Annotated in this window: 55 protein-coding genes (2 of these 55 cut by a window edge); 11 read left to right on the forward strand and 44 right to left on the reverse strand. The window is 53.6% G+C overall.

Annotation, left to right across the window (positions count from 1 at the left end; genetic code table 11):
* The 3 genes from menF to ACLD4K_RS05105 all read right to left on the reverse strand — a co-directional run.
* A protein-coding gene (gene menF, locus ACLD4K_RS05095) for an isochorismate synthase MenF (protein WP_079962710.1) crosses the window boundary here: on the reverse strand, nt 1–682 show its 5' portion. It extends 614 nt beyond the left edge of the window; the window shows 682 of its 1,296 coding nt (coding positions 1–682); the start codon lies at nt 680–682; its stop codon lies off the left edge, out of view.
* A gap of 101 nt (nt 683–783) precedes the next feature.
* Nucleotides 784–1,089: a stress response protein ElaB gene (gene elaB, locus ACLD4K_RS05100; RefSeq protein WP_001519663.1), complete on the reverse strand. Its 306-nt coding sequence runs from the start codon at nt 1,087–1,089 to the stop codon at nt 784–786.
* A 54-nt stretch (nt 1,090–1,143) separates the two neighbouring features.
* Complete coding sequence (locus ACLD4K_RS05105; protein ID WP_411010747.1) at nt 1,144–1,605, reverse strand: GNAT family N-acetyltransferase; 462 nt, start codon at nt 1,603–1,605, stop codon at nt 1,144–1,146.
* A gap of 60 nt (nt 1,606–1,665) precedes the next feature.
* Between ACLD4K_RS05105 and rbn the strand changes: the two genes are divergently transcribed.
* Together rbn and ACLD4K_RS05115 are read left to right on the forward strand one after the other, a co-directional pair.
* Nucleotides 1,666–2,583, forward strand: coding sequence for a ribonuclease BN (gene rbn / locus ACLD4K_RS05110; RefSeq protein WP_411011487.1), 918 nt, complete (start codon nt 1,666–1,668; stop codon nt 2,581–2,583).
* Nucleotides 2,584–2,648: 65 nt separating this feature from the next.
* The gene (locus ACLD4K_RS05115) at nt 2,649–3,653 is read left to right on the forward strand and encodes a chemotaxis protein (RefSeq protein ID WP_411010749.1); all 1,005 of its coding nucleotides are present in this window, start codon (nt 2,649–2,651) and stop codon (nt 3,651–3,653) included.
* 140 nt (nt 3,654–3,793) lie between these two features.
* Here ACLD4K_RS05115 and nuoN read toward each other — a convergent pair whose 3' ends face one another.
* The 15 genes from nuoN to lrhA all read right to left on the reverse strand — a co-directional run bounded on the left by nuoN (nt 3,794) and on the right by lrhA (nt 20,265).
* Entirely contained in the window at nt 3,794–5,251 is a 1,458-nt protein-coding gene (gene nuoN, locus ACLD4K_RS05120) for an NADH-quinone oxidoreductase subunit NuoN (protein ID WP_000156669.1), read from the reverse strand.
* A 6-nt stretch (nt 5,252–5,257) separates the two neighbouring features.
* Nucleotides 5,258–6,787, reverse strand: coding sequence for an NADH-quinone oxidoreductase subunit M (gene nuoM / locus ACLD4K_RS05125; protein WP_000926428.1), 1,530 nt, complete (start codon nt 6,785–6,787; stop codon nt 5,258–5,260).
* A 76-nt stretch (nt 6,788–6,863) separates the two neighbouring features.
* Entirely contained in the window at nt 6,864–8,705 is a 1,842-nt protein-coding gene (nuoL, locus tag ACLD4K_RS05130) for an NADH-quinone oxidoreductase subunit L (protein ID WP_001056577.1), read from the reverse strand.
* A complete protein-coding gene (gene nuoK / locus ACLD4K_RS05135; protein ID WP_000612687.1) occupies nt 8,702–9,004 on the reverse strand; it encodes an NADH-quinone oxidoreductase subunit NuoK in 303 nt (100 codons plus the stop codon). Before nuoK ends, nuoL begins: the two co-directional genes overlap by 4 nt.
* Nucleotides 9,001–9,555 (reverse strand): NADH-quinone oxidoreductase subunit J, encoded by a 555-nt coding sequence (gene nuoJ / locus ACLD4K_RS05140; RefSeq protein ID WP_000393522.1) that lies wholly within the window; start codon nt 9,553–9,555, stop codon nt 9,001–9,003. Before nuoJ ends, nuoK begins: the two co-directional genes overlap by 4 nt.
* Nucleotides 9,556–9,565: 10 nt before the next feature.
* The gene (gene nuoI, locus ACLD4K_RS05145; protein ID WP_000172747.1) at nt 9,566–10,108 is read right to left on the reverse strand and encodes an NADH-quinone oxidoreductase subunit NuoI; all 543 of its coding nucleotides are present in this window, start codon (nt 10,106–10,108) and stop codon (nt 9,566–9,568) included.
* Between the two features lie 14 nt (nt 10,109–10,122).
* Entirely contained in the window at nt 10,123–11,100 is a 978-nt protein-coding gene (nuoH, locus tag ACLD4K_RS05150; RefSeq protein ID WP_000118515.1) for an NADH-quinone oxidoreductase subunit NuoH, read from the reverse strand.
* The gene (gene nuoG / locus ACLD4K_RS05155) at nt 11,097–13,823 is read right to left on the reverse strand and encodes an NADH-quinone oxidoreductase subunit NuoG (RefSeq protein ID WP_001728014.1); all 2,727 of its coding nucleotides are present in this window, start codon (nt 13,821–13,823) and stop codon (nt 11,097–11,099) included. The genes nuoH and nuoG overlap by 4 nt, the downstream gene beginning before the upstream one ends.
* 30 nt (nt 13,824–13,853) lie before the next feature.
* The gene (gene nuoF, locus ACLD4K_RS05160; protein WP_000800048.1) at nt 13,854–15,191 is read right to left on the reverse strand and encodes an NADH-quinone oxidoreductase subunit NuoF; all 1,338 of its coding nucleotides are present in this window, start codon (nt 15,189–15,191) and stop codon (nt 13,854–13,856) included.
* Nucleotides 15,188–15,688, reverse strand: coding sequence for an NADH-quinone oxidoreductase subunit NuoE (gene nuoE, locus ACLD4K_RS05165; protein WP_000545038.1), 501 nt, complete (start codon nt 15,686–15,688; stop codon nt 15,188–15,190). Before nuoE ends, nuoF begins: the two co-directional genes overlap by 4 nt.
* 2 nt (nt 15,689–15,690) lie before the next feature.
* The gene (gene nuoC, locus ACLD4K_RS05170) at nt 15,691–17,493 is read right to left on the reverse strand and encodes an NADH-quinone oxidoreductase subunit C/D (protein ID WP_411011488.1); all 1,803 of its coding nucleotides are present in this window, start codon (nt 17,491–17,493) and stop codon (nt 15,691–15,693) included.
* Between the two features lie 86 nt (nt 17,494–17,579).
* Complete coding sequence (nuoB, locus tag ACLD4K_RS05175) at nt 17,580–18,242, reverse strand: NADH-quinone oxidoreductase subunit NuoB (protein ID WP_000386728.1); 663 nt, start codon at nt 18,240–18,242, stop codon at nt 17,580–17,582.
* 15 nt (nt 18,243–18,257) lie between these two features.
* On the reverse strand, nt 18,258–18,701 hold the full coding sequence (gene nuoA / locus ACLD4K_RS05180) for an NADH-quinone oxidoreductase subunit NuoA (RefSeq protein ID WP_000062993.1): 444 nt from the start codon (nt 18,699–18,701) through the stop codon (nt 18,258–18,260).
* Nucleotides 18,702–19,094: 393 nt separating this feature from the next.
* The gene (locus ACLD4K_RS05185; protein ID WP_080203483.1) at nt 19,095–19,247 is read right to left on the reverse strand and encodes a hypothetical protein; all 153 of its coding nucleotides are present in this window, start codon (nt 19,245–19,247) and stop codon (nt 19,095–19,097) included.
* Between the two features lie 79 nt (nt 19,248–19,326).
* Nucleotides 19,327–20,265 (reverse strand): transcriptional regulator LrhA, encoded by a 939-nt coding sequence (gene lrhA / locus ACLD4K_RS05190; RefSeq protein ID WP_023210387.1) that lies wholly within the window; start codon nt 20,263–20,265, stop codon nt 19,327–19,329.
* 1,055 nt (nt 20,266–21,320) lie between these two features.
* Between lrhA and alaA the strand changes: the two genes are divergently transcribed.
* Both alaA and yfbR read left to right on the forward strand, forming a co-directional pair.
* Nucleotides 21,321–22,535 carry an alanine transaminase AlaA gene (alaA, locus tag ACLD4K_RS05195; protein ID WP_076726936.1) on the forward strand — a complete coding sequence of 405 codons (1,215 nt, stop codon included), beginning with the start codon at nt 21,321–21,323 and terminating at the stop codon, nt 22,533–22,535.
* Nucleotides 22,536–22,628: 93 nt separating this feature from the next.
* Complete coding sequence (gene yfbR / locus ACLD4K_RS05200) at nt 22,629–23,228, forward strand: 5'-deoxynucleotidase (RefSeq protein ID WP_076726937.1); 600 nt, start codon at nt 22,629–22,631, stop codon at nt 23,226–23,228.
* Nucleotides 23,229–23,333: 105 nt separating this feature from the next.
* Here yfbR and ACLD4K_RS05205 read toward each other — a convergent pair whose 3' ends face one another.
* The 4 genes from ACLD4K_RS05205 to yfbV all read right to left on the reverse strand — a co-directional run bounded on the left by ACLD4K_RS05205 (nt 23,334) and on the right by yfbV (nt 26,940).
* Entirely contained in the window at nt 23,334–25,160 is a 1,827-nt protein-coding gene (locus tag ACLD4K_RS05205; RefSeq protein ID WP_183058675.1) for an SLC13 family permease, read from the reverse strand.
* Between the two features lie 76 nt (nt 25,161–25,236).
* Nucleotides 25,237–25,914: a sugar phosphatase gene (locus tag ACLD4K_RS05210; protein ID WP_183058693.1), complete on the reverse strand. Its 678-nt coding sequence runs from the start codon at nt 25,912–25,914 to the stop codon at nt 25,237–25,239.
* Nucleotides 25,907–26,401 (reverse strand): YfbU family protein, encoded by a 495-nt coding sequence (locus ACLD4K_RS05215; protein WP_411011489.1) that lies wholly within the window; start codon nt 26,399–26,401, stop codon nt 25,907–25,909. Before ACLD4K_RS05215 ends, ACLD4K_RS05210 begins: the two co-directional genes overlap by 8 nt.
* Nucleotides 26,402–26,484: 83 nt before the next feature.
* The gene (gene yfbV, locus ACLD4K_RS05220) at nt 26,485–26,940 is read right to left on the reverse strand and encodes a terminus macrodomain insulation protein YfbV (protein WP_000106617.1); all 456 of its coding nucleotides are present in this window, start codon (nt 26,938–26,940) and stop codon (nt 26,485–26,487) included.
* Between the two features lie 339 nt (nt 26,941–27,279).
* Here yfbV and ackA point away from each other — a divergent pair, with 339 nt between their 5' ends.
* The 3 genes from ackA to yfcC all read left to right on the forward strand — a co-directional run bounded on the left by ackA (nt 27,280) and on the right by yfcC (nt 32,441).
* Nucleotides 27,280–28,482, forward strand: coding sequence for an acetate kinase (gene ackA / locus ACLD4K_RS05225; protein ID WP_000095689.1), 1,203 nt, complete (start codon nt 27,280–27,282; stop codon nt 28,480–28,482).
* 76 nt (nt 28,483–28,558) lie between these two features.
* Nucleotides 28,559–30,703: a phosphate acetyltransferase gene (gene pta / locus ACLD4K_RS05230; RefSeq protein WP_079812277.1), complete on the forward strand. Its 2,145-nt coding sequence runs from the start codon at nt 28,559–28,561 to the stop codon at nt 30,701–30,703.
* A gap of 217 nt (nt 30,704–30,920) precedes the next feature.
* Complete coding sequence (gene yfcC / locus ACLD4K_RS05235) at nt 30,921–32,441, forward strand: putative basic amino acid antiporter YfcC (protein ID WP_411011490.1); 1,521 nt, start codon at nt 30,921–30,923, stop codon at nt 32,439–32,441.
* Between the two features lie 48 nt (nt 32,442–32,489).
* On the opposite strand, the gene ACLD4K_RS05240 is transcribed toward yfcC, so the two are convergent.
* From ACLD4K_RS05240 to ACLD4K_RS05260, 5 genes are all read right to left on the reverse strand, one after another.
* A complete protein-coding gene (locus tag ACLD4K_RS05240) occupies nt 32,490–33,443 on the reverse strand; it encodes a transketolase family protein (RefSeq protein ID WP_048591081.1) in 954 nt (317 codons plus the stop codon).
* The gene (locus ACLD4K_RS05245; protein ID WP_411011491.1) at nt 33,436–34,266 is read right to left on the reverse strand and encodes a transketolase; all 831 of its coding nucleotides are present in this window, start codon (nt 34,264–34,266) and stop codon (nt 33,436–33,438) included. The genes ACLD4K_RS05240 and ACLD4K_RS05245 overlap by 8 nt, the downstream gene beginning before the upstream one ends.
* The gene (locus ACLD4K_RS05250) at nt 34,263–35,654 is read right to left on the reverse strand and encodes a PTS ascorbate transporter subunit IIC (protein ID WP_001522266.1); all 1,392 of its coding nucleotides are present in this window, start codon (nt 35,652–35,654) and stop codon (nt 34,263–34,265) included. The genes ACLD4K_RS05245 and ACLD4K_RS05250 overlap by 4 nt, the downstream gene beginning before the upstream one ends.
* A gap of 20 nt (nt 35,655–35,674) precedes the next feature.
* Nucleotides 35,675–35,947, reverse strand: coding sequence for a PTS sugar transporter subunit IIB (locus ACLD4K_RS05255; protein ID WP_000699818.1), 273 nt, complete (start codon nt 35,945–35,947; stop codon nt 35,675–35,677).
* Nucleotides 35,948–36,027: 80 nt separating this feature from the next.
* Nucleotides 36,028–36,471 (reverse strand): PTS sugar transporter subunit IIA, encoded by a 444-nt coding sequence (locus ACLD4K_RS05260; RefSeq protein WP_000901810.1) that lies wholly within the window; start codon nt 36,469–36,471, stop codon nt 36,028–36,030.
* A 252-nt stretch (nt 36,472–36,723) separates the two neighbouring features.
* On the opposite strand from ACLD4K_RS05260, the gene ACLD4K_RS05265 reads away from it, so the two are divergent.
* Nucleotides 36,724–37,743 carry a LacI family DNA-binding transcriptional regulator gene (locus ACLD4K_RS05265; RefSeq protein WP_000026946.1) on the forward strand — a complete coding sequence of 340 codons (1,020 nt, stop codon included), beginning with the start codon at nt 36,724–36,726 and terminating at the stop codon, nt 37,741–37,743.
* A 5-nt stretch (nt 37,744–37,748) separates the two neighbouring features.
* Here the strand turns inward: ACLD4K_RS05265 and yfcD are convergent, their stop codons facing one another.
* From yfcD to yfcF, 3 genes are read right to left on the reverse strand one after another with little or no spacing between them, the layout of a single operon-like run.
* Complete coding sequence (yfcD, locus tag ACLD4K_RS05270; RefSeq protein ID WP_000230215.1) at nt 37,749–38,303, reverse strand: NUDIX hydrolase YfcD; 555 nt, start codon at nt 38,301–38,303, stop codon at nt 37,749–37,751.
* A 56-nt stretch (nt 38,304–38,359) separates the two neighbouring features.
* Nucleotides 38,360–38,911, reverse strand: coding sequence for a phosphodiesterase (yfcE, locus tag ACLD4K_RS05275; RefSeq protein ID WP_000772458.1), 552 nt, complete (start codon nt 38,909–38,911; stop codon nt 38,360–38,362).
* A gap of 55 nt (nt 38,912–38,966) precedes the next feature.
* Entirely contained in the window at nt 38,967–39,611 is a 645-nt protein-coding gene (gene yfcF / locus ACLD4K_RS05280; protein ID WP_000043010.1) for a glutathione transferase, read from the reverse strand.
* A 142-nt stretch (nt 39,612–39,753) separates the two neighbouring features.
* Between yfcF and yfcG the strand changes: the two genes are divergently transcribed.
* Nucleotides 39,754–40,401, forward strand: coding sequence for a GSH-dependent disulfide bond oxidoreductase (yfcG, locus tag ACLD4K_RS05285; RefSeq protein ID WP_000566562.1), 648 nt, complete (start codon nt 39,754–39,756; stop codon nt 40,399–40,401).
* 125 nt (nt 40,402–40,526) lie between these two features.
* Nucleotides 40,527–41,420, forward strand: coding sequence for a TIGR01777 family oxidoreductase (locus ACLD4K_RS05290; RefSeq protein ID WP_001166274.1), 894 nt, complete (start codon nt 40,527–40,529; stop codon nt 41,418–41,420).
* Nucleotides 41,421–41,471: 51 nt separating this feature from the next.
* On the opposite strand, the gene hisP is transcribed toward ACLD4K_RS05290, so the two are convergent.
* From hisP to ACLD4K_RS05340, 10 genes are all read right to left on the reverse strand, one after another.
* Nucleotides 41,472–42,245, reverse strand: coding sequence for a histidine ABC transporter ATP-binding protein HisP (gene hisP, locus ACLD4K_RS05295; RefSeq protein WP_001293591.1), 774 nt, complete (start codon nt 42,243–42,245; stop codon nt 41,472–41,474).
* 13 nt (nt 42,246–42,258) lie between these two features.
* Complete coding sequence (hisM, locus tag ACLD4K_RS05300) at nt 42,259–42,966, reverse strand: histidine ABC transporter permease HisM (RefSeq protein ID WP_000569771.1); 708 nt, start codon at nt 42,964–42,966, stop codon at nt 42,259–42,261.
* Entirely contained in the window at nt 42,963–43,649 is a 687-nt protein-coding gene (locus tag ACLD4K_RS05305; RefSeq protein WP_000965498.1) for a histidine ABC transporter permease HisQ, read from the reverse strand. Before ACLD4K_RS05305 ends, hisM begins: the two co-directional genes overlap by 4 nt.
* Before the next feature lie 180 nt (nt 43,650–43,829).
* Nucleotides 43,830–44,612: a histidine ABC transporter substrate-binding protein HisJ gene (gene hisJ, locus ACLD4K_RS05310; RefSeq protein WP_411011492.1), complete on the reverse strand. Its 783-nt coding sequence runs from the start codon at nt 44,610–44,612 to the stop codon at nt 43,830–43,832.
* A gap of 237 nt (nt 44,613–44,849) precedes the next feature.
* Nucleotides 44,850–45,632: a lysine/arginine/ornithine ABC transporter substrate-binding protein ArgT gene (gene argT / locus ACLD4K_RS05315; RefSeq protein WP_000754423.1), complete on the reverse strand. Its 783-nt coding sequence runs from the start codon at nt 45,630–45,632 to the stop codon at nt 44,850–44,852.
* Nucleotides 45,633–45,920: 288 nt separating this feature from the next.
* Entirely contained in the window at nt 45,921–46,490 is a 570-nt protein-coding gene (locus tag ACLD4K_RS05320; RefSeq protein ID WP_001727041.1) for a UbiX family flavin prenyltransferase, read from the reverse strand.
* Between the two features lie 26 nt (nt 46,491–46,516).
* Nucleotides 46,517–47,923, reverse strand: coding sequence for an amino acid permease (locus ACLD4K_RS05325; RefSeq protein WP_411011493.1), 1,407 nt, complete (start codon nt 47,921–47,923; stop codon nt 46,517–46,519).
* Between the two features lie 63 nt (nt 47,924–47,986).
* Nucleotides 47,987–49,090: an alanine/ornithine racemase family PLP-dependent enzyme gene (locus tag ACLD4K_RS05330; RefSeq protein ID WP_000281907.1), complete on the reverse strand. Its 1,104-nt coding sequence runs from the start codon at nt 49,088–49,090 to the stop codon at nt 47,987–47,989.
* 1 nt (nt 49,091) lies between these two features.
* The gene (locus ACLD4K_RS05335; protein WP_000072512.1) at nt 49,092–50,513 is read right to left on the reverse strand and encodes an APC family permease; all 1,422 of its coding nucleotides are present in this window, start codon (nt 50,511–50,513) and stop codon (nt 49,092–49,094) included.
* Nucleotides 50,514–50,603: 90 nt separating this feature from the next.
* On the reverse strand, nt 50,604–52,001 hold the full coding sequence (locus tag ACLD4K_RS05340) for a diaminopimelate decarboxylase family protein (protein ID WP_000132306.1): 1,398 nt from the start codon (nt 51,999–52,001) through the stop codon (nt 50,604–50,606).
* Nucleotides 52,002–52,211: 210 nt separating this feature from the next.
* Here ACLD4K_RS05340 and ACLD4K_RS05345 point away from each other — a divergent pair, with 210 nt between their 5' ends.
* Nucleotides 52,212–53,639 (forward strand): sigma-54 interaction domain-containing protein, encoded by a 1,428-nt coding sequence (locus ACLD4K_RS05345; protein ID WP_411011494.1) that lies wholly within the window; start codon nt 52,212–52,214, stop codon nt 53,637–53,639.
* A gap of 35 nt (nt 53,640–53,674) precedes the next feature.
* Here ACLD4K_RS05345 and purF read toward each other — a convergent pair whose 3' ends face one another.
* The 4 genes from purF to folC form a co-directional block, all read right to left on the reverse strand.
* Nucleotides 53,675–55,192, reverse strand: coding sequence for an amidophosphoribosyltransferase (gene purF / locus ACLD4K_RS05350; RefSeq protein WP_000334205.1), 1,518 nt, complete (start codon nt 55,190–55,192; stop codon nt 53,675–53,677).
* A gap of 37 nt (nt 55,193–55,229) precedes the next feature.
* Nucleotides 55,230–55,718, reverse strand: a complete 489-nt coding sequence (gene cvpA, locus ACLD4K_RS05355) for a colicin V production protein (protein ID WP_000262102.1) — start codon at nt 55,716–55,718, stop codon at nt 55,230–55,232.
* A 310-nt stretch (nt 55,719–56,028) separates the two neighbouring features.
* Nucleotides 56,029–56,697 carry a cell division protein DedD gene (gene dedD, locus ACLD4K_RS05360; protein WP_411011495.1) on the reverse strand — a complete coding sequence of 223 codons (669 nt, stop codon included), beginning with the start codon at nt 56,695–56,697 and terminating at the stop codon, nt 56,029–56,031.
* Nucleotides 56,687–57,671, reverse strand: the 3' portion of a protein-coding gene (gene folC / locus ACLD4K_RS05365; protein ID WP_000792275.1) for a bifunctional tetrahydrofolate synthase/dihydrofolate synthase. The gene runs 284 nt beyond the window's last position; 985 of the gene's 1,269 nt are visible here — the last part of the coding sequence; the start codon falls outside the window, past its right edge; the stop codon is at nt 56,687–56,689. The genes dedD and folC overlap by 11 nt, the downstream gene beginning before the upstream one ends.

A 57,671-nucleotide genomic window follows, 5' to 3' on the forward strand; every position in this document is an offset into this window, starting at 1 on the left:
AAAAGGCCATAAAAAAGTGGTAGCAGTTGAGATTTAAACGACGACTGGACGCCATCATCGCGGCGGCATTGACCGAACGGGAGAATTTTAAGTCGGTGGCCCGCGCCAGCACAACTTTATCAAACGCCTCTTGCGCAATGGTGTGGGTGGCCTGCTGAATCAACTTCACCCAACCGTCTTTGTCCGGCCAGTGCTGCTCGCTCGTGAGCGAAAGGCGCAGCGCCGGAACAGGCTTAATACCGACCAGAGAAGCAAGAAACGCTTTCGCCTGGCGCGCATCATCGCGTAGCGAAACGTCACTGTGCAGATGTAAGCGTAAGGTCGCCGTACCCCCGCTACGTCGCCACTCCAGCCTCGGCAGCAATAAGTAGCCCTCTTTCGGCTCGAACGCATTCAGACCCCAAATACGCAGGTCAGGCTGCGCGTGCTGACGTAAAAACCGTTGCGCCAGATCGAGCGATGAAAAGACGGTGATTGCCCCGAGAACGGCAGCTTCTTCGTCGCCATTGCGCTGTTGCCAGTAGAATTGCGGAAAGGATGACTGGCTGGCCAGCCAGCTCAATGCATCGAAGGCATCGTTTAAAGGGAAAGGCGCATCGAAAACGCAAAGCCCTGGCGTCGCCGGTATCTCTTGCGATAGCTGACGCGTCAGATTTTCCAGCGCAGTAGTAATAGAATGCACGCGGACCCTCCCTGTTAAAAACCCCACATTATACGGGGTACTGCCCTAAAAAAGCAGTACCTCATTTAGGGAGGGTTGCAATTCTGTTCAGTGGGAGGGATTTAGCGCCGCGCCAACAGCAGTCCAAGTACCAGTCCTACCGCCGCGCCTACGCCAATACCCTGCCAGGGTTTTTCATGAACGTAGTCATCCGCTTTATAAACGGCCTGCTTTGCCCGGTAATAATAGCTATCCGACGCATGGCTTACGCGGTTTTTCACCTCTTCCAGCGCTTGTTCCGCGCGGGCTTTCAGCTCAATGTATTTTTGATCGGCGGGATCGCCTGAGGAACGTAAAATCTCTTCCAGCGTTTCGCTGAGCAAAGTCAGATCATCATCAACACGTGATTCACCAAATTGATATGACATTCTCATTCTCCGTTGTGTTAACACCTGCTCCTAACTATAGTCAACGGTTTCGGTTTATGCCTGATGAACCTCCCGCGCCATTCCCCGGTGCGGAATGCCGTCTTCATCATAAACATCGGTGACGGGAATAAAACCGAACTGCGCATAAAAAGATTGCAGATGCGCCTGCGCCCCCAGATATAGCGGCTTATCCGGCCAGTGCCGCCCACAAGATTCCAGCGTTTTCGCCATTAATTGCTGGCCCAGTTTCGCCCCTCGCCAGGCATTGCTGACGATCACCCGGCCAATGACAACCGGGTCTGATTCGTTATCGCTTTTCAGAATCCTCGCATACGCCACCAGCTCATCCTGATGCCAGCCCAGAATATGCCGATTGTCACCGACTAAATCATCGCCATCCACATCCAGGTAAGGACAGCGCTGTTCTACCACAAAGACCGCGCAGCGCAATTTGAGTAACGCGTAAAGTTGAGGAACGGTAAGTTCGCTATGGTGGAGATCCTGCCAGTCAATCATGATGCGCTCCTGTGTTGTGGTAATCTTGGGTTAAACGATAACCAAACGTGTATGGACAAGATGGAATTAATTTTTTTAGGTACGTCCGCAGGCGTTCCCACGCGCTCACGCAATGTAACGGCAATTTTATTACATCTGCAACATCCAACGCAGCCGGGAGTATGGCTTTTTGATTGCGGCGAAGGGACACAGCATCAAATGCTTAATACCGCGTTTCATCCCGGTAAGCTTGAGCGCATTTTTATCAGCCATCTTCACGGAGATCATCTGTTTGGCCTGCCGGGTCTGCTATGCAGCCGGTCGATGGCGGGGAATCCCCATCCGCTAACCGTATACGGACCTCAAGGCGTGCGTGAGTTTATTGCAACCACACTGCGCCTTAGCGGTTCATGGACCGATTTTCCGTTGCAAATTGAAGAAATTAGCGCAGGCGATATTCTTGACGATGGTCTGCGTAAAGTGACCGCGTTCAGGCTGGAGCATCCACTGGAGTGCTACGGATATCGCGTTGTTGAACATGACAAGCCTGGCGCGCTGAATGCCAGGGCGTTAAAAGCCGCAGGCGTTACGCCCGGCCCGCTGTTTCAGGCGTTGAAGGCAGGAAAAACCGTCACGCTTGCCGATGGAAGGCAGATCAATGGCGCCGACTACCTTGCTCCCGCCGTGGCTGGGAAATCAGTGGCGATTTTCGGCGATACCGCGCCCTGCGAGGCCGCCCTCGCGCTGGCGCAAGGTGTGGATGTGATGGTCCATGAAACCACGCTGGATACGTCAATGGAGGAGAAAGCCAACGCTCGCGGACACAGCTCCACCCGTCAAACCGCGACGCTGGCGCGGGAAGCTGCCGTCGGTCGGCTGATCATGACCCATATTAGCTCACGCTATGACGATAAAGGCTGTCAGCGCTTACTGGCGGAATGCCGCGCTATTTTCCCGGCGACGGAACTGGCTTACGATTTTTCTATTTTCCCGGTTTAGCGCTCCATTTTTTGTCCTCATTGCCGATAACACTAAAAAAGGCAGGCTTTCATAATGAGGTGAGGATGGACAATTTTCAGAAAGATATTGATGACAGGGCCAATTTAACCCTGTCCAACCGTTTTGAACTGCTGTTATTCCGTCTTGGTACATCGCTGCATGAACAGAAGTCAGAGCTGTTCGGCATCAATGTATTTAAGCTGCGCGAAATCGTACCAATGCCCGCCTTTACGCGCCCGGCAGGCATGAAAGCGCCGCTATTGGGCATGGTCAATATTCGGGATCAGGTCATTCCGGTGATTGATTTGCCAGCGGTAGCGGGCTGCAAGCCGGAAACCGGGCTGAATATTTTGCTGATCACCGAATATGCGCGCAGCGTACAGGCATTTGCCGTCGAGTCGGTGGAAAATATTATGCGTCTTGACTGGAAGCAGGTACATACCGCCGAGAAAGCCGTCAACGGACGTTATATTACCAGTATTGCCTGCCTGGACGAGGACAAAGAAACCAATAATCTGGCGCTGGTGCTTGATGTCGAACAGATCCTTTATGATATTGTCCCCTCCAGCCACGATCTGCGCGCCACCAATCTGAAGACCAATAAATTTTATATTACCCCTGGCGCGGTAGCCATTGTGGCGGAAGACTCCAAAGTCGCCCGCGCGATGCTGGAAAAAGGGCTGAACGCGATGGGAATTCCGCACCAGATGCATGTAACCGGCAAGGATGCATGGGAGAGAATCCAGCAACTGGCGCAGGAAGCGGAGGCCGAAGGTAAGCCAATTAGCGAGAAAATCGCGCTGGTCCTGACAGATCTTGAGATGCCGGAGATGGATGGCTTTACGTTAACACGTAAAATTAAAACCGATGAACGGCTGAAAAAGATCCCGGTCGTTATTCACTCTTCCCTTTCCGGCAGCGCCAACGAAGATCATGTGCGTAAGGTGAAGGCCGACGGCTACGTCGCCAAGTTTGAAATCAATGAACTCTCTTCAGTGATACAGGAAGTGATGGAGCGCGCGGCGCAAAACATCAGCGGCCCGTTGGTAAGCCGGCAGTTGCTAAGTTAAATTCCGGTCGCTGAGACCTTACCTGCCGGATGGCGGCGCAAGCGCCTTATCCGGCCTACAATCCATAGTTATTTCAACGCATTACATCAGGTAATAAAAAACCCGCTTCGTGAAGCGGGTTTTTCGTTTTTACTTATTGCTTACATCAACGGCGTCGCTAACTGTACAAGGCTAATCAGCGGCTGCGGCCAGACGCCCAGTACCAACACCAGCAACGCGGAGATCAGCACCACGATACCGCCTGCGCTGTACTGCCAGTTTGTCGGCGCATCGCGTCCCGGTTGCTGCGGCGCGTGCAGGTAGAGACTCACCGCAACACGCAGGTAGTAGTACAAACCAATCGCGGAACCCACCACCACGGCGGCGACCAGCCACCACAGGCTGGCCTGAACGCCGACCGCCAGCACGTAGAATTTGCCGATAAAGCCCAGCGTCATCGGGATACCTGCCAGCGACAGCATCATCACCGTCATCACCGCGGCAAGAACCGGACGGTGCCAGAACAGACCACGGTAAGAGTACAGAGAATCCGCATCCGGGCCGCGGAACGGGCTGGACATCAGGCTGACCACGCCAAACGCGCCGAGGCTGCTGAACAGATAACCGGCCAGGTAAACGCCAACCGCTTCCATCGACATCTCGCCGCTCTGCAGGGCAATCAGCGCCACCAGCAGATAGCCGAGGTGAGAGATAGAAGAGTAACCGAGCAGACGTTTGATGTTGGTCTGGCTCAGCGCCATCAGGTTACCGAAGATGATAGAGGCAAAGGCGATAATGCCCAGCACCACGCGTACCGCTTCGCTGTCGCCTACCGGCGCATAGAGGAACAGACGCATCACCACGCCGAAGATAGCAATTTTGCTCGCCGTCGCCAGGAAGGTGGAAACCGGCGCAGGCGCGCCCTGGTAAACGTCTGGCGTCCACAGGTGGAACGGCACCAGAGAGAGTTTAAAGCCCAGACCAACAATCATCAGGCCAAAGCCCGCCAGCAGCAACGGCTCGTGCAGCATACCATCGCCGAGGCTCTTACCGAGCGCTTCGAAAGACAGGTTGCCGGACTGCGCATAGACCAGCGCCATCCCGAACAGCAGGAAAGACGAGGCGGCGGCGGAGAGGATGGTGTATTTGATACTGGCTTCCAGCGAGCGTTTCTGGCGGAAAGCATAACCAATCAGGCCGAACAGCGGCAGCGAGATCAGTTCAATACCGAGGAACAGCGCCGCCAGGTGGTTGGCGTTCGCCAGCAGAATTCCGCCCAGGCTGGCGATTAACACCAGCAGGTAGAACTCTTCCTGGTTATCGTTATAGCCTTCCAGCCACGGGTAGGCAAAGGTGCAGGTGGCGAGGCTCGCCAGCAGCACCAGCCCGGTGTAGAGCATCGCAAAGCCGTCAACGCGCATCAGCGGCGTGACGTCCATTGCCCCGGCCTGGCCGACAAACCAAAGCGAAACCAGAGCAGCGTTAAGCCCAATGACCGACAGCGTGGCATTGAGGAAGTGATTGCGTCGCCACGCAATGGAGAGCATCACAACCACCACCGTCAAGCCGACGATCAGCAGCGGTAGCAGCGCAATCAGGTGTTGTGGAGTTATTGTCATGGCGATTTACGGCCTTGTAGTAGTAACAGAATTAACAAACCACTGCTGGATGTTGCTCATCGCAGAATGCGAGGTATCCAGAATCGGCTGCGGATAGAAGCCAAGCAGTACCAGAAGCACCACCAGCAACAGAATGATAAACAGCTCGCGCAGCGACATCCCTGGCAGTTCCTGGCTGGCAATCTGGCTCTTCGCTTTACCAAAGTAAGCGCGATGCAGCATCGCCAGCGAGTATACAGAGGCGAATACCAACCCAAAGGTGGAGATCACGGTAATCATCGGCACCACCTGGTAGCTGCCGAACAGAATCATAAATTCGCCGACAAAGTTACCGGTGCCCGGCATCCCGAGCGTCGCCACCGCAAAGAACATGGACAGCGCAGGCAACCATTTCATTTTGCCCCACAGGCCGCCCATCATACGCATGTCACGCGTATGCAGACGTTCGTACAACTGGCCACACAGAATGAACAGACCGGCTGCGGACAAACCGTGCGCAATCATCTGAATCACCGCGCCCTGGTACGCCAGTTGGCTGCCGGTGTAGATAGCGATCAGCACGAAGCCCATATGCGAAACGGAGGTATAAGCAATCAGGCGCTTGATGTCGTATTGGGTAAAGGCCATCCACGCGCCGTAGAAAATGCCGATAACGCCCAGCCACATGGCGATGGGCGCAAACTCCGCCGACGCGTTCGGGAACAATGGCAGGGAGAAACGCAGCAGACCGTAAGCGGCGGTTTTCAGCAAGATACCGGCCAGGTCGACGGAACCGGCGGTCGGCGCCTGGGAGTGCGCATCCGGTAGCCAGCCGTGCAGCGGCACCACCGGCATTTTCACCGCGAAGGCAATGAAGAAGCCCAGCATCAGCAGATATTCCACACCGTGGGACATCGGCGTGTTCAGCAGCTCTTCATAGTTGAAGGTCCACACGCCGGTCGCGTTGTAGTGCACAAAGACCAGCGCCAGGATGGCAATCAGCATCACCAGACCACTCGCCTGGGTGTAGATGAAGAACTTGGTCGCCGCCGTGATACGCGTTTTCCCGTCAGAAGCTTTGTGGCCCCACAGCGCTATCAGGAAGTACATCGGCACCAGCATCATTTCCCAGAAGAAGAAGAACAGGAACATGTCGATAGCCAGGAACACGCCGATAACGCCGCCCAAGATCCACATCAGGTTCAGGTGGAAGAAGCCCTGATATTTTTCGATTTCTCGCCAGGAGCAAAGCACCGCCAGAACGCCGAGCAGGCCGGTCAGCACCACCATTAGCAGCGACAGTCCGTCGAGCGCCAGATGGATAGAGATGCCAAAACGCGGGATCCACGGCAGGACAAATTCAGATTGCCACTGTGGAATACCGGCGGATTGCGTCAGTGAATAGCCGCCCTGCAACCACAATTGCAGACCGAGCGCCAGCGTCAGTCCCATGGTAATCAGCGCTATCCAGCGCGGCACCTTCACGCCAAAGCGTTCAGTCTGCCAGCACAGAAAGCCGCCGATAAAGGGAATCAATATTAGCCAGGGTAGTAACATGGCGATTTTTATTCCTTTTTAAGGCCTCTGACAGAGGCCTGATTTTCAACGAATTTGGATAAAATTCACTTTACGATCAACGCAGTACCATCAGCAGCGCCAGCACCACAACCGCGCCGATGCTCATGGATGCCACATACCAGCGCAAATAACCGTTCTCGCTCAGTACCAGGCCTTTGCCTGCAAAACGGGAAAGGATAGCCGGAATGTTCATCAACGCATTAAGCGGATCGCGCTTCAGCAGCCAGGCGATACCGAGGAATGGCTTGACGAATACTTTGTCGTACAGCCAGTCAAAGCCCCAGGCGTTATACCACCAGGTCCCCAGCAGACGGCCCGGCGCGCTGTTGGCGATCGACGTCACCAGCGTGCGTTTACCCAGCCACAGCCATGCGGCAATCAGGATGCCGGCAATCGCCACTACGCCAGAGGTAATTTCCAGGGTCAACACACGACCATGCGCCAGTTCAGTTGTCTGCGGCAGCACCCCCTGCAATGGCGGCACAATCAGCGCGCCAACAAAGGTAGACAGAATCATCAGGACAATCAGCGGCAGATGGTGGGTAATCCCCTTCCCTGCATGAGCATGAATTTGTTCTTTACCGTGGAATACGATGAAAATCATCCGGAAGGTGTACAGCGAGGTCATAAACGCGCCGACCAGACCCGCCACCATCAGATTGATATGACCGTTCGCCATCGCCCCGGCCAGGATCTCATCCTTACTGAAGAAGCCCGCAGTGACCAGCGGCAGCGCCGACAGCGCCGCGCCCCCCACCAGGAAGCAGGCATACACCAGTGGAATCGACTTACGCAGACCGCCCATCTTAAAGATGTTCTGTTCATGATGACAGGCCAGAATCACCGAGCCGGATGCCAGGAACAGCAGCGCTTTAAAGAAGGCGTGGGTCATCAGGTGGAAAATCGCCGCATCCCACGCCTGCACGCCCAGTGCCAGGAACATGTAGCCAATCTGGCTCATGGTGGAATAGGCCAGCACGCGTTTGATGTCGGTCTGCACCAGCGCGGCGAAACCTGCCATTACCAGCGTAATCGCCCCGATAATGCCCACCAGATGCAGAATTTCCGGGGTCATCAGGAACAGGCCATGCGTGCGTGCAATCAGGTAGACACCGGCGGTCACCATGGTGGCGGCGTGGATCAGCGCGGAGACCGGCGTCGGGCCGGCCATCGCGTCGGCAAGCCAGGTCTGCAACGGAAGCTGCGCAGATTTACCGACCGCGCCGCCCAGCAGCATCAGCGTCGCCCACATCAGCATGTTGTTGCCGTCAGCAAAGTGCGCTGGCGCCAGCTCGACCATTTCGCGGAAGTTCAGCGTGCCCAGTTCGTTGTAGAGGATGAACAGCGCGAAGGCGAGGAACACGTCACCGACACGGGTCACCACGAAGGCTTTCATTGCCGCCGCGCCATTCTTCGGATCGCTGTAATAGAAGCCGATCAACAGATAAGAGCACAGGCCCACGCCTTCCCAGCCGAGGTACATCAGCAGCAGGTTATCGGACAGCACCAGAACCACCATGCTGGCGATAAACAGGTTGGTATAAGCGAAGAAGCGGGAGTAGCCCTCTTCCCCACGCATGTACCAGGAGGCGAACATGTGGATCAGGAAGCCGACGCCGGTGACCACAGAGAGCATGGTCAGCGACAGGCCGTCCAGCACCAGGTTAAAACCGATGTTGAAGTTACCGACCGACATCCACGTCCACAGCGGCTGGCTGAACGCCTGTTTGCCGTTGGCGAAGAAATCCATCCCGACAAACGCTGTCACCAACGCCGCCAGACCAACGGAGCCCACGCCAATGGTCGCGGAGAGATTTTCCGACCAGCGTCCGCGAGAGAACGCCAGCAGTACAAAGCCAATCAATGGCAGAATAATGGTTAAGGCAAGCATGTTCATCCACGCATCTCACTTACTGAATCGATGTTCAGGTTCTGGCGACGGCGATGGAGTTGCAGCAACAGCGCAAGTCCAATACTCGCTTCCGCAGCCGCAAGGCTGATGGCGAGAATGTACATCACCTGACCATCGGTCTGGCCCCAGTAGCTCCCGGCGACCACAAAGGCCAGCGCGGAGGCGTTAATCATGATTTCCAGCCCGATCAGCATAAACAGCAGATTGCGGCGGATAACCAGACCGGTTAAACCCAGGACGAATAAAATCGCAGCGAGGATCAGTCCGTGTGTTAAGGGGATCATGCGCGCTCCTCCGTTTTTCTTTTCGCGCGGTCATCGGCGCGGTTGCTTAGCACTTCGCCCGCACGCTCTTCACGACCGACGTGGAACGCCACCACCAGGCCTGCCAACAGCAGCATAGATGCCAGTTCGACCGCCAGAACATAAGGCCCGAACAGCGTAATGCCCACCGCTTTTGCGCTAATCGGCGTGCCGTCGATGCCCTGGTCGTTAACGCCCAGAATGGCGTACACAATGACCGCCAGCATAATGGCCGACAAAACCGCCGGACCAATCCACACCTGCGGCTTCAGCCACTGGCGTTCCTGTTCGATTTCGCTGCCGCCGAGGTTGAGCATCATCACCACGAACACAAACAGCACCATGATGGCGCCTGCGTAGACGATAATTTCCAGCGCACCGGCAAAATAAGCGCCCAGCGAAAAGAACACCCCGGAAATCGCCAGTAGCGATATCACCAGATACAACAGCGCGTGTACCGGATTGGTATGGGTGATCACTCGCAGGGTCGCGAGGATGGCTATCAGGCCACAGATATAAAAAGCGAATTCCATTGCCCTCTCCTTACGGTAACAGGCTCTTGACGTCGATAGGCTTGGCTTCGTTCTCTGCTTCGCCTTTATCTTTGCCGTCGATTGCCATACCCGCCATCCGGTAGAAGTTATATTCCGGGTATTTGCCCGGACCGGAAATCAGCAGATCCTCTTTTTCGTACACCAGATCCTGACGTTTGTATTCGCCCAGTTCGAAGTCCGGGGTCAACTGAATCGCCGTGGTCGGGCACGCTTCTTCGCACAGGCCGCAGAAGATGCAGCGTGAGAAGTTAATGCGGAAAAATTCCGGATACCAGCGGCCATCTTTGGTCTCCGCTTTTTGCAGAGAGATACAGCCTACCGGACAGGCTACCGCACACAGGTTACAGGCAACGCAGCGCTCTTCACCGTCCGGGTCGCGCGTGAGCACGATACGGCCACGGTAACGGGGCGGTAAATAGACCGGCTCTTCCGGATACATCCGCGTTTCGCGTTTGGCGAACGCATGCAGGCCGATCATCCAGATACTACGTACCTGAGTGCCGAAACCTACTAATAATTCTTTTAAGGTCATGGTCTTTGTGTCCCTTATTGCGCCTGCCACAGAATGACAGCCGCCGTTACCAGCAAGTTGATGAGCGTCAGCGGCAGGCAAACTTTCCAGCCGAAGGACATTACCTGGTCATAACGCGGACGCGGTAACGACGCACGAATCAAAATGAACATCATCATGAAGAACGCGGTTTTCAGCGCGAACCAGACGAATGGCGGTAAGAACGGGCCATGCCAGCCACCGAAGAACAGCGTTACCATCAGCGCGGAAACGGTGACGATACCGATGTACTCCCCCACGAAGAACAGACCGAATTTCATCCCGGAATATTCGATGTGGTAACCGTCCGCCAGTTCCTGCTCGGCTTCCGGCTGGTCAAACGGGTGACGGTGACAGACCGCTACGCCCGCGATGGCGAAAGTAACAAACCCAAAGAATTGCGGAATCACGTTCCACAGATGCGCCTGGTTATTGACGATATCGGTCATATTAAATGAACCGGCCTGCGCCACCACGCCCATCAGGGAAAGACCAAGGAACACTTCGTAGCTCACCGTCTGGGCAGACGCGCGCATCGCGCCCAGCAGCGAGTATTTGTTGTTGCTCGACCAACCGGCGAATAACACCGCATAAACCGCCAGACCGGCCATCATCAGGAAGAACAGAATCCCGATGTTTAAATCGGCCACCACCCAATTAGGGCTAACCGGCACAATGGCGAAGGAGAGCAGCAGCGAAGTAAACGCGATCATCGGCGCCAGGGTAAAGATGACGCGATCCGAGAATTTCGGGATCCAGTCTTCTTTAAAGAACATCTTGATCATATCCGCGACCAGCTGGAGCGAGCCGCCCCAGCCAACGCGGTTTGGTCCATAACGGTTCTGGAACAGACCCAGCAGACGACGTTCGCCAAAGCTCATGAAGGCCCCGCAGGTGACGACCACCAGCAGAATCACCACCGCTTTGAGAATGCTCAGCAGGATCTCAATCAGATCCGGTGTAATCCAACTCATTGTTGCGCCTCCCGCAGATCCTCAAGACGCGCGCCAGCCAGAACCGGCGCGATGCCAGGCATACCCATCGGCAGCCCTACCTGCCCTGCCGCTAACCCTTCAGAGATTTCAACCGGCAGCGTCACCGTATTGCCATCGTAGCTAAAGGAGACGCGCGTCCCGGCATTGACGCCCAACTTCGCGGCATCCGCCGGGTTAAGTTTGATATACGGCTGCGGCATACGGCTCTGGAAGACCGGAGAACGCTGAGACAATTCGTCGCTGCCAAACAGGTGGTAATACGGCGCAATACGCCACTGACCGTCCTGCGCCTGGAAGCTTGCCGGCACGGTAGTGAAATAATCCAGACCGCCCTCAGTCGCTTCAATCAAACGCACGCCCGGATCGCCGTGACGCAGTTTGCCGCCCACTTCATCCTGGAATTTGTTCCACGCCTGCGGGGAGTTCCAGCCCGGCGCCCAGGCGAACGGAATTTCAGATCGCGGGGCAGTCGGTTGGTTATTCCCTTCCATTGAGAAGGCGAACATGGTGTCTTTATCCTGCGGCTGACGTGGTTCATGCACGCTGATATTGGCGCGCATCGCCGTACGACCGCTGTAACGATGCGGTTCGCGCGCCAGCTTCTGCCCACGAATGCGGAAGGTCGCATCCGGCGCGGCGTCTTTAATGCCGGCAAATTGCGGCATGGCGGCAATGACCGCGTCGATCACGTGGTCAAGCTGTGTCCAGTCCACTTCGCGGTTTTCGACGGTGCTGTGCAGCGAATGCAGCCAGCGCCAGCTTTCCAGCATAATCGTCTTGTTATCGTAGTAGGCCGGATCATAAACCTGGAAGAAGCGCTGCGCGCGGCCTTCGTTGTTGATGACCGTACCATCGCTTTCGGCGAAGCTTGCCGCGGAAAGCACCAGATGCGCGTTTTCCATAATCGCCGTGCGCTGATGGTCAACCACCATCACCAGCGGCGCTTTGGCGAGCGCAGCGTTCACGCGCGTAGCGCTTGCATGACGGTGGAGATCGTTTTCCAGCACCACCACCGCGTCCGCGTTGCCGGTTTCCAGCTCGCCCAACGCATCGTCAAGCGAACCGCCGCCCATCATACCCAGCCCCATGCTGTTCACGGAGCGGGCAATCATAGTAATACCGACGTCGGCGCCACGGCCTTTCAGCGCTTTCGCCACGTTGGCGGCCGCCTGAATCACCTCACTGCTACCGGCGTTAGTGCCGGAGATAATCAGCGGTTTTTTCGCGCCGGCCAACGCCTGCACAATGACATCAATTTTGTTTTGTAAGTCGCTGTCGATACCGTCAACCGCAGGCGCTGTATTGTCCAGCGCATGGGCAATCGCAAAGCCCAGGCGCGCCTGATCTTCCACCGGCGCGCGATAGGTCCAGGCGGCGATATCATCCAGACGGGTGTCGTCCACGTTGGTCACGAACAGCGGATGTTTGGCACGCTGGCCGATGTTAAGGATGGCCGCAATCTGCCAGTCGGCTACTTTCTGCGCCGCCGCCATTTCACGCGCTTTACCTTTCACCGCCTGGCGTACCGCCAGCGCAACGCGCGCGCCGGTCTGGGTAACGTCTTCGCCCAGTACCAGTACCGCGTCATAAGATTCGATCTCCCGCAGCGCCGGGGTGTAAATTCCGCCTTCACGCAACACTTTCAGCGCCAGTTGCAGACGCTCCTGCTCGCCGCGCGCGATACCGGTGTAGAAGTTTTCCGCACCAACCAGCTCACGCAGCGCAAAGTTGCTCTCAATGCTGGCGCGTGGCGAACCGATACCGATCACTTTCTTCGACTGGCGCAGAATATCCGCCGCGCCCTGCATCGCCTGCTCGGCGTTGAGAGTAATAAAGTCGTCGCCACGGCGCTGAACCGGCTGACGCGGACGGTCTTTCAGGTTCACATAGCCATAGCCGAAACGACCGCGGTCGCAGAGGAAGTAGTGGTTAACGGTACCGTTGTAACGGTTTTCGATACGGCGCAGTTCGCCATAGCGCTCGCCCGGGCTGATGTTACAGCCGATGGAACACTGCTGGCAGATGCTCGGCGCAAACTGCATGTCCCATTTACGGTTGTAACGCTCGGAGTGCGTTTTATCGGTGAAGACGCCGGTCGGGCAAATCTCGACCAGGTTACCGGAGAATTCGCTTTCCAGCGTACCGTCTTCCGGACGCCCGAAGTAGACGTTGTCATGCGCGCCATAGACGCCCAGATCGGTGCCGTCGGCATAATCTTTGTAGTAACGCACACAACGGTAGCAGGCGATGCAGCGGTTCATTTCGTGAGAGATGAACGGCCCCAGATCCTGGTTGCGGTGGGTACGTTTGGTGAAACGGTAGCGACGGAAACTGTGACCCGTCATCACGGTCATATCCTGAAGATGGCAGTTGCCGCCCTCTTCACAGACCGGACAGTCGTGCGGGTGGTTAGTCATCAGCCACTCCACCACGCTTTCACGGAACTGTTTCGCTTCTTCGTCGTCAATAGAGATAAAGGTACCGTCGGTGGCTGGCGTCATACAGGACATCACCAGGCGACCACGCGTATCTTCCGCGTTTTGGTATTGCTTCACCGCACACTGGCGGCAAGCACCGACGCTTCCCAGCGCCGGGTGCCAGCAAAAATACGGAATATCAAGGCCCAGGGACAGACATGCCTGTAGCAGGTTGTCCGCGCCGTTGACCTCGTATTCTTTGCCGTCTACATGAATCGTAGCCATTAGCATGCTTCCAAATTAAAAATCGTTAACTCACCAGCGCTCTTTGAGCAGGTTCGGCTGAATACCATTGATTAAATGGGTATTACTGAACGGCTGCTTGATGCCAGCTTCGAATTCTTCGCGGAAATACTTAATTGCGCTTTGCAGTGGCTCAACCGCGCCCGGCGCATGCGCGCAGAAGGTTTTACCCGGTCCGAGGAAACGACACAGTTGCTCAAGTGTCTCGATATCCCCCGGCTGGCCTTCGCCACGCTCCAGCGCGCGCAGAATTTTCACGCTCCACGGCAACCCGTCGCGGCATGGCGTACACCAGCCGCAGGATTCGCGGGCAAAGAACTCTTCCAGGTTACGCACCAGCGATACCATGCCGATTTCGTGGTCTACCGCCATCGCCAGCGCGGTGCCCAGACGGCTGCCTGCTTTACCGATGCTTTCGAACTCCATCGGCAGGTCAAGATGCGCCTCGGTCAGGAAGTCGGTTCCCGCCCCGCCCGGCTGCCAGGCTTTGAATTTCAGGCCATCGCGCATACCGCCCGCGTAGTCTTCGAGGATCTCGCGCGCGGTGGTGCCGAACGGTAATTCCCACAGGCCCGGATTCTTCACGCGGCCCGAGAAGCCCATCAGCTTGGTACCCGCATCTTTGCTTTTCGAGATGTTCTGGTACCACTCCACGCCGTTGGCGAGGATTGCCGGGACGTTGCACAACGTTTCGACGTTATTCACACAGGTCGGCTTGCCCCATACGCCGGAGGTCGCCGGGAAGGGCGGCTTGGAGCGCGGGTTCGCGCGGCGGCCTTCGAGGGAGTTAATCAGCGCCGTTTCTTCACCACAGATGTAACGCCCTGCCCCGGTGTGGACAAACAGTTCAAAGTCGAACCCGGTGCCCATGATATTTTTGCCAAGCAGCCCGGCCTCGGTTGCTTCAGCAATCGCACGGCGCAGATGTACAGCCGCTTCGATATATTCGCCGCGCAGGAAGATGTAACCACGATACGCTTTCAGCGCGAACGCAGAGATGAGCATGCCTTCCACCAGCAGGTGCGGCAGCTGTTCCATCAGCAAACGGTCTTTATAGGTGCCCGGTTCCATTTCATCGGCGTTACACAGCAGGTAACGGATGTTCATGGATTCATCTTTCGGCATCAGGCTCCACTTGAGACCGGTGGAAAAGCCCGCGCCGCCGCGCCCTTTCAGACCGGCGTCTTTTACCTGGCTGACGATTTCATCCGGAGACAGGCCGGTCAGCGCCTTACGCGCGCCTTCGTAGCCGTTTTTGCTACGATATTCATCCAGCCAGACCGGCTGTTTGTCATCGCGCAGACGCCAGGTCAGCGGATGGGTTTCGGGAGTACGGATAACGTTTTTCATTTATACCGCTCCAGTAGTTCAGGAATGGCTTCCGGGGTCAGATGGCTGTGAGTATCCTCATCAATCATCATGTTCGGCCCTTTATCGCAATTCCCCAGGCAGCAGGTCGGCAGCAGCGTAAAGCGACCATCAAAGGTCGTCTGCCCCGGTTTGATGTTGAGATTTTTTTCCAGCGCGGCCTGAATCCCCTGATAGCCGGTGATATGGCACACCACGCTGTCGCAGTAGCGAATCACGTGGCGACCGACCGGCTGACGGAAGATCTGGCTGTAGAATGTGGCGACGCCTTCGACGTCGCTCGCCGGAATACCCAGCACATCGGCAATAGCGTAGATCGCGCCGTCCGGCACCCAGCCACGCTGCTTCTGAACGATTTTCAGCGCTTCAATGGACGCCGCACGCGGGTCTTCGTAGTGGTGCTTCTCGTGCTCTATCGCTTCACGCTCTGCCGCACTCAGCTCAAAAGCCTCGGTTTGTGGTTGTTGATTCTCGTGCATAATTAGCGGTCCACGTCTGACATAACAAAATCAATACTACCCAGATAGACGATAAGGTCTGATACCAGGCTGCCACGGATCGCCGCCGGAATCTGCTGCAGGTGCGCATAGCTCGGGGTACGGATACGGGTGCGGTAGCTCATGGTGCTGCCGTCGCTGGTCAGGTAGTAACTGTTAATCCCCTTCGTCGCTTCCACCATCTGGAAGGACTCCTGCGCCGGCATCACCGGGCCCCAGGAGACCTGCAGGAAGTGGGTGATCAGGGTTTCGATATGTTGCAGCGTGCGCTCTTTCGGCGGCGGCGTGGTCAGCGGGTGATCCGCTTTGAACGGCCCTTCCGGCATGTTATCGAGGCACTGCTGAAGAATGCGCAGACTCTGGCGCAGCTCTTCTACTTTCAGCATCACGCGGGTGTAGCAGTCAGAAACGCCACCGCCGGTCGGGATTTCGAAGTCGAAGTTTTCGTAGCCAGAATAAGGACGCCATTTACGCACGTCGAAGTCGATCCCGGTGGCACGCAGGCCAGCACCGGTGGTGCCCCACTCCAGCGCTTCTTTCGCGCCGTAAGCGGCAACGCCCTGCGAACGCCCTTTCAGAATGGTGTTACGCAGCGCGGCTTTCTCGTAAGAATCCAGACGCTTCGGCATCCACTCAAGGAATTCTCGCAGCAGGCGATCCCAACCGCGCGGCAAGTCGTGCGCGACGCCGCCGATACGGAACCAGGCCGGGTGCATACGGAAACCGGTAATGGCTTCCACCAGGTCATAAATTTTCTGCCGGTCGGTAAAGGCAAAGAAGACCGGCGTCATCGCGCCGACGTCCTGAATAAAGGTCGAGATGTACAGCAGATGACTGTTAATGCGGAACAGTTCGGAGAGCATCACGCGGATGACGTTCACACGATCCGGGACGGTGATCCCTGCCAACTTTTCTACCGCCAGCACGTACGGCATTTCATTGACGCAACCACCGAGGTATTCGATACGGTCGGTATAGGGAATGTAGCTATGCCAGGACTGGCGCTCGCCCATTTTTTCGGCGCCGCGGTGGTGATAGCCGATATCCGGCACGCAGTCGACGATTTCTTCACCGTCAAGTTGCAGGATAATACGAAACGCACCGTGCGCAGACGGGTGGTTCGGGCCGAGGTTGAGGAACATAAAGTCCTCGTTGTCAGTCCCGCGCTTCATCCCCCAGTCTTCCGGCTTAAAGGTCAGCGCTTCCATTTCCAGATCCTGCTTGGCTTTGGTCAGCTCAAACGGGTCGAATTCGGTCGCGCGCGCCGGATAATCTTTACGCAGCGGATGGCCTTCCCAGGTTTGCGGCATCATGATGCGCGTCAGGTGCGGGTGGCCTTCGATATCAATACCAAACATCTCCCAGGTCTCACGCTCGTACCAGTTGGCGTTAGGGAAAAGTTTAGTGAAGGTCGGCACGCGCAGGTCGTTTTCAGACAACGCCACCTTGAGCATGATATCGCGATTACGCTCAATGGAAATCAGGTGGTAGAAAACGGAAAAATCCGCGGCGGGTAACCCGTCACGGTGCGTACGCAGGCGTTCATCCATGCCGTGTAAGTCAAACAGCATGACGTAAGGTTTCGGCAGTTTCTTTAAGAAATCGCCAACCTCCAGTAATTGTTCACGCTTGACCCAAACAACGGGGATACCGGTGCGGGTCGCCTGAACGGTAAAGGCATCCGGCCCAAAACGGTTGCGCAGTTCGCCGATAACCGGATCATCAAGATGATCGCGGGTACTCCATGCAGCGTCTTGCGCGGTTAAGTCGGTCATATTGTTCACCATTGCAAATGGTCCGTGGTGGTCGGCAGTGCTTCGCGCTATTAAAATAGTGGTTAGCGAAGTGAAGTGCTGCTGCCGACAGGCGCAAATTAAATCTCGTCCGGGGTACGCAGGTTCGTGACGGCAATACGCTCGCCGCGTTTACGTTCGCGTTCTGGCTGCATATTGGCGCGATACACGCCCTGATCGCCCACCACCCATGAGAGCGGACGGCGCTCTTTGCCAATCGATTCTTGCAGCAGCATCAACGCCTGCATATACGCTTCCGGACGCGGCGGACAGCCAGGGATATACACATCCACCGGGATGAACTTATCAACGCCCTGCACGACCGAATAAATATCGTACATGCCGCCGGAGTTGGCGCAGGCGCCCATAGAAATGACCCATTTTGGCTCCAGCATTTGGTCATACAGACGCTGAATAACCGGGGCCATTTTGGTAAAGCAGGTACCGGCCACCACCATCAGGTCAGCCTGACGTGGCGACGCACGCAGCACTTCCGCGCCGAAACGGGCAACGTCATGCACTGCGGTAAAAGAGGTCACCATCTCTACATAGCAGCAAGAAAGGCCGAAGTTGTAGGGCCAAATTGAGTTTTTACGGCCCCAGTTAACCATGTCATGCAGTTTGCCCATGAACACGTTTTTGTTAACTTCCTGCTCCAGGGGGTCAGTTACGATCTCCTGTTTTTGCAGGGGGTAACGGTCATTCTCACCGTTAGGATCTATGCGGGTGAGCGTATAATCCATCTTAATGCCTCGCGGTTAGCGTTGACGATTAGCGATACTGTTCGTTTCCGGGTTCATACGCTCGCGGCGTGAACGCGCGGGCGTCCAGTCCAACGCGCCAATACGCGCCAGATAAACCAGACCAGCCAGTAACACAAAAATAAAAATTGCAGCTTCCACAAAGCCAACCCAGCCGCTTTCGCGGATAGAAGTTGACCATGCGAACAGATACAGCGCTTCAACGTCGAAGATAACGAAGAACATGGCTACCAGGTAAAACTTGGCAGACAGGCGTAAGCGGGCGGTGCCGACCGAGTCAATACCTGATTCAAACGGAACGTTCTTGTGCCTCGCGCGTGCGCGACCGCCCAAAAACCAACCGCCTACCAGCATCAGGCAGCACAGGCCAATGGCAACGATAAGAAAGATAGCGAATGCCCAGTGATGAGCGATGACTTCAGTGGATGTTGACATACTCATTGCTTACTCATCAAAAGTAGCGCCAGTTTCTCTGCTCTTTACGGCAGATGGGCGCCACATCGATTCATGGGGAGGAATAAAAAAAACCCTACAATTACTGTAGAAAATGATAAAAACAGCTAATTGATGTGGTTTTTTACTCCTTTCTATAACCTTTTGTCAACTTTAACAAAAGTTCCTTCACATTAATTTACATCAATTCATCATCATTAACATTAAGTGCCATCCTGGAGAAAATGACTCTTCGACCAGGGGGATTTTATGTTGTTGAATCGTGTCCGTTGTGAAGCAAAAGAAATAACACACACCTATTTTGACAGGAATTTGTGAAGATGCCTCCCCCTAAATGGGAGTATTTTCTTGATCTGTGACACGCTTTTGTTAATTCACCCCCTAAAACAGCAACAATTTCTCTAGTTTTTTAACATGCAAATTCATAAAATGGATGTTCTGGTTACTTTTTACCCACATTGAACTGCGAATCGCTACTGGCTGATTTACCGCAACTTTTACAATTTGTGCGGTTAAGCGCGTACAGATGGGCACAAAAAAAGAGCCACTGAGCGTTTTTTCATCGCCAGCGGCTCTTTTTTACATTTACGACTTAGCGCCTTTTGCCTGCGAGCTACTCAAAACCCCCTTCCACCATCAGCGGATCATCTCCGCCCTCTGCAGAAAACTGGTTGTAATGCCATGGGTTTTGATAGCTTTCCATCGCATGGAAAATCACCATCGCCAGCTCGTTCTGGCTATTGGGATCGCGGCACAACAGATATTCCGTATCCGGCAAAGGCGGTAATCCGTCTGCCGCGCCCAGCACGCGAAGGTCGGGACTCATCATTTCGACAGGTCGAGCCGTTACGCCAAGACCGGCTTTAACGGCCGCGCGTACCGCCGGTAAAGTAGACGCCACATAGGCCAGCCGCCAGGGAATACCCGCTGCATTTAGCGTCTCCAGCACCATATCGCGGAATGGGCTGGGATCGTCCAGCAGGACTAATGGTACGGGCTCTCCCCTTTGCAAAACATACTCAGCCGCACAATACCAATGGGTGGGCGAGGTCCGCAAATTCAGACAGTCCAGCGAATGAGGTTGGTTAGTCGTCACCACCAAATCTACTTCCTGCGATTTAACCATGTCCACTATATAGGCGTTGCGTTTTACCCGTACATCAAGCGCGAGTTTCGGATAAACCGAGCTGATTCGGCTAAGCAAAAAAGGCAGGATAGTGTCAGCTGATTCATCAGAAGCGCCAATTGTTAACACTCCCTGAAGATTACTGAACATTAATGATGAACACGCCTCATCATTAAAACGCAGGATTTTTCTGGCGTACCCCAGAAGCTGGATACCGTGTTCGGTCAAAAGTTTGTTACGACCATGGCGGGCGAACAATTCCTTTCCCACGAGTTGCTCAAGACGCTGCATTTGCTGACTGACCGCAGACTGAGTACGACATACCGCTGCCGCCGCCGCGGCGAAGGTGTTCAGATCGGCAACGGCCACGAACGTTCTCAGCAGATCGAGATCGAGGTTAATTATCGGACGATTTGCATTTATCATAATTTTTCACTTACTGGCGGGTCATATCGGGCTGACCTGGTTAATGCTGTGCATTCAGAAACAAGCAATTCCATTTGTAATGTGCATCCTTCGCAGTACCGCCTGGTTACCCAGGTAAATGTTAGAATGTAATTGAAAATACGACCAAAACACTTCTCTTACTTACTGATATAATACCAAATGCAACCGTTCGGGATATATCGAAGAGAATGTGTCATACCTTTAGGCGTCTACAGATTTCTGCTAATGATGGACGTGTAAATCTTGTAACAGCGTCAAATAGTTTACCGAGACGCACAGATACAAAAACAATATATTGAACAATAGGTTATGTATAAAATCGCGTCATGATAATTAGCAGACAACGCAGACTACGCCCCCGTTTCGGATCATTATCTTAACCTAAAACCGCTATATTTATAAGTATTATTACGAATAATCTTAACCTGGGATAGGTTATACCAATCGGACCAGAAAGATATTATTACGACTTTAGTAAATGCTTTTTAAATATTAAATAATAATTAATTAAGATTCCCACCATTCATTAATTATACTTAACAATAGTTTCACACCCCCGCCGCCGGAAAGTTCTATACCCAAAATAATTCGAGTTGCTTAAAGGCGGCAAGGGAGTGAGTCCCCAGGAGCATAGATAACTATGTGACTGGGGTGAGTGAGCGTAGCCAACACATAAGCGACTTGAAGTATGAAGGGTATAACCTTCTCATTTTACCTTTAATACTCAGTATTTCCGAAATAGCCGACGCGACACTAATGATGAATGCTTATCTCTCATAAAACAGATAATTTCTGACAACATAAAAAACCACATTACGCGCAACCAGATAGAACAAAACACTATATGCATAAGAAAAAATAGAAAATACATCTAACCAAATGATTTTATGAAGTTTTAAACAGTACGAAAGCGCGTTAAAAATAAACAAAATCTTCTTCTGCCCACTCTTCAAAACTCACCGTCGTGGGAGTACATTGTTTCGTGCTGACTTCCACGGCAGGGAGTGGCAATAACAGCTAAAAGGTCAAGATTCATGTCCCCCATTGAAAAATCCAGCAAACTCGAAAATGTCTGTTATGACATTCGTGGCCCCGTTCTGAAAGAAGCGAAACGCCTTGAGGAAGAAGGTAATAAAGTTCTTAAACTGAATATCGGCAACCCCGCCCCCTTCGGATTCGAAGCGCCGGACGAAATTCTGGTCGATGTCATTCGTAATTTGCCGACGGCGCAAGGATATTGCGACTCGAAAGGGCTTTATTCCGCCCGTAAAGCGATTATGCAGCATTATCAGGCCCGTGGAATGCGCGATGTAACCGTGGAAGATATCTATATCGGTAACGGCGTTTCCGAGCTGATCGTTCAGGCGATGCAGGCGTTGCTTAACAGTGGCGATGAAATGCTGGTTCCCGCGCCCGATTATCCGTTATGGACAGCGGCGGTATCGCTCTCCAGCGGCAAGGCGGTACATTATCTTTGCGATGAATCTTCCGACTGGTTCCCGGACCTTGACGATATCCGCGCCAAAATCACCCCACGTACGCGTGGTATTGTCATTATTAATCCAAACAACCCTACTGGCGCCGTCTATTCTAAAGAATTGCTGATGGAAATTGTCAACATTGCGCGCGAGCATAATCTCATCATCTTCGCCGATGAAATTTATGACAAGATTCTCTATGACGATGCCGAGCATCACTCTATCGCCGCACTGGCGCCTGATCTGCTGACCATCACCTTTAATGGTTTGTCTAAAACCTATCGCGTCGCCGGCTTCCGCCAGGGCTGGATGGTGCTGAACGGGCCGAAAAAACATGCGAAGGGCTATATTGAAGGGCTGGAGATGTTAGCCTCAATGCGCCTGTGCGCCAACGTCCCGGCGCAACATGCTATTCAGACCGCGCTCGGCGGCTATCAAAGTATTAGCGAATTTATTCTGCCTGGCGGCAGACTGTATGAACAGCGTAACCGCGCCTGGGAGTTGATTAACGATATCCCCGGCGTTTCCTGCGTAAAACCGCGCGGCGCGTTGTACATGTTCCCCAGGATCGACGCTAAACGTTTTAATATTCACGATGACCAGAAGATGGTGCTGGACTTCCTGCTACAGGAAAAGGTGCTGCTGGTACAAGGTACCGCCTTTAACTGGCCGTGGCCGGATCACTTCCGCATTGTGACGCTACCGCGTGAAGATGACCTGGAGATGGCCATCAGCCGCTTTGGGCGTTTCCTCTCAGGTTACCATCAATAATCTTAAATTCAGGCTACTTCGGTAGCCTGAATTGCATCTTCATCCCCCTCCCCGCACAATGAAGTCTGCCGCAGTGAAAACAAAAGGTAATCTATGAAGCAGAGCCATTTTTTCGCCCATCTCTCCCGCATGAAGTTGATTAACCGCTGGCCGCTGATGCGTAACGTGCGTACGGAAAACGTCTCCGAACATAGTCTGCAGGTGGCGATGGTCGCCCATGCGTTGGCGGCGATAAAAAACCGCAAATTTGGCGGTCAGCTCAATGCTGAACGCATCGCGCTTCTGGCGATGTATCATGATGCCTCGGAAGTCCTGACCGGCGATCTGCCGACGCCGGTAAAATATTTTAATTCCCAGATAGCCCAGGAATATAAAGCGATCGAAAAAATCGCCCAGCAAAAGCTGGTTGCTATGGTGCCGGATGAATTACGCGATATTTTCGCACCGCTTATTGATGAGAATGCCTGGAGCGAAGAAGAACAGGCAATCGTAAAACAGGCCGATGCGCTTTGCGCCTACCTGAAATGCCTGGAGGAGCTATCGGCGGGAAATAATGAGTTTGGACTGGCAAAAACGCGGCTGGAAAAAACTCTGGAATTACGTCGCAGCCAGGAGATGGACTATTTTATGGCGGTGTTCGTGCCAAGTTTCCATCTCTCTCTTGACGAGATAAGCCAGGATTCACCACTTTAAACGGTTTTGCCGGATGGCGACGTCAACGTCTTATCCGGCCTGGACGTAGCGTGATATCCGTAGGCCTGATAAGCGTAGCGCCATCAGGCCTTTTCCTGTCTGGGGTTAAAACGGAAACAACATCGGAATCATCACAATACAGACCGCCATCACAATAAGCGTGAACGGCACACCAAGCTTCACAAAATCGCTAAAGCTATAGTTTCCCGGCCCCAGAACCAGAGTATTGACCGGCGATGAAACCGGCGTCATAAAGGCGGCGGATGCCGCCATCGCCACCGCCATCGCAAACGGATAGGGCGACACCCCCATCGATTTCGCCGCCGCCAGCGCAATCGGCGCCATCAGCACCGCCGTTGCCGTATTAGAAATGAACAGTCCTATGACGGCGCACAGCACGAACAGGCATCCCAGCATCATATACGGCCCATAGCCGCCGCCGATATCCATTAACCCTTGCACGACCAGAGAGACGCCGCCGGTTTTTTGCAACGCCAGCGCAAACGGCATCATACCCACAATCAAGATAATACTCGGCCAGTGGATCGCTTTATACGCGCTTTCAGCATCAATACAGCGAAATTTTCCCATCAGCAGGCAGGCGATAATCGCCGCGATCGGGTTGGGAATTTCATCGGTCAACATCAGCGCCACCATCAGTACCAGGCAGAAAATGGCGTGCGGTGCCTGGCTGTGCGCCGGCGAGGCTTCGCTGACCTCGACCGGCATATTCAGCACCACAAAGTCGCGGCCTTTTTGCCCCAGTTGGCTGATTAACTTCCAGTTCCCCACGACCAGAATGATATCGCCCATCAATAACGGCTCATCGGCCAGCGACCCTTCCAGCGCGACGCCGTCGCGTTTCAGGCCGACCACATTCAGCCCGTAACGTGTACGGAAGGCGATTTCACGCACCGACTTGCCTATCAGTTCAGACTCCGGAATAAGCGAAATTTCCGCCATCCCGACATCCAACGCCTGATCGGAAAAATATTCTCCACGCAATACCATCGGTTCCAGCAGTTGCTCGGCGCAGAACTCTCTGAGGTCAACCTCCGCCGCCGACATATCAATCAGCAGAACGTCGCGAGCGCGAAACTCCGATACGCCGTTCACATTGACGATAACCCGCCGAAAGCGCCGCCAGCGTTCAACACCGATGACATTGGCGCCGTAACGTTCGCGCAGTTTAAGGTCGTCCAGCCGCTGTCCCACCATTGGCGAACCGGGGCGAATCGCCAGACGACGAGCGCGCCCCGTCAGACGGTACTCGCGGATAAGATCGCGGAAAGTGCGCCGCTTACCGGCCTGTTGTCCGGGCGCATCGCCTTTTAGCATGAAGCGCATCACCAGCATATAAACAATGCCGAGCGCCAACACCACTACCCCCAGCGGCGTCACGCTAAAAAAGCTGAACCCGTGCAGGCCTTCACGCAGCAGTTCACTGTTAACCACCAGGTTCGGCGGCGTCGCCACCAGCGTCATCATTCCGCTGATAAGCCCGGCAAAACTCAGCGGCATCATCAGGCGCGAAGGCGAGGTCTGCATATGCATAGAAACGCTAAGAACAACGGGGATAAAAATCGCCACCACGCCGGTTGAACTCATGAAAGCGCCAAGTCCGGCGACGGTGATCATCAGTAAAACCAGCATCTTGATTTCACTGCTGCCCGCCATTTTAACCAGCCAGGTACCGACCACCGTCGCAACGCCGGTGCGCACGAGGCCGTCGCCAATAATAAATAAGGCGGCGATAAGAATGACATTCGGATCGCTAAAGCCGGAGAAGGCTTCCGGAAGGGTCAAGGTACCGCTAAGGACAAAAGCAACAATGACGAATAAAGCCACCGCATCCATACGTACTTTGCCCGTCGCAAACAACACGACGGCAATCGCCAGTAAAGAGAGAACCCAAATCAATTCACCGTTCACAACATATCCTTGTCAGATGAGAAGATAACGAGATTCTGCCATAAATATGCCCCGCCAAAGCGGGGCGATATCATGATCAGCGCTTTCTTAACACCACCACATCGCCGTTTGGTTGTTTAGCAACCGATAATTGCGTCAGGCTATCCAACGCAAAATCAACATCCGCCAGACGCGGCGTGTCGGCCGGCGCATTGACCGCAATGACGTGGCAGCCCGCAGCCAGTCCGGACAGCACGCCAGCCGGGGCATCTTCTACTACGACGCACTCCTGAGGGGCCAGGCCAAGCAGTTGTGCGCCCAGCAAATACGCATCCGGCTCCGGTTTGCCGCGTTTGACTCGTTCGGCGGTGACAAACACCTCTGGCGCTGGAAGGCCCGCGACCTGATGGCGCGCACGCGCGACCGGCATTGAACCGGAGGTGACGATAGCCCACGGAATGCCCGCTTTATTCAGGTGATTGAGTAAATCGACTGCCCCCGGCAGCGCGGTGATCCCTGCGGTTTCAGTGGCTTCTATTTGCTCCAGGCGCGTAAACTCAGCGGCAATTTCCGCCTCCGATTTACCCGCCATAAAATGCCGCAACGAGGTGATCGCCTGTTTGCCATGAATAAAGCCCAGCACCTCATCATGAGCAAGGTTAAAACGATCGGCCCAGCTACACCACGCGCGTTCGACGGCAGGTAATGAGTCAACCAACGTTCCATCCAGATCAAACAGAAAACCTTTACACTGCACGCGAGCCTCCTCAGGCATTAATGATTTGATTGATTTCATTCGCGCTCAGGTGGTACTGACGCGGGCAGGCATGCCAGACATTCAACATCCGCAGGTATTTTTCCCACATCGGCGTCTGGGCATTAAAGCCGTGCGTCCCGGCGTCAAAGTGAGTGTAGCGTCCTTCTATATTCACCATAAAACGGACATAGCCGAGGTAACGCGCTTCCGTCGCGGCGTCAAACCCCAGGAAGGTGACGCGACGTTCGTCGATGGCTTGCGTATCTTTAAGGTTGGTCCAGGAGACGTGCAGCGCATGGTACATCTCCATAATATCGATGATGGTACGACAGGTCTCTTCCGTCAGCTCGCCAAACTCGCGATCCAGCTCGCGCATCTGCAGGCCGTAGCCGCGTTCAATAATTGTTTGTAAGCGACGGTAACGCTCGGCGTTGGTGGGATCGAGCATCGTCATCATTTTGTACTGGTTAGACAAAATCAGACGTTGCGCGTTGGTCATTTCCATTTTGAACTCCTGTATCACGCTATAGCGATGAAAAAAAAGAAGGTATTGGTATGCCTTCTTTTATATGCGTAATCCGGGGTCAATTACAAATCATCCAGGAAAGTTTTATCCAGTTGTTTGAAGGCGCGCTTAAGCGTGTCAGCTAATGCCTGGTAATCTGGCTTTCCTTCTACCGGCGCCAGCGCTTGTCCAGCCTCCTGCAATTTACCGCGAACTTCGTAAAACCAGTTGAGGATTGAAGGCGGCAATGGCGTCACGGAACGTTTTCCTAACCACCATAATCCCTGCATGGGCAAGCTCAGGGCGAACAGAGCGGTTGCCACGGCCGGGCCTAACTGACCGCCCAGCGCTATCTGCCAGCATAATGTAAAGACGGCGACAGGCGGCATAAATCGTATGGCATAGCGCGTCATACGAATGACGCGGTTTTCGACGAAAACGGGCGCCAGCCGCTTTTCCATCGGCCACGTCTTCGCGTAGTGCTGCCCCCGGCGAAATAAGCTAAAAAAATTTACGGAGCGATTATCCGGTGTCGACATGGCCTACCTCAACTTCACATATAAAATTTAAAAAATTTGTGCAAAACAACAACTGCGAGGGACAACGTTCAAAACATTTTGTCTTCGATACCCACTATCAGGTATCCTGTGTCGGCCTGTCAAAGGCCGGTAGTTTAAAATCATTGAGTCGTCAATATTACACATAGTATGCCATTGGCTGAAAAATACGCAAAATGGCATAGACTCAAAGGTATTTCTTCCATCATGCCTAAAAAAACTCCTGCGCATGATGTTAATCATAAATGTCAGGGCTATCATGCGCTACGCTCTATGGCTCACTGACGTTTTTTTAGCCACGTATCATAAATAGGTACTTCCATGTCGAGTAAGTTAGTACTGGTTCTGAACTGCGGTAGTTCTTCACTGAAATTTGCAATTATTGATGCAGTTAATGGTGATGAATACCTTTCTGGTTTAGCCGAATGTTTCCATCTGCCAGAAGCACGCATCAAATGGAAAATGGACGGCAGTAAACAAGAAGCGGCTTTAGGTGCAGGCGCCGCTCACAGTGAAGCGCTGAACTTTATCGTTAACACTATTCTGGCACAAAAACCAGAACTGTCTGCGCAGTTAACTGCAATTGGTCACCGTATCGTACACGGCGGCGAGAAGTATACCAGCTCCGTAGTCATTGATGAGTCCGTCATTCAGGGCATCAAAGATTCCGCCTCTTTCGCACCGCTGCATAACCCGGCTCACCTGATTGGTATCGCCGAAGCGCTGAAATCTTTCCCGCAGCTGAAAGATAAAAACGTTGCAGTATTCGACACTGCCTTCCATCAGACCATGCCGGAAGAATCTTACCTGTATGCCCTGCCGTACAGCCTGTATAAAGAACACGGCGTTCGTCGCTATGGCGCACACGGCACCAGCCACTTCTATGTAACTCAGGAAGCGGCAAAAATGCTGAACAAGCCGGTAGAAGAACTGAACATTATCACCTGCCACCTGGGCAACGGCGGTTCTGTTTCCGCTATCCGTAACGGTAAATGCGTGGATACCTCTATGGGTCTGACCCCGCTGGAAGGCCTGGTCATGGGTACCCGTTCCGGCGATATCGACCCTGCGATTATCTTCCACCTGCACGACACTCTGGGCATGAGCGTGGATCAGATCAACAAAATGCTGACCAAAGAGTCCGGTCTGCTGGGTCTGACTGAAGTGACCAGCGACTGCCGTTATGTTGAAGACAACTACGCCACCAAAGAAGACGCAAAACGTGCGATGGACGTTTACTGCCACCGCCTGGCGAAGTACATCGGTTCTTACACCGCTCTGATGGACGGTCGTCTGGATGCAGTCGTGTTCACCGGCGGTATCGGTGAAAACGCCGCGATGGTGCGTGAACTGTCTCTGGGTAAATTGGGCGTGCTGGGCTTTGAAGTCGACCACGAACGTAACCTGGCAGCCCGCTTCGGCAAATCTGGTTTCATCAACAAAGAAGGTACCCGTCCGGCGGTGGTGATCCCAACCAACGAAGAACTGGTTATCGCGCAGGACGCGAGCCGTCTGACTGCCTGATTTCACACCGCCAGCCTCGCTGGCGGTGCTGTTTTGTAACCCGTCACCAAAAGACGGTAACGAAAGAGGATAAACCGTGTCCCGTATTATTATGCTGATCCCTACCGGAACCAGCGTCGGCCTGACCAGCGTCAGCCTCGGCGTCATCCGTGCTATGGAACGCAAAGGCGTTCGTCTGAGCGTCTTTAAGCCTATCGCCCAGCCTCGCGCTGGCGGCGATGCGCCTGACCAGACCACCACTATCGTTCGCGCGAACTCTACCCTGCCGGCGGCTGAACCGCTGAAGATGAGCCACGTTGAATCTCTGCTCTCCAGCAACCAGAAAGACGTGCTGATGGAAGAGATCATCGCGAACTACCATGCGAATACCAAAGACGCGGAAGTGGTGCTGGTTGAAGGTCTGGTTCCGACCCGTAAACATCAGTTCGCTCAGTCTCTGAACTATGAAATCGCGAAAACGCTGAATGCGGAAATCGTTTTTGTCATGTCTCAGGGTACCGACACGCCAGAACAGCTGAACGAGCGCATCGAACTGACGCGCAGCAGCTTCGGCGGCGCGAAAAACACCAACATCACCGGCGTTATCGTCAACAAACTGAATGCGCCGGTTGATGAACAAGGCCGTACCCGCCCGGATCTGTCGGAGATCTTTGACGACTCTTCCAAAGCGCAGGTGATCAAAATCGATCCTGCTAAACTGCAGGAATCCAGCCCGCTGCCGGTTCTGGGCGCGGTGCCGTGGAGCTTCGACCTGATTGCGACCCGCGCTATCGATATGGCGCGTCACCTGAACGCCACCATCATTAACGAAGGCGATATCAAAACCCGTCGCGTTAAATCCGTCACGTTCTGCGCGCGTAGTATTCCGCATATGCTGGAACATTTCCGCGCAGGATCGTTGTTAGTGACCTCTGCTGACCGTCCGGACGTACTGGTCGCAGCTTGCCTGGCCGCGATGAACGGCGTAGAAATCGGCGCCCTGCTGCTGACCGGCGGCTATGAAATGGACGCGCGCATTTCTAAACTGTGCGAACGCGCGTTCGCCACCGGTCTGCCGGTCTTTATGGTGAACACCAACACCTGGCAGACTTCGCTGAGCCTGCAAAGCTTCAATCTGGAAGTCCCGGTTGATGACCATGAGCGCATCGAGAAAGTTCAGGAATACGTCGCGAACTACGTTAACGCTGAGTGGATCGAGTCGCTGACCGCCACTTCCGAGCGTAGCCGTCGTCTCTCTCCGCCGGCGTTCCGCTACCAACTGACTGAGCTGGCGCGTAAAGCCGGTAAACGCGTAGTGCTGCCAGAAGGCGACGAACCGCGTACCGTCAAAGCGGCGGCAATCTGCGCTGAACGCGGCATCGCCACTTGCGTACTGCTGGGCAACCCGGATGAAATCAACCGCGTCGCGGCATCTCAGGGCGTTGAGCTGGGCGCAGGCATTGAAATCGTCGATCCGGAAGTGGTGCGTGAAAGCTATGTCGCTCGCCTGGTTGAGCTGCGTAAGAGCAAAGGCATGACCGAACCGGTAGCCCGCGAACAGCTGGAAGACAACGTGGTGCTCGGCACGCTGATGCTGGAGCAAGACGAAGTCGACGGCCTGGTTTCCGGCGCGGTTCATACCACCGCCAACACCATCCGTCCGCCGCTGCAGCTTATTAAAACGGCGCCGGGTAGCTCCCTGGTCTCTTCTGTGTTCTTTATGCTACTGCCGGAGCAGGTTTACGTTTACGGCGACTGCGCAATCAACCCAGACCCGACTGCAGAGCAGCTGGCAGAAATCGCGATTCAGTCTGCGGATTCCGCCATTGCCTTCGGCATCGAACCGCGTGTGGCAATGCTCTCCTACTCCACCGGCACCTCTGGCGCGGGCAGCGACGTAGAGAAAGTCCGTGAAGCAACCCGTCTGGCGCAGGAAAAACGTCCTGACCTGATGATCGACGGTCCGTTGCAGTACGACGCCGCGGTCATGGCTGACGTGGCGAAGTCCAAAGCGCCGAACTCGCCGGTTGCGGGTCGCGCTACCGTGTTCATTTTCCCGGATCTGAACACCGGTAACACCACCTACAAAGCGGTACAGCGTTCTGCCGACCTGATCTCCATCGGGCCGATGCTGCAGGGTATGCGCAAGCCGGTGAACGACCTGTCCCGTGGCGCGCTGGTTGACGATATCGTCTACACCATCGCCCTGACGGCGATCCAGGCTTCTCAACAGCAGCAGTAACAGTAAAAGCTAATGCCGGATGGCGGCGTGAACGCCTTGTCCGGCCTACAGGTGAAATACCGTTGTAGGCTGGACAAGACGCGTTAGCATCGCCATCCGGCATTCTGCTATTTACCCTGCAAAGCGGAATTTTTTGCTTAACTGCGCTGCATCAATGAATAACTATTCCCTTCTTCTCATACTTAGCCTCTTTGCTTTGCAACAGGGATAGTCTGTCATGTCTGTCGTTACAGAATCAAAAACAGCCAGAAAATGGGCAATGCCCGATACGCTGGTCATCATCTTTTTTGTCGCCATTTTAACCAGTATCGCCACCTGGGTCGTCCCCGTTGGGATGTTTGATAGCCAGGAAGTGCAGTATCAGGTCGATGGTCAGACAAAAACCCGCAAAGTCGTCGACCCGCACTCTTTTCGCATTGTGACCAATGAGGTCGGGGAAGCGCAGTATCATCGCGTACAATTTTTCACTACCGGCGATGAAAGACCAGGGCTGATGAATTTTCCGTTTGAAGGGTTAACATCCGGATCGAAATTCGGCACTGCCGTCGGCATCATTATGTTTATGTTGGTGATTGGCGGCGCATTCGGCATCGTGATGCGTACCGGCACCGTGGATAACGGCATTCTGGCGCTGATTCGCCACACGCGGGGCAACGAAGTCCTGTTTATTCCGGTGCTATTTGTCCTCTTTTCGTTAGGGGGTGCCGTATTTGGCATGGGCGAAGAGGCGGTCGCCTTTGCAATTATCATAGCCCCGCTGATGGTCAGGCTGGGCTATGACAGCATTACCACCGTCCTGGTGACCTATATCGCCACCCAAATTGGCTTTGCCAGTTCGTGGATGAACCCTTTCTGCGTAGTCGTCGCCCAGGGGATTGCCGGCGTGCCGGTACTTTCCGGCTCCGGGCTGCGTATTGTGGTCTGGATTGTCGCCACGCTGATTGGGCTGGTTTTTACGCTGGTCTACGCCTCACGCGTGAAAAAGAATCCGCTGCTTTCCCGTGTCCACGAATCCGATCGCTATTTCCGCGAACAGCAGGATGAAGTCGTCCAGCGCCCTTTCACCTTCGGTGACTGGCTGGTACTGCTGGTTCTGACCGGCGTAATGATTTGGGTCGTCTGGGGCGTGATTGTCCACGCCTGGTTTATTCCGGAGATCGCCAGCCAGTTTTTCACCATGGGCGTGGTGATCGGCCTCATCGGCGTTATCTTCCGCCTCAACGGTATGACGATCAACGTGATGGCGTCCTCATTCACCGAAGGGGCGAGAATGATGATCGCGCCCGCCTTGCTGGTGGGTTTTGCCAAAGGCATTCTGCTGCTGGTCGGCAACGGCGAAGCTGGGGAACCCAGCGTGCTCAATACGCTGCTTAACAGTATCGCGCATGGCATCAGCGGGCTTAATAATGCTATCGCCGCCTGGTTTATGCTGCTCTTCCAGGCGGTATTTAATTTCTTTGTCACGTCCGGTTCGGGTCAGGCGGCGTTAACCATGCCATTACTGGCGCCGCTCGGCGATCTGGTCGGCGTTAACCGTCAGGTGACTGTTCTGGCCTTCCAGTTTGGCGATGGTTTCAGCCATATTATCTATCCGACATCAGCCTCGCTGATGGCCACGCTGGGCGTATGCCGGGTCGATTTTCGCAACTGGCTGAAAGTGGGGGCGTCACTGCTGGGACTACTGTTTATTATGTCCAGCGTGGTCGTCATTGGCGCGCAGATGATGGGATATCATTGATCCAAAATGCCGGATGAGCATCAGCGCCATCCGGCAATATCTCCATGATTAAAGCAGTGATTTCGCGGCTTCTACAATCGCTGCGGCGGTGAGTCCGTACTCTTGTTGTAAGAAATCCTGCGTTCCTACCTGCCCATAACGCTCTTTGACGCCAACACGGCGCATCGGCACCGGGCAGTTTTCCACCAGCACTTCCGCCACCGCTGACCCCAGTCCATTATGGATGCTGTGGTTTTCACACGTGACGATACGCCGCGTTTTTTCCGCGTAGTTTTTCACCAACATGCGATCGATAGGCTTTAAGGTGAACATATCAATGACCGCGGCGCTCACGCCTTCCTGCTCCAGTTGGCGCGCCGCCTCCAGCGCCTCCGCCACCATAATGCCGTTGGCGATAAGCGTAATATCATCGCCCTCGCGCAGTACGTTGCCCTTGCCAATGGTAAAGGTAGAGCCTGGCGCATAGATACTTTGCGCCTGCTTACGGATGGTACGCAGCCAGTAAAAACCGTCCAGGTCCATTAGTTGGCGTAAAATATCCGCGAACATTACCGCATCCGTCACCTCCAGTACTACGGAGTGCGCCAGCCCGCGAACAATCCCCATATCTTCAAAAGACATATGGGTGCCGCCGTTATGGCACGCCGTCACTCCGGCATCGGAGGCGATCACTTTGACGTTGTTACGCTGATAATCCAGCGCCATAAAGAGCTGATCAAAACAGCGACGGCTGGCAAAAGCGGTAAAGGTATGCACAAACGGTTTGCGACCGGTCAGCGCCAGTCCCGCCGCAGTGCCAATCACATTCGCCTCCATAATACCGCAGTTAATGACATGCTGCGGGTAGTCACGCGCCACGCTGTCCATCGCCATTGAGCTCATTAAATCAGCCTCAAGCGCAATAATTGGGCTTCCGGCCTCAATCTGCCCGGCGACAAAACCGGCGTAAACTTTGCGCATTTCGATATCGTCTTTAAGCCCTGCGGGCGCAAGCTTAATCATGCATGACCTCCAGTTGATGAATGGCCTCATTGAGCGTCTGCTTCATGCCATCCGTCAGGCGTAAGTGGTGAGAATTCGCTAACTGCTCCAGGCATGGCACCCCCTGCCCTTTAATGCTGTCAAGGATCACTACCCGTGGCTGGGCATCGGCGGGCGGCACAGGCTGAACCACCGCCAGTAGTCCGGCGATATCATTGCCTTTGACGGTGACAACATCGAAACCAAACGCGCGGAATTTCCCTTCCAGATCGAATGGATTGATAATCTCCTCCAGCTCGCCGTCAAGCTGCTGTTTGTTCCAGTCAATGAAAACGGTCAGATTATTCAGGCGGTGGTGGGCAATAAACTGAAACGCCTCCCAGCACTGCCCTTCATTCAGCTCGCCATCGCCGACAATGCAAAATACCCGGTTGGGTCGCCGCGCCAGTTTATGCGACAGCGCCATTCCGCCCGCAATAGAGATGCCCTGCCCCAGTGAGCCGGTCGTGGCGTCCACGCCGCGCGTTTTTAGCCGATCCGGATGGCTGGGAAGACGGGTGCCGTTCTGGTTAAGCGTATTCAGCTCTTCGCGCGGGAAATAGCCTTTAATCGCCAGGGTACTGTACAACGCGGGGCCCGCATGGCCTTTCGACAGTACGAAGTAATCGCGTTCCGGCCAGTCCGGGTCGGCAGGGTCGATTTTCATCACCGCGCCGTACAGAACCGCCAGAGTTTCCACTACCGACATGCTGCCGCCATAGTGACCAAAGCCAAGATGGTTTAAGGATTTGAGCGTGGCGACGCGAATGTCGCGCGCCAGTTGGGTGATTTCGGTTACGTTCATTCTTTCGCTCCGCTATTTTCCTGCACTTCGGCAGTCGCTTTTTTGTTTTTGGCCAACACGTTGTACGCCACCAGTAGCGCGAATAGCGCCACCACCAGCCCCGTGATAGCCATCGGCGACAGATAACGCGCCAGGTTGCCCAGCAAAATACCGATTACGCCAAAGTCAGCATCCGAGAACGTGGTATTGGCGAAGCCGATCGCGCCGAGAACCGGCAGTAACAGCACTGGCAGGAAAGTGATTAATAGACCATTAGCAAATGCGCCGATCATCGCCCCGCGGCGACCGCCGGTGGCATTGCCAAAGACGCCTGCGGTCGCACCGGTAAAGAAGTGCGGCACAACGCCTGGCAGGATTAACACAAGCTTCATCTGTCCAAGCAGGAACAGTCCCACCAGCCCGCCGAGAAAACTGAACAGGAAGCCAATCAGTACCGCGTTAGGGGCATAGGGATACACCACCGGGCAGTCCAGCGCCGGACGCGCGTTTGGTACCAGTTTTTCTGAAAAGCCGGTAAAGGCCGGAACAATTTCCGCCAGAATCAGACGGACGCCTTGCAGAATGATGAATACGCCGGCGGCGAAGGTGATTGCCATGATGATGGCGTACACCAGATAGTTTTGCCCGCCGCTAAACGTCGCTTCGACATATTCACGCCCTGCGCTGACTGCCATGATCAGATAGATAATCATCATGGTCAGCGAAATCGAGATAGAACTGTCGCGTAAAAAACTGAGGTTTTTCGGCAGGTTCATCTCTTCCGTGGAGCGGGAGCCTTTACCACACAGGCTGCCAATCCAGCCGGAAAGCACATATCCCAGGGTACCGAAGTGACCAAACGCAATGTCATCGGTACCGGTAATCCGCCTCATATAGCGCTGGGCCAACGCCGGGAAGAAGGCCATCACCAGCCCCAGGATCAGCGATCCGGTGAAGACCAGCCCTACGCCCTCGAAACCCGCCACGGTCAGGATTACGCCAATCATACAGGCCATGTAAAAGGTGTGATGCCCGGTCAAAAAGATATATTTAAGACGCGTAAAGCGCGCCACGACAATATTGGCCACCATACCAAATGCCATAATTAACGCCGTGGACGCACCATATTTCTCCAGCGCGATTGAGACTATCGCTTCATTATTAGGAATAATGCCCTGAATATTAAAAGCGTGTTCAAACATACCCCCTAGCGGATTTAATGAACCCACCAGTACTGTTGCGCCGCCGCCAAGCACAATAAAACCCAAAATGGTTTTAATCGTGCCTTTTACCACATCGGAAAACGCTTTTTTCTGCGCCACCAGACCAATCAGCGCAATTAACCCTACAAGCACCGATGGCACTTTTAAAATATCAACAACAAAATTCAGCGTTTCAAGGATAAACATATCCACCTCGCCAGCAATAATTATTGTTTAGCGAACCATGCGCGCAGCTGCGTTTCCAGTTCGTTGATGTCGATGATGTTATTGATCACCACCAGTTGGCTTTCCGGTACGCTGGCGCTGGCCGCAATATCTTTGGCCATTACAAAAAGATCGGCGGCCCCGGGTGTGGCCGATGAGAGATCGGAGTGTTCCACTTCAGCGTCAATATTGAGTTTCTTTAATACTTTTTTAATGTTCATTTCTACCATAAAACTACTACCCAGGCCGGAACCGCAAATTGCCATGATTTTCATTATTGTCACCTTTTAAAAGTAGAGTTGGTCTGCATCACGCACGGGCGTAATGTTATTTACCGCAAGAAAATGGAATAAAATCAGAAACGGTCAATAATCGTTTTAATGTCCTCCAGGTTTTTTGCCTGATGTAATTTTTCCATATCTACATCACTGGAAAATAATTCTGCCAGCGCCGATATCATTTCGATATGACTGTGCTTATCAGGCGCCGCCAGCATAATAATGATGTCAACCGGATCGAATTCGTCTGCGCCAAATGAAACGCCGCGCTGTAGTTTCAGTAACGATAAACCTAACCCTTTCGCCCCCTCTTCCGGCCTCGCATGTGGCATCGCTAACCCTGGCGCTAATACATAATACGGCCCAAGCTTTTGGTGCTGCTGAACAATCGCCGTAATGTATTCCGGTGCGATAACACCTGCGTCCAGCAGGGGTTTGCCGCAAATTTCCAGCGCCTGCGGCCACGTTTCCACGCTCTCCTGTAGCGTGATGGTTGCGTCAGATAACCAGGTTCCCAGCATGTTATTCGCCCCCACGGTGTATGAAATTATGAACAAACTTTATTCAAGCCATTCGATATTAGCTGCGATCGTTATCACAAAGATAGCGCTACCAGCGACTATTACTCAGAATTGTGATAGCGCTATCAAATTAAAATCATGGTGTGAAATCACAGCAAAAAAGCGGATTTAAGGCGTATACTGCCAGTCATGCGAAGCAAAGAACGACAATAAAAAAGCATCTCAACATGTTGTAATGACGCAGGAATTTGTATGTCGATACCCCGTAAACGGCGCAGTACCGGTAAAGTGACTATCGCCGATGTAGCCCAACTTGCCGGTGTAGGCACGATGACCGTATCACGAGCCTTACGCACGCCGGAACAGGTCTCTGATAAACTCCGGGAAAAAATCGAAGCGGCAGTGCATGAGCTGGGCTATATGCCTAATCTCGCCGCCAGCGCGCTGGCGTCTGCCTCCTCGCACACCATCGCGATGGTCGTACCGAACCTTGCGGAAGCGGGGTGTTCTGAAATGTTCGCCGGGCTGCAACAAATTTTACAGCCCGCAGGCTACCAGATAATGCTGGCGGAATCGCAGCATCGCGTGGAACAAGAGGAGAAGCTGCTCGAAACGCTGCTGGCCTCCAACATTGCCGCGGCGATTCTGCTTAGCGTCGAACATAGCGATACCGTGCGCCAGTGGCTGAAAAATGCGTCTATTCCGGTGATGGAAATGGGCGCAATTCGCAGCGATCCTATTGATATGAATATCGGTATTGATAACGTTGCGGCAATGTATGAGCTGACGGAAATGCTGATTCAGCGCGGTTATCAGAATATCGGGCTGCTATGTGCCAATCAGGAGCAGTGGATTTTTCAGCAACATCTGCACGGCTGGTACAAAGCGATGCTTCGCCACCATATGTCGCCAAACCGGGTGATTAATGCCGCCTTGCCGCCCAATTTTTCTACCGGCGCGTCGCAACTGCCGGAGTTTTTACTGGCGTGGCCGGAGCTGGACGCGCTGGTATGCGTATCGGATGAGCTGGCCTGCGGCGCGTTATACGAGTGCCAACGACGGCGGATCAAAGTTCCGGACGATTTAGCGGTGGTCGGGTTTGGCGATAGCGATGTCAGCCGGGTCTGCCAGCCGCCGTTAACCACCATGGCCGTACCGCACCGTAAGATTGGCAGTGAAGCCGGACGGGCGCTGTTGGAAAGGTTAAATCAGGGAAACTGGAGCGATCGAAAATCCATCGCCTCCAGTTTATGTATGCGGGAAAGCTGCTAAAACGCTTATTCCGTCTCTTCCGGTTTCTCCTGGAGCGCGGCTTCGTTTTTGGCGTTGCGGGTCATCCACAGCGCCAGCGCTTTGAGCGAATCTGGCGTAAACTCATCACAGCGCGCGGTGATCTCCTCCGGAGTCAGCCAACACACTTCGCTGACTTCATCTTCCTGAAGCGCGAAAGGCCCGTGGGAAACGCAGCTAAACAGCGCGCCCCAAACCCGGCAATGTTGGTCTTCAAAGTAAAACAGACCGTGTTCGGCAAACGGCACGCCTGCAATACCCAACTCTTCTTCCGCTTCGCGGCGGGCAGATTCCAGTAGCTGCTCATCAGCCTGGACCACGCCGCCTGCGGTAGCATCTAACATACCGGGCAAAAAATCTTTTGTTTCGGTACGACGCTGCACCAGAATTTTACCCATACCATCATGAACGACGATATACGTCGCACGATGCCGTAAGCGTTGCGCACGCATCTGTTCCCGGCTGGACTGTGCAATGACTTCATTGTCTTCATTCACAATATCCACCCATTCCGTACTTGCCAAACGACGCTGTTCCACCATCAGGAAACCTTCTTATTTCTGGCGCTCTTACGGCGCATTTACGTTTGTGAGGTAAATTACGAGTTAATTGCAACCTGCGCAATGATACTTTGATCATTGAGTGCGATTACGCTCAACACATTATCATCCAGAATACCGTAGCTTGCTGCATACCCGCCTTTCGGGATGCTCACTGACCCAGGATTAAAGTGATACAGTCCTTCCTGCTGTTGCGCCACCGGCAGATGCGTATGACCATAAACCAACACATCGCCAGTATGCAGAGCGGGCAGATTCGTCGGCCCGAAGAGGTGCCCATGCGTTAAAAATAGCCGCCTCTCTTGCGTCAATATTTGCTGCCACGGCGCAGTTATCGGGAAATGCAGCAGCATCTGATCCACTTCGCTATCGCAGTTGCCGCGCACGGCAATGATTTGCGTCGCCACCGCGTTCAGGCGTTCGGCGACCTGGGCGGGCGCATAGCCTTCAGGCAGCGCATTTCGCGGCCCGTGGTTAAGGACATCGCCTAATATCACCAGCCAACGCGCGCCGCTTTGCGCGAACCGCTCAAGCACGCGTTCCGTGGCGGGTAAAGAACCATGAATGTCCGATGCGAACATCAGTTTCATCGCTCACTCCTCGTTGTGAAAAACGGCGTTATGATACTGGAATATGAATAGATTTTCAGCCTGAACGCTTCGAGGAAAGCGCAATAAAACGCTGTACGGAAGCACGCTGCCACTGGAATGTCGCATATGCCGCCAGCGACGCCGGCACGTCATCGCCATGCAGCGCCAGACGATTGATCATCAATGCCAGATCGGTATCGGCAATGCACCATTCACCAAATAAATTTTGCGTCCCCTGCCCCAATAGCGCTTCAGCCGTCGCAAACAGTTTTGCCGCGCTGGCTTTTCCAGCCTCGCTTAGCGGCGCTTTTTTCGCCCCGGCAAACACCACGTCGGTAGGCCGTTCTTCGCGAAGCGGCAGTAAATCGCTGCGTAGCCACGCCTGAATCTGTCGCGCGCGGGCGCGTTTTTGTAAATCGTGCGGGTAGATACGCTCCCACTGCGGCGGCGCGAAACGCTCCTCCAGGTATTCCGCAATAGCGGACGACTCGCTCAACTCAAAATTGTCGGCCTCAAGCACCGGTACGCGCTGCGTCAGCGCATATCCCCGCCAGCCAGGTTGCAGATGTTCTCCCTGGTCCAGATCGCGGGTTTTCAGAGTAAAGGAAAGCCCTTTTTCTTGTAATGCCACCCAGGCGGACAAGACGTAGGGAGAGAAAAAGTTCGCATCCGACCACAGCACAATAACAGGCTTACTCATAATGTCCTCTTGAGGGCGTATTAGGTTTCTTCCCAAAATATAGCGTCTTTCGCCTGCTGTCACCTGATGAAAACTCACACACATCAGGAGGCTTTCTATACTTAATTCAGCCCAGACTCTTTACGCATATGCAGGAGCCAAAATGATTGACCTTTACTACGCCCCCACGCCCAACGGGCATAAAATAACGCTGTTTCTGGAAGAGGCGGAGCTGGCGTATCGTTTGCTAAAAGTGGATATCAGCAAGGGCAATCAGTTTCGCCCTGATTTTTTGGCTATCTCTCCCAATAATAAAATTCCTGCCATCGTCGATCACGCCCCGGCAGACGGCGGACAACCGCTTAGTCTTTTTGAATCCGGCGAAATTCTTCTCTACCTGGCGGAAAAAAGCGGCAAACTGCTTAGCGGGGAGCTGCGTGAACGCCATACCACGCTGCAATGGCTGTTCTGGCAGGTCGGCGGGTTAGGGCCGATGCTGGGCCAGAATCACCACTTTAACCACTTTGCGCCGCAGGCCATCCCCTATGCGATTGAACGCTATCAAGTTGAAACGCAACGCTTATACAACGTCCTGAATAAACGCCTGGAAACCTCCCCGTGGCTGGGCGGCGACCACTACAGTATTGCGGATATCGCCAGTTGGCCGTGGGTTAACGCACATCAGCGTCAGCGAATCGATCTTGATACCTACCCGGCGGTGTATAACTGGTTTGAACGCATTCGCACGCGTCCTGCGACAGCGCGCGCACTGTTACAAGCGCAACTGCACTGTAACAGTGCGAAAGCGTAACGCGGTGGCATACATCATGTATGATGTAGAGGTGTATACACGGAAAAAACCTGCGTCCGGCACCCTTATTCGTATTAAAAACCTGACATTAGGGAAGAGAAAATCCTCCCTACTCTGGAGGTCATATGCAGATTCTGATTACCGGCGGTACGGGCCTGATAGGGCGTCATCTCATTCCCCGGCTGTTAACACTGGGGCATCAGGTGACGGTCGTTACGCGCAATCCCGATAACGCGCGTCAGATTCTCGATTCCAGAGTGACATTATGGAAAGGGCTGGCGGAACGTGAGCACCTCAATGAGATTGATGCCATCATCAATCTGGCGGGCGAACCGATTGCCGACAAGCGCTGGACGTCGCAACAAAAAGAACGGTTGTGCCAAAGCCGCTGGGCTATCACGCAAAAGTTGGTGGATTTAATTCATGCCAGCGCAACGCCGCCCTCGGTGTTGATATCCGGCTCCGCCACGGGCTATTACGGCGATCTGGGCGACGTTGTCGTCACTGAAGATGAGCCGCCGCACAACGAATTTACGCATAAACTTTGCGCCCGTTGGGAACAGATTGCCTGTCGTGCGCAGAGCGACCAGACCCGCGTCTGCCTGCTGCGTACCGGCGTTGTCCTGGCGCCGCAAGGCGGGATTCTGGGGAAAATGGTTCCGCCGTTTCGCCTCGGACTCGGCGGTCCGGTGGGTAATGGTCGGCAATATCTGGCCTGGATTCACATCGACGATATGGTCAACGGCATTCTGTGGCTGCTGGATAACGATCTTCGCGGTCCCTTCAATATGGTCTCGCCGTATCCCGTCCATAATGAGCATTTTGCTCATGCTCTGGGTCGCGCGCTGCGCCGTCCGGCGATTATTCGCATTCCGGCGACGGCAATTCGCTTATTGATGGGAGAGTCGTCAGTGCTGGTGCTGGGCGGTCAGCGGGCGCTGCCAAAACGGCTTGAAGCCGCCGGATTCGCATTTCGCTGGTATGATTTAGAAGAGGCGCTGGCGGATGTGATTCGCTAGTTCCCAAAGCGCCGTATCCTGCCCGGTAAGCGATGCGCCGCCGGGCTTCTTTTATTTCAGCGAGCCTTTCAGGAATTGCTGTAAACGCGGGCTTTGCGGATTGCCGAACACCTGCTCCGGATCGCCCTCTTCTTCAATTTTCCCCTGATGCAGAAAAATAACGTGCGAAGAGACATGGCGGGCGAAGCCCATTTCATGCGTGACCACCACCATCGTTTTGCCTTCTTCCGCCAGTTGTTGCATGATGCGCAACACTTCGCCGACCAGTTCAGGATCGAGCGCCGATGTGGGTTCATCGAACAGTAAAACGTCAGGTTCCATCGCCAGCGCGCGCGCAATAGAAACGCGCTGCTGTTGGCCACCGGAGAGATGGACGGGATATTTGCCCTGAGCGCGCTCATCAATCCCCACCTTCGCCAGATATTTCAACGCCCGCTCGCGCGCGTCGTGCTTGCTTAATCCCAGTACCTGAATCGGCGCTTCCATCACATTTTCCAGCACCGTCATGTGGCTCCAGAGGTTGAAGTGCTGAAACACCATCGTCAGGCGGGTACGCAACAAGCGTAGCTGATTTTTATCCGCCACTTTGAGCTGCCCGTCTTTATCGCGCACCAGATTAATGTTCTGACCGTTCACGATAATCGCGCCTTCGCTCGGTTTTTCGAGGAAGTTAATGCAGCGCAAAAAAGTGCTTTTACCGGAGCCGGACGAGCCGATAATGCTAATCACATCTCCGGCGCGGGCCTGCAGCGATACCCCTTTCAGCACTTCATGACCGCCGTAGCGTTTGTGCAAATCGATAACGTGTAATTTATTTTCTGACATCATGTTACTCGAATTATTTAGAGGACACGTGCTGCAACCAGCGTCTTTCCGCCCGGCGGAACAGGCTTATCAGGACATACGAAATGAGTAAATACAACACGGCGGCAATGCCAAACGCGGTAAACGGCTGGTAAGTCGCTGAGTTAATATCGCGGGCGATTTTCAACAAATCCGGCACCGTCGCGGTAAACGCCAGCGCCGTAGAGTGCAGCATTAAAATCACTTCGTTGCTGTAGGCAGGCAAGGCGATGCGTAATGCCGACGGCAAAATAATGCAGCGATACATTTTAAATGACGAGAAGCCATAGGCCCGTGCCGCTTCAATTTCACCGTGCGGCACCGAGCGAATCGCCCCGGCGAAAATTTCCGTGGTGTACGCGCAGGTATTCAGCGTCAGCGCCAGTACGGTACAGTTCAGTCCGCTGCGGAAAAACGCGTTAAGAAGATCGGTGCCTTTGACTATCTCCAGCGTATACATCCCCGAATAGAATACCAGTAGCTGTACGTACAGCGGCGTGCCGCGAAAAATATACGTAAACAGCCAGATGGGAAAACGGATGAATTTATTACTGGAAACGCGACCTACCGCCAGAATCACCGCCAGAAGACCGCCCATCACCACCGATGAAATTAACAGCCACAGCGTAATCGCCACGCCGGTAAAACGATAGCCATCCGTCCAAAGCAGGGATTTCCAGTACTCCTGAATGATCTCAATCACAAATCGGCCCTCTTCACGCCCACGGAATAGCGACGCTCAAGTAAGAGCAGCACACCATTGGAAACGGTGGTAAATACCAGGTAGATAAGTCCACAGACCACGGCAAAATAGAAAGGCTCCCAGGTACTTTTACCGGCAAGCTGCGTAGCTTTGACGACATCTTCCAGGCCCAGCAGCGACACCAGCGCCGTCGCTTTGAGTATCACCTGCCAGTTATTGCCGATCCCCGGCAGGGCGTAACGCATCATCGCCGGGAACATAATCCGCCGGAAGGTTTGCCCGTGGGTAAAACCAAAGGCCGTCGCCGCCTCGATATGGCCTTTCGGCACCGCCATAAACGCGCCGCGAAAGGTTTCGGTAAAATAGGCGCCGTAGATGAAACCAAGGGTGATAATACCGGCCACCATCGGATCAATATCTATCTGGTCGATACCCAGCGAATCGGTCACCACGTTAAGCGCGATTTGCAATCCGTAAAATATCAGCAGCATTAAGACCAGATCCGGCACCCCGCGAATCAGGGTGGTGTACCCTTCAAAAATAAGCCCCGTTACCCGGTTTTGCGAAAGCTTCGCCCCCGCGCCGACAAGACCGATAAGCACGGCCAGCACCACGGAACTGAGCGCCAGTTCCAGCGTGACGATCGCGCCCTGTAAAATTACGCCTGAAAACCCGTACAACATGCAGCCTGTCCTGTTGTGTGTGGTGAAGTAAGAAGCCTCTTTTGCATTTTTGCCTCACATCACGCCGGATGGCGGCTGTGCCTTGCCCGGCCTACGATGCTCCGTAGGCCTGACAAGCGCAGCGCCATCAGGCAATGCAGACAGTCAACATTCTTTGGGCTTTATCTGCACCGACGGTGATTAACCGCCATAAACATCAAAATCAAAGTACTTTTTCGCCAGCTTTTCGTAAGTACCGTCAGCACGCATTTCAGCAAAGGCTTTATTCAGCGCTTCGCGCAGCTCGTTATCTTCTTTGCGCAGCCCCATACCGGTTCCTACGCCGAATAACTTCTCATCTTTCACCGCCGGGCCGCCGAATTTATAGTCTTTTCCGACGGGCTGTTTAAGGAAACCTTCGCTGGCCGCAACCTCATCCTGGAACGCTGCATCAATACGGCCAGCCGTCAGATCGGAATAAATGTTGTCCTGCCCCTGGTAAGAGACGATCTCAATCCCTTTCGGCGCCCAGTGCTCATTGCCGAAGGTCTCCTGCGTCGTCCCCTGTAGCACGCCGACGCGCTTGCCTTTCAGCGACGCGACGGTCGGCTGAATATCAGAGTTCTTCGCCACCACCAGACGGGAATCAGCGGCGTAAAGCTTGTCGGTAAACGCGATTTCCTGCTGGCGCTTTTCAGTGATGGACAGCGAGGACATGATGGCATCAATTTTCTTCGCTTTTAAAGACGGAATCAGCGCATCCAGCGGGTTTTCCACGAACGTACACTGTGTGTCGATACGTTTGCACAGCTCTTTGGCCAGATCGATATCAAAGCCGACCAATTCACCTTGTGCATTTTTGGATTCAAACGGTGCGTATGTAGGATCGGTACCGATACGAATTTTTTGTGGAATAGCGGCAAATGCTGCGGTAGCGCTGGAAAATGCCAGCACCAGAGAAAGGGATAACGCCAGTTTTTTCATAACTATCCTCAACAGACTGTCTTTCCAGGAGATCTTTACAGATCCGATGCGACTATCGTGCCATTAATCAGGCCGACAAGGCAAAGCATTCTACCTTGTCAGCCGGTTTATTTTGCATAAAAATCGATTAAGTATGCATTTATGCGCCTGTTCCGCAACGGCTTATGCACCAAAAAGGTGCAAAACATCTATTTTGCACCGTGATAGTTCCCCAGCGCGGCGCGTTATCCCCTTCCCTCAATCGCCGTAAACATTAAAATCGAAGTACTTTTTGGCCATTTTGTCGTAAGTTCCGTCCTGGCGCAGTTCGGTCAGCGCTTTATCAAACGCGGCTTTTAGCTCGGTATCGTCTTTGCGCAGCCCAACCCCCGTCCCGTCGCCAAAATATTTTTTATCCTTCACGGAAGGACCGGCAAACGCATACTCTTTGCCCGCTGGCTGCTTCAGGAAACCTTCGCTGGCGGCGACTTCATCCTGTAATGCGGCATCCAGACGACCGGCAGTTAAATCGGAATAGATAAGATCCTGGTTGGCATAAGCCACCACATCCACACCTTTTGTGCGCCAGTTATCATTGGCGTAAGCCTCTTGCGTGGACCCTTGCAGCACGCCGACATGCTTGCCTTTCAGCGATTCCAGCGTCGGCTGAATGGGAGACCCTTTTGCCGCAATCAGGCGTGAATCCGCCGCGTAAAGTTTGTCGGAAAACGCAATTTCTTGCTGGCGTTTATCGGTGATAGAGAGCGATGAAATAATGGCATCGATCTTTTTCGCTTTTAGTGAGGGAATAAGCGCATCAAAGTCGCTGGCGACCCAGGTACATTTCACCTGCATACGCTTACACATTTCATTACCGAGATCGATATCAAAGCCAATAAACTCGCCTTTAGCATCTTTTGATGAGAAAGGCGCGTAGGTGGTATCTGTTCCAATACGAACCGTTTGCGGAAGCGCGGCGTAACTGGCCGCCGTCGCGCCCAGACCTATCAGCAAAGACAAAGCGAGAACGGTCTTCTTCATACATACCCCTCAAGTGGCGTCATTTTCTTATGTTTTACGTGGTGTTGTGTGTTTGCAGACTTTTTCATGCAGGTCTTATGCCATTTTCACGTCAGCAAAACGATTCGACGTTAAATTTGTTAATAAAACGTTGCAATATTGTCCTGATGTTGAAGATAGCAGGTATGACGGTTGAACCGCAGCGTTTCGGCGGCTTTTAACGAATTAAATGTTGAGGATATGATCGCGGTTACAAAATTGCCCTGAAACAGGGCAACAGGGACAATAATGCACGCTAAACAGACAACGCTATGCGCCCTGCCAGCGAACAAAAAGATCGTGCGGAAGGGGGATATCAAACTGATCCAGCACTCGGTTAACCGTTTGATTTATAACATCATCTAACGTCTGAGGAAGATGATAAAAAGCCGGAACCGGCGGCATAATCACCGCGCCTATCTCAGCGGCCTGGGTCATTAAACGCAAATGCCCGATATGCAGCGGCGTTTCACGCACACACAGCACCAGAGGTCGCCGCTCTTTTAATATCACATCCGCCGCGCGGGTAAGCAGTCCGTCAGTATAACTGTGGACAATCCCCGACAGCGTTTTAATCGAACAGGGCAAGATAACCATTCCCGCCGTCGGGTAAGAGCCCGAGGAAATGCTGGCGGCAATGTCGCGCGCATCGTGCGTCACATCGGCCAGCACCTGCACCTCGCGCAGCGAAAAATGGGTCTCCAGCGCCAGCGTTTGCCGGGCCGCCTGGCTCATCACCAGATGCGTTTCCACGCTATCGACATCGCGCAAAATTTGTAATAAGCGCACGCCATAAATCGCTCCGCTGGCGCCGCTAATTCCTACAATGAGTCGTTTCATGTTCTCTTACCGTTTACGAGCGCCGTTCATCCCACTGTGTTACGTAATCGGCTCAAAGTGGGTCTGAAGAGATACCATGACAAAAGAATCCCTATCATAAAAGCCAGCTCAACCAACATTATCACTACCCCTTGCTCACTAAACCAGGTGCCGACCATAATGGCAAAATTGGTGATAATGACAAATCGGGCCGTCCAGGGGAAAAGCGGCGATCGATAGCGTAGCAAATCGCTGGCGTACGTTCCATTACGCACCGATTGCCGGAAGCGATACTGGCACCATCCGATGGTTATCCATGCCAGGCAACCCACCTGCCCGGTACTGGCGATCAGATATAAATAAAATTGCTGTGCGGGAATATAGCGGGTCAGCAACGACACCAACGCCAGCAAGGCCGTGATTAAAATAGCATACACCGGCACGCCGCCGCCGTTCGTTTTACCAAAGCAGGCTGGCGCAAAGCGATCGCCTGCCATAGACCACAGCATACGCGAACTGGCGTAAATGGCCGAGTTAGCGGCAGAAATCGCGGCGGAAAAGATCACCAGCGTCATCAGCGTATCCGCCCCCGGAATACCCGCGTGGGAGAATACCCATACAAAGGGGCTTTGTCCATTTGGCGTCAGTCCATGCGGATAGACCAGCGCCAGCACCGCAATCGCCAGGCCGTAAAATAAAATGATTCTGAGACCGATCCCCAGGATCACTTTCGGTAAAATAATGTGCGGCGATTCGGTCTCCCCTGCCGCATTTCCTACCAGTTCCACCCCCTGGAAAGAGTAAATCACGATCGTCATACAGACCACAATTTGCTCCCAACCGTGGGGAAACCACATTCCGTCTGCTTTTAATGTCGGGTGCCAGTCGCTATGGCCCATTAGCGAGTAGATCATGACCCCGCCCGCGCAGATAAACAGCACGATCGCGAAAACCTTAATGGCCGAAAGCCAGTATTCGCATTCGCCAAAACTTTTTGCGGAGGTGAGATTGATGGCCGTCAGGATGAGCAGAATCGCCAGGCAGAACATATATACCGGAACCGCGGGGAAAAACTGATGAGCAATAAACCCTGCGGCAGTGAGGTCGGCTGCCAGGGAAAAGACCCAGCTAAACCAGTAAAGCCAGCCAATGGTATAGCTCCAGCAAGGTGACGGCATAAACATCAGCGCGTAATGTTGAAATGAACCGGAGTGAGGAAAGGCGCATGATAATTCGCCAAGACACATCATCGTCGCCAGCATAATGGTTCCGGCAAACAGATAGGCCAGTAAGGTTCCCGCCGGCCCGACGCTGCTTAACGGTTCGGCAATGCCGATAAATAAGCCGGTGCCAATCGTGCCGCCCAACGACATCATCAGCAGGTGCCGCTTCTTCAGGTTACGCCGCAGACCGCCTTCAGGCTCTGCTGGCGGTGATTGTTGCAGGGTATCCATCGTTACTCCCTGTCTTTCGTGAGGTCAAAGATGCCGCCGCGACATCGCCGCGGCGGTTATGCGTTAACGCGTAAACCTCCAGGCGACGCCTTTGGTCTGGCAGGCCATTAACAGGCCCGTATAATCCAGCTCAAAGCGAACCACATCGCCTACTTTTAGCGACTGACGACAATCTTCAATATCCACCAGCGTATGATCGCTGGTTTGCCCTAAGATAGTGATAGCGTCGTCGCATGGCACACAGTTATCCGACGGCACATCCTGACGACCAAACGCCAGCAATGCGCGTCGGCGTATGCCACGATCGACAAAGGTTTTACTTTGCAAAAAGGCATCGACGCCCAGCTCCCCGACCGGGACGGTCGGTTTACTGTTCAGTTCGATGATTTCCGCTTCCAGGATATACATATCGGAACAGGCTTTATCGACCGGTTTTGCGGAGTGGTGAAATTCATTCAGGTATTTCATGTCCACATATTCAATGCCGAATTCATGCAGTCCGCCGATGCGCAGATGATTCAGCCCCTGCGGCCAGATACCTTTATCCAGCAGGTGATAGCTGGTGCAGTTTCCCGCAGAAAGCCGCCGGACAGGAATACCGCTGTCGGCTTCCAACCGGGCGGCCAGCGCCAGAAAATCCTCGCCATTTTTTACCGTTGGCAACACGGTGCCGTAACAATTAAAGTTGGTGCCCAGTCCATATAATTCCAGACCGGGCAGACCAGTAATCAGAGTCACGGTCTCAAGAATGCGTTGATATTCACCAAACCAGATACCCTCGCGTAAATCGCCCATATCCACCATCAGTAATACCTGATGCGTTTTCCCCTGGCGTTGGGCTTCTTGCGATAATGCCCGTAATACCACCGGCTCGCTATTTAAACTAATATCCGCGTAACGCACCACATCTTCGATTTCACTCAGACACGGGCTGCGTAACAGGCAGGTTGTACATCCTGTCTCGCGTATTTTTTTCAAATTATAGGTTCGTGATTCAGCAATAACGGTAATTCCGCCGTTGAACACCGCCTGCGCAGTTTCCACGCAGCCGTCAAAAACTTTATTGACAGCCATCACGTCAATACCGCTGCTTGCCAGCAGAGCTTTTTCCGTGCGGGCGTTTTCTTCCAGCTTGCGTAGATTTATTTCCAGAACTGGCATATACATTTTATTTTCCTCCCGCCATGCTTAAACGGGCATTACGTTTCTGCGCCCGATGGTAAATGTACTCCGCGACGACAACCGCCAGCACGGCTCCGCCAATAATTTTCCCGGCGTACTGGAAATATCCGCCCATATCAATTTGAGAAGGCGGAATAAATAACAGCGCAACGGCAAAGGCGATAGAAAGAAAGCCCAGCGCGGGTAAAATAGCCGGTAAAACCTTGCCCGGAATTTTAAAACTTCTTGGCGTATCCGGCTGAGTCTTACGTAAACGCCAGAACGCCGGGAACATCACCAGATAAGGAATAAAATAGGTGATGGTCGTTAGCGCCGTTAACATCCAGTAAGCCGCCGCAACGCTTGGCGAAATAAAAGTCGAAAAACACAGGACCGTGACAATAATCGCCTGTACAGTCAAGGCAAAGGCGGGCGTTTTCCACACCGGATGTAATTTGCCAATTCGGTCCCCCAGCAGATTATCTTCACGCGAGGCTTCCTGGAGCATATAAATCGGCCCCACCAGCCAGGAGTTAATTTGCCCGAGAGCGCCAAAAAACATACAGATGGCCATAACAGGAATTAACCACGGCATATGCAGCGTGTCCGCAGCAGCATGCATAGCCTGCATGACGCCTGCCACAATGTCGGTTTTCCCGGCGGGTAAAAGCGTATTTAGCGCCCAGGTGCCGACCATATAGATCCCAACGATAACGGCAGCGGAGACGGCCATCGCTCGCGGAAAATCACGCTGTGGATTACGGGTACGCCCGGCAATCATCGGGGCGACCTCCAGTCCGGCAAACGCAAACATCATGCTGGATAAGAAAACGATCGTATCCCAGTGTCCGAGATCCGGAATCCAGTTTTTCGCTGTAGTGTAGTCCGTCTGCATCTGGTGTCCGGTACATAGCCATACCACCGCCAGTAAAATGAGGATGGCGGAGGGAATAAATACGCCGCACCAGGCGCTGATGCTATTAATAATTTTTGTCCATTCCATCCCACGGATATTCATCAGCGTTAATAGCCAGAAAATTACCGCGGAACCAATACCGATAAATGCTTTATTTTCCGCCAGGCCGCCGCCGATCATATAGCCCAACGCGGTAAAGCCGAATTGCAGCATTAATGGGAAAAACAGTACGCAGGAAAAGAGAAAACAAACCACAACAATCCATGCAATACGTTTACCAAATGCCTCTTTAATCCAGACAAATATCCCGCCATCTTTCGGCCAGCCGGTTGACAGCTCGCCGCATACCATCGCTAAAGGAAAAAACAAACAGAATGCGGCGATCACCCATAACAACATGGCCGATGCCCCGTAAGGCGCCACGTTAGGGATTTGCCGCAAACTCAGAATAGCGATGACATTCATAAAGACAATGTCTTTGATGCCAAGTAAGCCAGAATTCGTGTTACTCATGGCCATCTCCTGTTATGCATTCAGGCATCACTGCCCTCTTCTTATCATCTGACGACGGGCTTCAGCATGAAACTGAAACCCAAAACAGTATTAATAAATGTCGTACTTGACCATGTCTTCGTAACTGTCTTCCCGACGAATCAGACGCGTCTCACCATTTTTATCGATCATCACCACGCCCGTGCGCGGACGGTTGTTATAAACGGTTTGACTTTCAATGGTGTATGCCCCGGCATCAAGAAACGCGACAATATCGCCAACATGAGTCTCCTTCGGCAGTAAAAACTCTTCGCCTTTCACTCCCATGTGGAAATAATCCCCGCCATCACACAGCGGCCCGGCTAATTTTATCCAGGCGTCGTGCGCTGCCGTCATGCGAGAGGCGTTATAGACATAAAAGAACCAGTCAAAATGCTGGCTGTCAGAGAGTACGCTGTAACCGGCGTCGACAAATTTCCATTCAACGTGGCATTCCACATTGCCGTTAAGATCGTAATTTGTTTTACGTTTTTCGCAGGAGACTTCCGTCAGTAAAACCGCCGCCGACCCGGTCACTTTACGTCCCGGTTCAATACATATTTCCACATCGGTACGCCATTTATGCACTTCGCGAATGACCGCATCGGCAAAATCCTGGGCGGTAATACCGGCATACATATTATCTTTTAACGGGTCGCCATTCTCGTCGTCATATTTATAGGGAACCGGAATTCCGCCGCCCACGTTGATCAAATCAAATTTAATACCGAGCACCTCTTCCAGGCGACGGGATTCATCCACCAGCACTTTAGTCGCTTTTGCGAAAGGCTCTGACTCCGGCACCTGATCGCCCACATGCATATGCAAGCCGCGCAAATGCACATAAGGCATCGCCAGAATGCGGCGGCAGGTTTCTTCCGCCTGTTCCAGGTCGAGACCTGACTTCGCATGGAAAGCGGTAACCAGTTCCGCATGCGTCGCCGAGGGAACATTCGGCTCTACACGGACGCAAACATTGGCGACTTTCTTCAGCTTGCGAGAGATGGCATCAATATGTTCCAGCTCATACAGGCTATCAACATTAATAAGATACAGATCGTTAGCGATGGCATATTCCAGATCGGCAGGCTTTTTCACCACGCCGTTGAAGACGATCTGATCGCCGCGAAAGCCTATCTCCAGACACTTGCGAACCTCATATTGTGAGTTTGCCTCCGCGCAAATTCCGGCGTCACGAATGGCTTTCAACACCCCCATGACCGAGCAGGTTTTTGACGCAAAGAAGGTTTTGGTATTTTTATGCGCCGCAAATGCCTGCTGGATTTCATGAATGTTACGAATAATCTCCGGCTCAGAAAACACATAGAACGGCGTGGGGTACTGGCGCGCCAGAGCGTCCAGATCGACCCCTTCAAAACACAAATGACCGTCTTTGTGCTGGAAACGGCGATCGCCGTTGATTACCTGCTCACGTAGCTGGTTGTAATTCTGCATAATCGAGTCAGTCATAACGCCCTCTGCTTAATGTTTATGGTAAAAATCCTCATTCTTTACAGGGATAAAGCAAAAGGCATGCCACTATTTTTTATCAAAATAATCAATTATTTATAAAAATAAGCTGTTTCTCATTTTCGTCATTGAGTTTGCTATTCATCACAACGACGAAAATTCGTCACTTTTATAATGGCAACATGAACAATAGATATGAGGAATGCATGTATGGCATCCACCAATCAGGAACTGGCCTCGGCGCTCAGGATGTTTTCCCGCTTTTTCGATTTGATTCATCAGCCGTTGGCCGTCATTAATGAGCGTGGTGAATACGTTTACTACAATCAGGAAAGCGCGGATCTGGACGGCTACAGTATTGAACGGGCAATGGGAAAACATATGCTGGATGTCTATCCGGGCATGAAAGAGACCCAAAGTACGATGCTTTCATCGTTAAAAAAAGGCGTGGAATACATTGGCCATTATCAAATTTATTACAATGCGCGAGGCCAGGCCGTTGACTATCAGCACACCACCGCGCCGCTCTATGCAAGCGATGGCGGCATGGTCGGCGTTATCGAAATCGGCAGGAATATGTCCGGCGTCAGGCGGCTCCAGGAGCAGGTGGTAGAACTGAACCAACTGCTGTATGCCGATCACCATGAGAAGCACCATGCCATTATTACCGAAAACCCGGAAATGCTCAGTAATATCGCCAAAGCCAAACGGCTGGCCGCCAGTAATATTCCGGTGACGATTGTCGGGGAGACGGGAACGGGTAAGGAGCTATTTTCCCGCCTGATCCATCAATGCAGCAAGCGGGCGAATAAACCATTTATCGCCCTGAACTGCGGCGCTCTACCGCCTACGCTTATCGAAAGTACGCTTTTCGGCACCGTGCGCGGCGCCTATACCGGCGCGGAAAATAGCCAGGGCTATCTGGAGCTGGCAAACGGGGGAACGCTCTTTCTTGATGAGCTGAACGCCATGCCGATAGAGATGCAAAGTAAGCTGCTGCGATTCTTGCAGGATAAAACCTTCTGGCGGCTCGGCGGACAACAGCAACTCCACTCTGATGTCAGGATCGTTGCCGCCATGAACGAAGCGCCCGTCAAATTAATTCAACAAGAACGTCTGCGGGCAGATCTTTTTTATCGGTTGAGCGTCGGAATGTTGACGTTACCGCCGCTGCGCGCCCGCCCGGAAGATATTCCCTTACTGGCGAATTATTTTATTGATAAATACCGTAATGACGTGCCGCAGGATATTCACGGATTAAGCGAGACGGCACGTGCTGATCTGCTCAATCACGCCTGGCCGGGTAATGTCAGAATGCTGGAAAACGCGATTGTACGCAGCATGATCATGCAGGAAAAAGATGGGCTGCTCAAACACATCATTTTTGAACAGGACGAGTTAAATTTAGGCGTACCGGAAACCGCGCCGGAAAATCCCCTTCCCTCGTCACCCGATCCGCAGTATGAAGGGTCGCTGGAGGTACGGGTTGCCAACTACGAAAGGCATTTAATAGAAACCGCGCTGGATACGCATCAGGGGAATATTGCCGCCGCAGCCCGCAGCCTTAACGTATCGCGCACCACGTTACAGTACAAAGTACAAAAATACGCTATTCGCTTCGGCGTGGTGCGTAGTTGACATCGGCCAGCGGCATCGCGCCGCTGGCAAAGCCATTATCCTTCGTTATGCATTTCCAGGTTTTCCATTTCGTTCTGGAACAGCACCGCTTTGGCGTCGTCATTACGTAATGAATCCAGGAAGTCGAGGTATTGCTGGTCTACGTCTTTGGTGACATATACCCCGTTAAATACCGAACACTCAAACTGCTGGATATCCGGATTTTCCGCGCGCACGGCTTCGATCAGATCGTTCAGATCCTGGAAGATAAGCCCGTCTGCGCCGATGATCTGACGAATCTCATCCACCTCGCGACCATGCGCGATCAGCTCATTGGCGGTCGGCATATCAATGCCATAGACGTTGGGGAAACGAATTTCCGGCGCGGCGGACGCCAGATAAACCTTCTTCGCGCCGGCTTCCCTGGCCATCTCGATGATCTGCTCTGATGTGGTGCCACGCACGATGGAATCATCCACCAGCAGGACGTTCTTATCGCGGAATTCCGCGCGATTAGCATTGAGCTTACGGCGCACGGATTTACGGCGTAGCTGTTGGCCCGGCATGATAAAGGTACGTCCCACGTAACGATTTTTGACAAATCCCTGGCGGTACGGCTTGCCGAGAATACGGGCAATTTCCAGTGCGATATCGCAGGAGGTTTCCGGGATAGGGATCACGACGTCGATGTCCAGATCTTCCCATTCACGAGCGATTTTTTCGCCAAGTTTGGTGCCCATATTCACACGAGCGCTGTAGACGGAGATCTTGTCGATAAAGGAGTCCGGACGAGCAAAATAAACGTACTCAAACAGACAGGGGTTACTGACCGGGTTATCCGCGCACTGGCGCGTGAACAGTTGCCCCTTTTCGGTAATATAGATAGCTTCGCCCGGCGCAACATCGCGCAGGAATTCAAAGCCCAGCGTATCCAGCGCCACGCTTTCAGAAGCGACCATATACTCCGTACGACCATCGCCAACGTCACGCTTACCCAGCACTAACGGGCGAATGCCGTGCGGATCGCGAAAAGCCACCATGCCGTGGCCGATAATCATCGCCACGCAGGCATAGGCGCCGCGGATTTGACGGTTAGTCGCGGCAATCGCGGCAAAAATATTGTCGGCTTCCAGCGGATAGTGACGGAAGTTGTCGAGCTCGCTGGCGAAAATATTGAGCAGGATTTCGGAATCGGAGGTGGTGTTGATATGACGGCGCTTTTCTTCAAACAGCTTTTTACGTAGCTCGTGCGCGTTAGTCAGGTTGCCATTATGGGCCAACGTGATGCCATACGGCGAGTTAACATAAAAAGGTTGCGCTTCGGAAGCGCTGGAGCTGCCTGCGGTAGGGTAGCGCACATGGCCGATCCCCATGTTGCCCTGCAAACGCTGCATGTGGCGAGCTTCAAAAATATCGTTCACCAGTCCGTTTGCCTTACGCAAGCGGAAGCAGTTATTCGCATCAATGGTGATGATACCGGCAGCATCCTGACCACGATGCTGGAGCACTGTTAACGCGTCATAAATCGACTGGTTGACCGGCATAACACCGGCGATACCGACAATACCGCACATACGTCATTTTCCTCGTTAAGCCACATCTCAGAACCTGTTACGTCCTGGGCAAGAAACTCGACGAGCTTTGCAGATAGTCAAAGAACCATCTGATGATGAAGCTGAACTGCGGGATGAGCTGCGATTTGCTCCAGTCTTCGCTTTTCGACAAGCCGGTAAAGGTATCAAGGAAGAACAGAATGGCGGCGACAATCAGCGCGCCTCGCAGTGCGCCGAAACAGATCCCCAACACCCGGTCAGTTCCCGACAGGCCGGTCTTTTCTACTAGCTGACCTATCACAAAATTCACGATAGCGCCGACGATAAGCGTCGCGATAAACAGTACCGCGATAGCAATCCCATTACGAACCAGTTCGTCTTCAAAGCCCGTAAACCAGACAGACAGGTAAGTGTAGTAGTGACTGGCGACAAAGAAAGCACAACCCCACGTCACCAGCGATAACGCTTCACGAACAAAGCCGCGGATCAGGCTAACCAGACAGGAAAAAGCAATCACCGCGATAATGGCGTAATCAATCCAGACCATAGATGTCCCACGATTTTACGCCCTGTCGTCCTGTTCGGGGCGCATTCTAACAGAAAAAGAAAACGTTTGCGTAGGGATTTCCTTCCCACGCGTAAATAAAAATGGCGCTGAAAAAATATTCAACGCCATCACACTTTTTATCTCTTCGGGCACGACCAGAAGAGCTGCCATCGGCCTGATAAGCGCAGGATACCAGGTTCATTCCTTCTGCCGGATGGCGGCGTAAACGCCTTATCCAGCCTACAGAACTTCGGCGATTACCAGGTGAACACCGTAGGCCTTAACGCTGCGTAGTCGGGCAAAACGCGCCTTAGTTCGGGCTATATCCCATCACCACGCCGCTTAACCCGGAAATCTGCTTGAGCTCGCCAAGCGATCCTTTCATCTTATCTTTCGACGCATCCGGCCCGACGAGAATACGGGTTATTTTACCCTGTACCGGCGTTGAGGGTGAAGTATAAACCCGGAACCCGGCGGAACGAAGCTTGCCGACTATCTCGTTGACTTTATCCGCATTTTTCAGCGCGCCCAACTGTACGACATAGGCTTTGCCGGTCGGTGCAGGTTTATCGTCGGCGGCCGGTTTCGGCGCGGGCGTCGGCGTGGAAGCGGCGACAACCGGCTGTTGCGGTTTAGGCTTCGGCTTTTCAACCGGCTTCGGTTTAGGCGCCTCCACCGGTATCGGATCAAGCTCGACATTGTTAGACGCCATGCGCGACGGGTCCAGAGACGGCGCTGCCGCATCTCCCGCCCGCACCTCTTCAGCCGCCCCTTCCGGCGGCTGTGTCGGCAGCGCCTGCGTTGCGGCAGGCATCATATCCGGCTCATCGCGGTCGCCAGGCTTCGGTACCAGTGGAATCGCAGCAAATTCATCCTGATAATGCTTTTTCTGTCCGTCCAGCAGACCGGGAAGCACAATAACCCCCAGCGCGACTAACACAATCGTGCCGACTAAACGATTCTGAAACTTACTCGCCACCGATTCTCCCCGCGTCTATCACTTCCATAACATGTGCGACGGTGTGGAACGATCCGCACACCAGCACGGTATCTTCTGGCTGCGCCGCGTCGATAGCGGCCTGCCATGCCTGCGCGACGCTATCATAGACATTCCCTTTCCCCAGATGTTCCAGAAGTTGTTCCGCCGTCGCGCCGCGCGGCCCCTCTAACGGAGCACAATACCAGTCGTCAACCACGCTTTTCAACCAGGCTAACGTGCCGGCGATATCTTTATCATGCAGCATACCAATCACCGCAAGCACGCGCCCGCGTTTCGGCAACATTTTCAGACGACCCGTCAGGTATTCCGCCGCGTGGGGATTATGGGCGACATCAAAGATAACGCGCGGCGACTCACTCACGATTTGAAAACGTCCCGGCAAGGTAGCCTGCGCAATACCGTCGCGAATCGCCTGCTCGTCAATGTTCAACCTGCTGGCGCGCAGCGCGGCCAGGGCGGTGGCGGCATTCGGCTGGGGAACCTGCGGCAACGGCAGTCCGGCAAGCGTACCGTCGCCATCGGTAAACGCCCAGTGGGTCGCTGTCACCTCATAACGCCAGTCAACGCCGCGACGCCGCAACAGCGCGCCGGTCTCCTGAGCGACATCCGCGATGGTTGCCGGCATTTCCGGTTCGCCGACAATAGCGGGTTTTTCCGCACGAAAAATCCCGGCCTTCTCGCGGCCGATACTTTCGCGATCCGGCCCCAGCCAGTCAGTATGGTCAAGCGCGATGCTGGTAATTACCGCTACATCGGCATCCACAATGTTCGTGGCGTCCAGGCGCCCGCCCAACCCGACCTCCAGAATCACCACGTCAAGGTTAGCCTGTTTAAACAGCCACAATGCCGACAACGTACCATATTCAAAATAGGTCAATGAAATATCGCCGCGCGCCGCTTCTATTTCCGCAAAGGACGCGGTATGCGCGGATTCCGCTAATTCTTTCCCCTGC

It is taken from the genome of Salmonella sp. 741265055_HSA (assembly GCF_046569525.1).
In the GTDB taxonomy this organism is placed as follows: domain Bacteria; phylum Pseudomonadota; class Gammaproteobacteria; order Enterobacterales; family Enterobacteriaceae; genus Salmonella; species Salmonella enterica.

Excerpts from the sequence above, each read along its gene's own strand:
- hisP (WP_001293591.1), bottom strand. The coding sequence starts at position 42,245 with ATGTCAGAAAATAAATTACACGTTATCGATTTGCACAAACGCTACGGC.
- nuoG (WP_001728014.1), bottom strand. The coding sequence starts at position 13,823 with ATGGCTACGATTCATGTAGACGGCAAAGAATACGAGGTCAACGGCGCG.
- ACLD4K_RS05330 (WP_000281907.1), bottom strand. The coding sequence starts at position 49,090 with ATGTATATGCCAGTTCTGGAAATAAATCTACGCAAGCTGGAAGAAAAC.
- yfcF (WP_000043010.1), bottom strand. The coding sequence starts at position 39,611 with ATGAGTAAGCCTGTTATTGTGCTGTGGTCGGATGCGAACTTTTTCTCT.
- yfcD (WP_000230215.1), bottom strand. The coding sequence starts at position 38,303 with ATGGTGGAACAGCGTCGTTTGGCAAGTACGGAATGGGTGGATATTGTG.
- yfbR (WP_076726937.1), top strand. The coding sequence starts at position 22,629 with ATGAAGCAGAGCCATTTTTTCGCCCATCTCTCCCGCATGAAGTTGATT.
- elaB (WP_001519663.1), bottom strand. The coding sequence starts at position 1,089 with ATGTCATATCAATTTGGTGAATCACGTGTTGATGATGATCTGACTTTG.
- nuoF (WP_000800048.1), bottom strand. The coding sequence starts at position 15,191 with ATGAAAAACGTTATCCGTACTCCCGAAACCCATCCGCTGACCTGGCGT.
- ACLD4K_RS05215 (WP_411011489.1), bottom strand. The coding sequence starts at position 26,401 with ATGGAAATGACCAACGCGCAACGTCTGATTTTGTCTAACCAGTACAAA.
- nuoE (WP_000545038.1), bottom strand. The coding sequence starts at position 15,688 with ATGCACGAGAATCAACAACCACAAACCGAGGCTTTTGAGCTGAGTGCG.
- ACLD4K_RS05245 (WP_411011491.1), bottom strand. The coding sequence starts at position 34,266 with ATGAACGTAACCGAAATCACCCAACTGGCGCGCGACATTCGCGTCGCC.
- nuoA (WP_000062993.1), bottom strand. The coding sequence starts at position 18,701 with ATGAGTATGTCAACATCCACTGAAGTCATCGCTCATCACTGGGCATTC.
- nuoH (WP_000118515.1), bottom strand. The coding sequence starts at position 11,100 with ATGAGTTGGATTACACCGGATCTGATTGAGATCCTGCTGAGCATTCTC.
- nuoK (WP_000612687.1), bottom strand. The coding sequence starts at position 9,004 with ATGATCCCCTTAACACACGGACTGATCCTCGCTGCGATTTTATTCGTC.
- yfbV (WP_000106617.1), bottom strand. The coding sequence starts at position 26,940 with ATGTCGACACCGGATAATCGCTCCGTAAATTTTTTTAGCTTATTTCGC.
- yfcC (WP_411011490.1), top strand. The coding sequence starts at position 30,921 with ATGTCTGTCGTTACAGAATCAAAAACAGCCAGAAAATGGGCAATGCCC.
- ACLD4K_RS05320 (WP_001727041.1), bottom strand. The coding sequence starts at position 46,490 with ATGAAACGACTCATTGTAGGAATTAGCGGCGCCAGCGGAGCGATTTAT.
- ACLD4K_RS05210 (WP_183058693.1), bottom strand. The coding sequence starts at position 25,914 with ATGCCTGAGGAGGCTCGCGTGCAGTGTAAAGGTTTTCTGTTTGATCTG.
- ACLD4K_RS05115 (WP_411010749.1), top strand. The coding sequence starts at position 2,649 with ATGGACAATTTTCAGAAAGATATTGATGACAGGGCCAATTTAACCCTG.
- ACLD4K_RS05250 (WP_001522266.1), bottom strand. The coding sequence starts at position 35,654 with ATGTTTATCCTTGAAACGCTGAATTTTGTTGTTGATATTTTAAAAGTG.
- ackA (WP_000095689.1), top strand. The coding sequence starts at position 27,280 with ATGTCGAGTAAGTTAGTACTGGTTCTGAACTGCGGTAGTTCTTCACTG.
- ACLD4K_RS05265 (WP_000026946.1), top strand. The coding sequence starts at position 36,724 with ATGTCGATACCCCGTAAACGGCGCAGTACCGGTAAAGTGACTATCGCC.
- alaA (WP_076726936.1), top strand. The coding sequence starts at position 21,321 with ATGTCCCCCATTGAAAAATCCAGCAAACTCGAAAATGTCTGTTATGAC.
- lrhA (WP_023210387.1), bottom strand. The coding sequence starts at position 20,265 with ATGATAAATGCAAATCGTCCGATAATTAACCTCGATCTCGATCTGCTG.
- purF (WP_000334205.1), bottom strand. The coding sequence starts at position 55,192 with ATGTGCGGTATTGTCGGTATCGCCGGTGTTATGCCGGTCAACCAGTCG.
- ACLD4K_RS05240 (WP_048591081.1), bottom strand. The coding sequence starts at position 33,443 with ATGATTAAGCTTGCGCCCGCAGGGCTTAAAGACGATATCGAAATGCGC.
- argT (WP_000754423.1), bottom strand. The coding sequence starts at position 45,632 with ATGAAGAAGACCGTTCTCGCTTTGTCTTTGCTGATAGGTCTGGGCGCG.
- ACLD4K_RS05255 (WP_000699818.1), bottom strand. The coding sequence starts at position 35,947 with ATGAAAATCATGGCAATTTGCGGTTCCGGCCTGGGTAGTAGTTTTATG.
- nuoN (WP_000156669.1), bottom strand. The coding sequence starts at position 5,251 with ATGACAATAACTCCACAACACCTGATTGCGCTGCTACCGCTGCTGATC.
- ACLD4K_RS05105 (WP_411010747.1), bottom strand. The coding sequence starts at position 1,605 with ATGATTGACTGGCAGGATCTCCACCATAGCGAACTTACCGTTCCTCAA.
- rbn (WP_411011487.1), top strand. The coding sequence starts at position 1,666 with ATGGAATTAATTTTTTTAGGTACGTCCGCAGGCGTTCCCACGCGCTCA.
- nuoJ (WP_000393522.1), bottom strand. The coding sequence starts at position 9,555 with ATGGAATTCGCTTTTTATATCTGTGGCCTGATAGCCATCCTCGCGACC.
- ACLD4K_RS05260 (WP_000901810.1), bottom strand. The coding sequence starts at position 36,471 with ATGCTGGGAACCTGGTTATCTGACGCAACCATCACGCTACAGGAGAGC.
- ACLD4K_RS05290 (WP_001166274.1), top strand. The coding sequence starts at position 40,527 with ATGCAGATTCTGATTACCGGCGGTACGGGCCTGATAGGGCGTCATCTC.
- ACLD4K_RS05345 (WP_411011494.1), top strand. The coding sequence starts at position 52,212 with ATGGCATCCACCAATCAGGAACTGGCCTCGGCGCTCAGGATGTTTTCC.
- ACLD4K_RS05305 (WP_000965498.1), bottom strand. The coding sequence starts at position 43,649 with ATGTTGTACGGGTTTTCAGGCGTAATTTTACAGGGCGCGATCGTCACG.
- cvpA (WP_000262102.1), bottom strand. The coding sequence starts at position 55,718 with ATGGTCTGGATTGATTACGCCATTATCGCGGTGATTGCTTTTTCCTGT.
- nuoL (WP_001056577.1), bottom strand. The coding sequence starts at position 8,705 with ATGAACATGCTTGCCTTAACCATTATTCTGCCATTGATTGGCTTTGTA.
- ACLD4K_RS05335 (WP_000072512.1), bottom strand. The coding sequence starts at position 50,513 with ATGAGTAACACGAATTCTGGCTTACTTGGCATCAAAGACATTGTCTTT.
- nuoB (WP_000386728.1), bottom strand. The coding sequence starts at position 18,242 with ATGGATTATACGCTCACCCGCATAGATCCTAACGGTGAGAATGACCGT.
- nuoI (WP_000172747.1), bottom strand. The coding sequence starts at position 10,108 with ATGACCTTAAAAGAATTATTAGTAGGTTTCGGCACTCAGGTACGTAGT.
- ACLD4K_RS05340 (WP_000132306.1), bottom strand. The coding sequence starts at position 52,001 with ATGACTGACTCGATTATGCAGAATTACAACCAGCTACGTGAGCAGGTA.
- yfcE (WP_000772458.1), bottom strand. The coding sequence starts at position 38,911 with ATGAAACTGATGTTCGCATCGGACATTCATGGTTCTTTACCCGCCACG.
- ACLD4K_RS05325 (WP_411011493.1), bottom strand. The coding sequence starts at position 47,923 with ATGGATACCCTGCAACAATCACCGCCAGCAGAGCCTGAAGGCGGTCTG.
- hisJ (WP_411011492.1), bottom strand. The coding sequence starts at position 44,612 with ATGAAAAAACTGGCGTTATCCCTTTCTCTGGTGCTGGCATTTTCCAGC.
- nuoC (WP_411011488.1), bottom strand. The coding sequence starts at position 17,493 with ATGGTGAACAATATGACCGACTTAACCGCGCAAGACGCTGCATGGAGT.
- nuoM (WP_000926428.1), bottom strand. The coding sequence starts at position 6,787 with ATGTTACTACCCTGGCTAATATTGATTCCCTTTATCGGCGGCTTTCTG.
- yfcG (WP_000566562.1), top strand. The coding sequence starts at position 39,754 with ATGATTGACCTTTACTACGCCCCCACGCCCAACGGGCATAAAATAACG.